Below are 55,559 nucleotides of genomic sequence, written 5' to 3'. Positions count from 1 at the left end.
CAAAAAACGTGCGAACTTCCTGTTTATCGGGCAGATTATGCGCATAACGCAAAGCTAAGGCATCCCTGTTTCGCTAACAGGGATGCCTTAAAAACATTTTTATTGGAGGAGCACCAAAGCGGGCGTCCCTCTTTCTTACTGTTCCGTTTGGGCGGTCAGCTCCGTTTCGCAGCGCCTCCCGCTCATCGGGGCGGACCTCATAGACCATAATTTTTAAAAAGCTCCCTTTTTCTGCCTGTTGATAACTGTTTGCCATTCAATAAGGAAATATTCTCGATTGCAACCGGTAGTTTTTGATGCTAAAATAAGGAAAAGTTATGAGCGGGGAGGGCCTCCATGAATCTCAATCAGTTGAAATATTTTGTGGCGGTGGCGGAGCAGCAGAGCTTTACCCGGGCCGCCAACCAGTACTACCTCTCCCAGACCGCCATCTCCCAGCAGGTCCGCTCACTGGAGGAGTCCATCGGCGTCCAGCTCTTTGACCGGGACAGCCGCCCGGTGTCTCTGACCCCGGCGGGCAGCGTGTTTTTTATGGAGGCCAAGACCATCCTCTCCCGGATGGACACCGCGCTGGAGCGGGTGCGGGACGCCTCCACCGGACTGGTGGGCACCTTGCGGGTGGGGTACACGAAGGGGTATGAGCGCAGCGACCTTTCCAACAAGCTGCGCGCGTTCCATCTGGAATATCCCAACGTGCTCATCACCTGCTACCGCTGCGACACGGACGTTTTGGCGGCGGGCCTTTTGAACGGGGAATTCGACGTGATCTTCACCTGGGACAGCACCAACATCCGCACGGAGGCCGTGGAGGTGCAACTGGTGGAACGGGTGCCGCTGGTGGTGGCCCTCTACGGCAGCCATCCCTTCGCCCAGCGCACCGCCCTCCACCGCACGGAGCTCAAAAGCGAGACCATCCTTTACATGTCGCCCTCCGCCACCGGCGATTCCTACGGCGACTCCTACTTTCTGGCGCTGTATCGGCAGGCGGGGTATCAGCCCAACATCCTCCTGCGGTCCAACGATGTGGAGAGCATTTTGATGATGGTGGCGGCGGAGGAGGGCATTTCCATTCTGCCCGCCTACTGCACCGCGAAGCTGACGAACGCGGACAATCTGGTTTTTGTGCCGCTGGTGGGCGCGGAGGAGGCGGAGGAAATTCTCGCGGTGTGGCGAAAGGCGGACGAGACCCCGCCGCTGCGGCATTTTGTCTCGCGGCTGTAGCGATTTTCATGGGGTGGAATTTTATGAAAAACGGAGCCTGCATGTTGAATGCAGGCTCCGTTTGCATGTCGAAAAAGTCTCACAGAGTTTGCCGCCGACGCGGCAAAAAAATTCAAATCCGTTTTTCACGGCGGCGTGTACGTCGTGGAAAACACTTCTCGGCTTGCAAGTGTGGGTTTTGACCGCCTGCGGCGGCCAAAACCTGCGCGCGGCAGGCCGCAGCCACTTGTCGAAAAAGCCCAAAGGGCTTTTTCGACAGTCTCAAGGAGCCTGCATTTTGAATGCAGGCTCCGTTTGCCGTTTCATTTACTTTTGGATATACCCGGCCTTCTGCAAGGCCATGACCAGCACGGGGATGAGCAGGATGTGGACGATGATCCCGGGCACGGCGTTGATAAATGCCCCGGCAAGAAACGCACCCCACGTGAAGGCGGCGCCGGTGACGCCGGAGAGCACCACCTGCACGATTCCCCAGACGATGCGGCCCACCAGCATGGCGCCCACCAAAGAGACGTAGATATTGACGGTCTTTTTGGGCAGACGCGCATACAGCAGCCCGGCGACCAGACCGTATGCCGCCAGTTCAAAGCTCATGGCAAGTCCCGTGGGGAAGATGGGGGGCATGCCAAAGAGGACAAAGCGCAGGGCCGGGGCCACAGCGCCCACTGCTACAGCCCACCACGGGCCGCACAAAAAGCCTGCCAGAAGGACCGGAATATGCATGGGGCTCAGCGCGCTGCCGATCTGGGGGATCTGGCCCGTTAAAAACGGCAGGACCATGCACAGCGCCAGACAAATTCCGGCGGAAACCAGCTGGCGGACCAAAGATTGCGGCGCTTTTGCCGCGGCTTCGTTTGCAATCGGATGACTCATTTTAAAAATTCTCCCTTTCAGATGATCTGCCGTCTTGAACGGGAGGCGCGCCTTCGTTGGCGCGATTCAGATGGAATCGCAAGAAATCAATATCAAACCGGCTTGACCGGAACATTACGGACACAAGGTGGCAAGCAGCTCCACGGCCTCCTCCATCAATCGGGAGAGCGAGAGCGGCTGAATACCGGCCACCAGATTGTTGCAGTGGTTCACAGGCAGCAGCAGCTTTTTTGCCGCGCTTTGTCCAATGGCCACCGCCATGGCGGGCGTAATTTCCCCCATGAGGGAATCTGCGGCGAGAATGCCGATGGGGCCCACAATGACGTCTGCGGTGCGGCAGGCCACCAGCACCGGGTTTTCTCCCGTGGCGCCGGCCTCCGCCCCTGCCTTGAGCATGGCGGACGTGGCAATGCCGTTGGTGCCCACGGCCACGATCTCACAGGGAAGCGCCGCAGCCTTGGCCCGCTCGATGAAAAGCTGCCCCATACGGCCGCTTTGCCCGTCGATCACAACGACTCTCATGCCTCCACCTCCAGAATCATGTCACAGCGCCCCGCGGGGTCCATCTCCGTGAAATAGGCCTGCTCCAGGGGAATCCACCGGGAGAAAAACCGCTCCTGCATCTCCGGCGTGTTGCGCTTTTCAATGCGGGCGCGCTGCAACGCCGGAGAAATCCGCAAAACGGCGGAAAGATCGTACGCGTCGGCAAGGTCCGGGTGCAGACTGTATGCCCCCTCCACAACGGTCAGCGCCTTGGGCGCCGTTTCCGCCGGTGCAAGCAGACTCTGGGTCTGGCAGTCATACCGGCGGTACCGGACGGGAAGTCCCTGCCCCAGCGGGCGCAGCACCTCTTCCAAAAAGCGCTCCCGGTCCACATTGCCGCCGGGCTGCGCATAGCGCTCCGGCGTACGCTGCTCCGGGCGCAGGAAGAAGTCGTCCATATGAAACACGTTGCAATCGTAAATCTGCTCCAAAAGACCTGCCAGCGTGGTCTTTCCGCTGGCGCAGCAGCCCTCCAGCGCCACCAGAACTTGGGACTGTTCCGCCATCTTGCGGTCGATGCCCGCCAGCAGCGGCAAAATCCAGAGAAACTCCCGGGAAATCACCCGGTAGGCAGGGTGATAGGCGTTCCGGAACGCCTCGGAGTGGTGGCAGGCGGGAAAGCCCTCACGGCGAAACGTCTCCGCTGCCTGCGCCGTTTCCGCATAGGAAACGGGCAGCTGCCCGTCTCGTGCAAGCGCCAGCAGGATGTCCACCTTTTCCGAAAGCAGCTCCGCCGTGCCCACAGGCGCCTTGGCAGAGAGCGCGAACAGGCGAAATAAGGTCCGGGGCGTCATGCCCTTCTCTTGCAGATACTGCAAAGGCAGGCGGCAAAAAGCGCCATCCAGCAGCTCCGGCAACGCGTCCCCGTCCCCGGGGAGGGTCGCCGCCTCCTCTTGAATGCGGCAAATGCCGCGCTCCTCATCGCTCACAAAATGGCCGCAGCCAAACACGCTCTGGTGCAGTCCCTTCAAAAGGTCCTGCGGGCAAAGAGCCGGATAGCGCGCACACTGCCGACGCAAAAAATCAATGGTAGCTTGTTTTTGACTCATGAAACCCCTCGCTCTTTGCGCAATAGCTTTCCGATACCGTATTTGCTATCATACCACGCCGGCGGCCAGGCAGGCAAGGGCTGGGACAAAAAACCTTTGAAATTTTCAAGGTTTTCCCTTTTTATCCCCGCTCCGCCCTGTTTATTAATTATTTTTGAATTTTCACTGTCCGTCGACAAATTTGGACAGGAAACGTCCCTGATTTTGTGTATGATAACGACAGTTTCTTCAACATCTGGTGTTTACTTCAGAAAGGATGACTGTTATGGGCAGTATTTCAAAAGAGTACCTCTTTCTTTTCAATGCCATTACCAACACGGAAAAAGACCTGGAGCATTTACGTCAGCAGCTGATTGACGCGCAGCGGCAAGCGGAGGAAATGTTCCTGGAGGAGCCGGCGGACGGAGAGGAGCCGGCAAACTAGTGTTGCATTTGCGGGAGACAGCAGCCGTAGCGGTGTGGTATTCTGAAAAAAAACACAGGAGGCTGCCATGCTGCACATTGGATGCCACCTCTCCTCCTCCAGAGGCTTTGCCGCCATGGGCCGGCAGGCGCTGGAGCTGGGGGCGGATACCTTTCAGTTTTTCACCCGCAATCCCCGGGGGAGCCGGGCCAGGGAGCTGGACACGGCGGACGCCGCCGCCCTGACGGCGCTGCTGCAAGCGCATCAGTTTGCTCCCATCCTTGCCCACGCGCCCTACACGCTGAATCTTTGCAGCGCAGAGGCGCAAACCCGGGCCTTTGCCCGGGAGACCATGGCGGACGACCTGCGCCGCATGGAATTTCTGCCGGGGCAGTACTATAACTTCCACCCGGGCAGCCACGTGGGGCAGGGGATGGAGGCAGGCATCGCCTTCATTGCCGAGGCGCTGAACGCGCTGCTGACGCCGGACCAGTCCACCACCGTCCTGCTGGAGACCATGGCGGGCAAGGGCAGCGAGGTGGGCGGCCGATTTGAGGAGCTGCGGGAGATTCTAAGCCGGGTGACACTGCGGGAAAAGGTTGGGATCTGCCTGGACACCTGCCACGTCTCCGACGCCGGGTATGACATTGCCGGCGATTTAGACGGCGTTCTCTCGGAGTTTGACCGGGTGGTGGGGCTTTCCCATCTGAAGGCCGTCCATCTCAACGACAGCAAAAATCCCCTTGAGAGCCACAAGGACCGCCACGCGTGCATCGGCGAGGGGACCTTGGGACTGGAGGCTCTTGTCCGGGTGGTACGCCACCCTGCGCTGCAAGCCCTGCCCTTTTGTCTGGAGACGCCAAACGAGCTGCCGGGCTACGCAAAGGAAATCGCCCTGCTGCGCAGCCTATCCGAATAACGCCCGCATCAAAGGAGCAAGGCCCCGGAACCCGGGGCCTTGCTCCTTTATTTTCTCTCAGTCGTAGCGCAGCGCATCGATGGGGTTGAGGTTTGCCGCCTTCTTGGCGGGGAGATAACCGAACACCACGCCGATGCCGGTGGACACGCCAAACGCCACCAGCACCGCAAGCAAACTGGGGCTGACGGTAAGGCTGGTCCCCAGCACGGAGGTGATGACCACCGTCGCCACGGAGGAGAGCAGATACCCCACCGCGATGCCCAGTACGCCCCCCAGCGCGGAGGTGGTGGCCGCCTCAATGACGAATTGGCGCATGATGGCGCTTTCCTTGGCGCCCAGCGCTTTGCGAATGCCGATCTCCCGAGTCCGCTCCGTGACGGAGACCAGCATGATATTCATGATGCCGATGCCGCCCACCACCAGAGAGATGGCGGCAATGGCCGCCAGCACGCCGATGATCATATTCACCATGGAATTCATGGTGTCCAGCATTTCCGACATACTGATGACGGTGTAGGCGTCCTCATCCTCAAAAATATTGTAGAGCGTGGTTTCCACCAGCGTTTTTGCCTCGGCAATCCGGTCCTTATCCTGCACCGTGACGGTATAGCTGTTGATGCTTCCGGTATAGCTCATGCGGGCGGCGGTGGAATAGGGGAGGAACACGCAGTCGTCGGCGCCGCCCTCCTCCAGATCGTCGCTCTCCGCCGCCATAACGCCCACGATTTCAAAGGTGGTGTTGCCGACCTTCAGCGTCTGACCCACGGCGCTGCCGCCAAAATAGGCCATGTTCAGATACTGGCCCACCACGCACACCTTTTTCCGCCCGGAGATATCCGTATACTGAAGCCCACGGCCCTCGGAAATCTCGTAGCCCTTCATGGAGAAGTACTCCTCGCTGACGCCGGAGACGGTGGAGCTAGAAACGGTGTCGCTGCCGATTTTCAAAAAGGAGGAAACGGACACGCTGGGGGAAAGCTGCTTAAATTCCTCCGGGTGATCCGCCACCATCTGGTACATATCCTCCTCGGACACGCTGCGGGAGGACCCCCGCCCCATCACCATCACCGTGAGGGAGTCGGTGCCAAGGTCCGCAAAGCTGTCCTCAATATAGCCCTGCATGCCGTTGCCAAGACCCACGATGACAATGACGGCGCAAACGCCGATGATGATGCCCAGCATGGTGAGGAAGGTGCGCAGTTTGCTGCTGCAAATATTTTTGATCGCCAGCTGAAAGGTCTCCAAAAAGCTCATGATGCGCCTCCCTTTCCCGCAAGGTCCGGCGTGACCACCGCCTCTGGCGCGTGGGCGTCCCCGTCATAGACCACACGGCCGTCCTCCAGCCGGATGATTCGCTGGGCCTGCACGGCGATGGAGTTATCATGGGTGATAAGCACCACGGTATTGCCCGCGTCGTGAAGCTTTTGCAGCATGGAGAGGACCTCCCGCCCGGTGTGGGAGTCCAGCGCGCCGGTTGGCTCGTCAGCCAGGATGACCGCAGGTTCGCCCACCAGCGCCCGGGCGATGGAGACCCGCTGCTGTTGGCCGCCGGAGAGCTGGGTGGGTTTGTTTTTGAGCTTGTCACCAAGGCCCACCACCTCCAGCGCCACCTTTGCCCGGTCCCGCCGCTCTGCCTTGGGCATCCCGGCGTACATCAGCGGGACCTCCACATTTTCCAGCAGCGTGAGCTTGGGCAGCAGATTGTACTGCTGAAAAATGAAGCCCAGCATCCTATTGCGAATCTCCGCCAGCTGATTTTTATTCATCCTGCCCACGTCTTCCCCGCCCAGAAGATACGTCCCGGAGGTGGGCACATCCAGACATCCGATGATGTTCATGCAGGTGGATTTGCCGGAGCCGGACTGGCCCACGATGGCCACAAACTCCCCCTTTTGGATTTGCAGGGAGATGTGGTCCGCCGCCCGGACCACGGTATCGCCCATGTGATAGGTCTTGCAGACGTCTTGAAACTCGATCAGCGCGCTCATCAGAAGCCTCCCCCCGGCCCGCCGCTGGGACGTCCGCCGCCTCCTCCGCCGCTTATGGCCATACCGCCGCCCATGCCGCTCATCGCCATGCCGCCCTGCATCATCATGGCATTGCCGCTGCCGGACGAGGTTTGGAGATAGGCCACGGTGTCGCCCTCCTGCAAGCCGGAGAGAACGGCAATATAGCTCTCGTCGCTCACGCCGGTTTCCACCTGCACGTAAACGTATCCCTCCGGAGCCTCCTGCTCCAGCGCGTTCGAGGCGCTGGGGGAATCCTTGGTGATGAGCACGGTGTTGCCCCGGTTGACCGCAGCGCTGGGAATTGCCAGCACGCCGCTCTCTTCCTCCAGCACGATCTCCGCATCCACATTCATGCCCGGCAGCAAGCCGTCGGTCTCGTCGATGCGGACGGTGACGGGATACGTGGTGATGCCGCCGGAGGTGGTGCCCGCCACGGAGACCTTAGTGACCGTGCCGGTATAGGTTTTGCCCTCCACGGCGTCGGCGGTGATCTCCACCGTCTGCCCAACGGCCACTTGGCCGATATCCAGCTCGTCAATGTTCATGGTCATTTCCAGATAGCTCATGTCGTAGATCGTGCAGAGGGTGCCGGAGGAGCCGCCCTCGATCTTGTCGCCGGCCTTGGCGGTCTTGGTGACCACCGTGCCGGAGATGGGCGCGGTGACCTGATAATCATCCAGCTTTTCCTTGGCGTTTTGCAGGGAGGTCTGGGCGTTGTTCAGGCTCGTCTGGGCGTTTTCGATTTGATCGTCCACGCTGTCGCCGGTGATGGTGCAGATCCGATCTCCGTTTTTAATGGCGTCGCCGGCAAGCCAGCTCAGCCCGCTGACCTTTCCGGACACTCCGGCGGTCACGGTGCTCTCTTCGCTGAGTTCAATAGACGCGCTGCCGTAGCTGGAGTAGCTTCCGATCACCGCGCTGGCGGTATAGCCGGAGGTCACCAGCCCGGGATTGGCAGCCTTGACCCGGACGGTGGTGAGCATCTTGCCGGTGTCCGAGGCGGTGGACCCGCTGGAGACCGCCGTCACGGTGCCGGTGATGGTGCCCGCCATGCCGTTGATGAATACCGTGGCGGTCTGGCCCACGGAAAAGTCCCCATCATTGGCATAGGTAAAGAGGAAGTTGAAGTAGAGGTTGTTGTCGCCCACAATGCGCAAAAGCTCCGTCCCCGCGCTGACGCTGTCCCCGTTTTTCACACAGACCTCGCTGACGGTGCCGCTCATGTCGGCGGTGGGATACTTGCTTTTCACCGCCTTGGAATAGCTGCTTTGGGCCTGCGAATAGCTGTTTTGCGCCTGGGTCTGGCTGGAGGAGGCGTCGGAGGCGTCCAGCGTATAGAGAAGCGTCCCCTTTTCCACCAGATCGCCTTCTTCAAAGGCGTCGCTTAAAATTTCCCCGGAGACCAGCGTGCTCACGGTATAGGCGTTCGCTGGTTCCAGCGTGCCGCTGGAGCTGAGGGCGTTGGTGATATCCCTCCGCTCGGCCGCCGTCTCCTGATAGACGGTGACGGCCTCGGTCTTTTTGCTGCCGATGCCCCGCGCCGCGATCACGCCGCCGCCGATGGCAAGGACCAGCACCAGCAAAACCAGCCAGCGCTTTCGGATTTTGCATCTCCTGAACCATTTCTTTTTGGGGGCGGCCTCCCGCGTTTCGTCCCTTACGACTTCTTCCATAGCTTCGCCGTTCCTTTCCGCTGTTTGCTTTTCATAGTGTCCACAGCATACGGGGGGAAGTTAAAATTAACCTGAAAGGTCCTCCAAAAGCAGGGGGCTTCCCTGCAAATTCAGTGAAACCGCCAAATCCTTTTTTTGAAATGTCTTTTTTCTTTATGCATTTTTCGGTAAAAAAAGTGGGCATACCTTCCGGCACACCCACTTCTTTTGGCTTATTTTTTGGGGACGAGCCTGTCCGCCGCAAGGCACAGCGCCACGGTCAGCGCCATATCCACAAGGGTATAGCCCACCGGAAGGTCCGTTTTCATCAGCAGACGGTAGGCAAGAAAGCCCAGAAGCCAAATCACCAGATTCCGCCCGTCCAGCCCGGCTCCAAACCGGTCCCGCCGCAGCAGGAAAAAGTCCGCAATCTGAATGGCGATCATGGGCGCGAACACGGAGCCGATGAGATAGAGGAAATTCGTGATATCGTCTATGGGGAAGAGGATGGCCCCGGCGATGCCCACCACGGTGACGCCCGCCGCCGTCCACTTGCCGGAAAACACTTTGCTGAGAGATTCGGCGGAAATGCCGGCGGACCACGCGTCGAGGAAGGTGGTGGTCACGGTGGAGAGAATCAAAATCACCAGCGCGGCAATGCCCAGCCCCGCCTTCACCATGATCTGGGCAATGTCGGATTCCCCGGTATAGATGGCGGCTCCCATGCCGATGACGTACATCCAGCAGGACACCAGTCCGTAGACCACCACGCTCACGAGCGTCGCCTGGGCGGGCTTTTCCGCCTCCCGGGTATAGTCGCCGATCAGCGGCAGCCAGGAAAGAGGCATGGCCACCGCCAGATCCACCGCCGCGCCAAAGCTCATGGCCTCCCCGGCGGAGGCACTCATGCTGCCGTCAAAGAAAATGACCTTGCATAAAACCAGCGTCAAGAGAAATAGCGCCGCCATGGCGATTTTATTGATCCAGCCCAGGTTGGTGACGCCCACCAGAATCCACAAAAGGATGAGTCCGCCAATCACCAGACACCACACCCAGTGGCCCACGGTGAAGATGCCGCCGATGGCCAGCGCGCCATCGTAAATCATGATGGCGGTCCAGCCCACCAGCTGCAACACATTCAAAAAGGCAAAGAAGATGCCGCCCTTTTGCCCGAAGCTCCGTTTCACCGTCTCCATGGCGCTCAGGCCCGTGCGCCCGCCGATGAGCCCCGCAAGATACATCATGGCGCAGCCGATCACGTGGCCCAGCAAAATGGCGGCAAAGCCCTTGACCATTCCCAGCGGGGCGAAATACGTACCGGTGAGAATTTCCGCCAGCGACACGCCCGCGCCGAACCAGATCAGTCCGTTTTGAAAGGAAGAGGTCTTTTTCATGCCCGGTCCTCCCCAATAAAGCGGCTGCGCAGGTCAAAGAGATGGTCCATGGGGCCCCGCCCCTTTCCAAGGTCCAGCTGCGCCGCCAGCGCGCCGGAGATGTACGCCTTTGCCCGCTCCACGGAGGAGGCCAAATCATAGCCCTTGGCGAGATTCGAGGCGATGGCGCTGGAGAGGGTGCAGCCCGTGCCGTGGGTGTTGGGATTTTTAATGCGGCGGCCCCGGAACCACCGGGCCGTGCCCTTTTGCCACAGCAAATCGTTGGCGTCGTTCAAATCGTGACCGCCCTTGCACAAGACCGCGCAGCCATACTCCTCGCTGATGGCCTGCGCCGCCCGCTCCATGTCCGCCGGGCAGCGGATCTCCATGCCCGTCAGCAGCTCCGCTTCGGGAATGTTGGGCGTTAAAATCTCCGCCAAGGGCAGCAGCTGTTCCTTCAAAACACCCATGGCGTCCGGGCGCAGCAGCGCCGCTCCCGAGGTCGCCACCATCACCGGGTCCACCACGATGTGCTTTGCGCCATAGCGCGTCAGCGCGTCCGCGATCACCGCGATGAGCGCGCCGGAGGAGACCATGCCAAGCTTCACCGCGTCGGGAAAGATATCGGTGAACACAGCGTCCAGCTGCGCTTTCAGGAAGGAGGGCGTTGCCTCCAGAATGTCTGTGACGCCGGTCGTGTTCTGGGCGGTCAGGGCCGTGACGGCGCTCATGGCGTATACGCCGTTTGCCGTCATGGTCTTGATGTCCGCTTGCATACCGGCGCCTCCGCTGGAATCGCTTCCGGCGATCGTCAATGCTGTTTTCATAAAAATACCCCTTTCTTGTTTCACAGCAATGCATTTCTAGGGCAATACCGCACAGAGATTGTGCGTGGATTGCGCAGTCAGATTTTTCGTCAAATTATGCAGAAATTTTGCCGCCATACTGACGTATGGCAAAAGATTTCTGTGCAAGATGGCGGAAAATATGCAAGCAAGCCATGCGCAAAGCCGTCAGGCGGTCTTTGTGTGATGTTGCCCTAAGGCGGCGGCAAGGTGGTGCCCCCAATGCCGCCGCCGAAAAAGCGGCAAACGCCGCGTTTTTCCCGTTTACTTTTGGCAGATCTCCTCCGACAGATGCTTTAGCTCCGCCGCAGCTTCCCTCACGTCCCTTTGCCCGAACAGGGCGGAGACCACCGCCACGCCGGAAAGGCCGCAGCCGCCCAGCTCCCGGATATTTTCCCGGGTAATCCCGCCGATGGCTACCACCGGAACCTCCACCGCCGCCGTGATGGCCCGGATGGTGTCGTGGGAGATGGGCTTTGCCTCGGACTTTGTGTCGGAGACGAAGGCCGCGCCGGTGCCCAGATAATCGCAGCCCGCCGCCACGGCCCGCCGCGCCTCCTCCACCGTGTGGGCGGAGACGCCGATGAGCTTGCCATGTCCCAGCAGCGCCCGGGCGCGGCCGGCCTCCAGATCCTCCTGCCCCACATGCACGCCGTCGGCCCCGGTCTGCACGGCGATCTCCACATTGTCGTTGATAATGCTCACCACGCCCTTTTGGCGGCACAGCGCCACAAACCGGGTCGCTTCTTCCAGAAAGTGTGCGTCCTCCAACTGCTTTTCCCGCAGCTGGACGATGGACGCTCCGCCGTCGATGGCCGCTTCGATCTGGCGGAAAAAGGCGTCGTCATCCGCCGCCCACGCCCGGTCCGTCACGGCATACAGCCGCATTTGCTCCGATGTAAGTTTCATAAAATCGCTCCTCCAAAATAAAACCGCAGACATGCCCAATTCGGCCTGTCTGCGGAAATCATCGCTTATCTCCCTACGTTGGCATGATCCAAATCAGGTCCCGGGTCGAAACCTTGCGGTTTCCTCTCAGCCCGCGCCAGCGGACTCCCCTTTTTTCATTTTCCCCATCATACGCCCGTTTTTGCCTCTTTGCAACCCTCCCCTTGACTTTTTTTGCGTTCAATGGCATAATGGGCTACGAAAAACGGGGGAGCCGGTTTCGGCTGAGAGGAAGCGTTTGCTTCGACCCTTTTACCTGATGTGGGTTATGCCACCGTAGGAAGTCATGATGGGATTGAAAACGGCGGGCCCTTTCAGGACCCGCCGTTTCTTACTTTTTTGCATGGGAGGGATGAGAGAAAACGAAGGCGCCCCGGACATTCCGGGAGCGGACCAAGGGGGAGCGCCCTGGGTCCCAAGCCATCAGAGCAGCGATGGGAAGCCGTGTTCCGGCGTGAGAGGAGGCCAGAAAGCCTCGACCGATTTTTCCACGCGGAAGGGGAGAGGTCTCTCCCACTTCGCCACCTTGCCGTGCAAGGGGGAAACGCTGCTTCCTTACCGTTTTCTCCCTGCGATCTCAATTCATACAAAGGAGTTATTATTTATGAAAAAGTATTCTGCGAAAAAGCTTGCTCTGGCAGGCCTTTTGTGCGCTGTGGCCGTGATGGGCAGCGCGTTTTCCTTCCCCGTGTTCGCCAGCAAATGCGCCCCGGTGCAGCACATGGTGAACATTTTATGCGCCGTGTTTTTGGGTCCCTGGTACGGGGTGGGCGTGGCTTTTGTGGCAAGCCTTTTGCGCAACCTCTTTGGGCTTGGAAGTCTACTGGCCTTCCCGGGCAGCATGTGCGGCGCGGCGCTGTGCGGCATTGCCTATCACAAAACCAAAAAACTGCCGCTGACGCTGATCGCGGAGGTGCTGGGCACCGGCATTCTCGGCGGACTGCTCTCTTATCCCATCGCCATCGCCTTCATGGGCAAGGGCGCCGGGGACATCGCCTTTTACGCCTATGTGGCGCCGTTTTTGGTCTCCACCGTGGGCGGTTCCGTGCTGGCGGGCGCGCTGGTGTACGCGCTGGAGCGCAGCGGCGCGATGAAGTCCATGCGCGCCGCCATGGAGCAGTAAACTTTTTAAGAAGAGGTCTTTTCATGATGGATTTCACCCGTCTGGACGCCCTACGGCAGCGGCGGCCCCTGCTCCACTGCGTGAGCAATCTGGTCTCCGCCAACGACTGCGCCAATCTGGCGCTGGCCGTGGGCGCCAGCCCCATAATGGCCCAGGGCGAAGGGGAGATGGCCGCCGTCACCGCCGCGTCCAGCGCCACCGTGCTCAACACCGGCACGCCGGACGAGGAAAAGTACCGCGTGTGTCTCCTTTGCTCTCAGGCAGCCGCCGCCCTCGCCCAGCCCGTGGTGCTGGACCCGGTGGGCGTGGGCGCCAATCTCTGGCGTCTCCAGCACGTACAGGCCCTGCTGCAATGCTTTACGCCCTCCATCCTGCGGGTAAATCTGGGGGAGGCGCAGGCGCTGGTGCAAACCACCGGCTGCGGGCAGGGGGTGGACAGTCCCGCCCCCGCCACGGCGCAGGAGCGGCAAAGCGCGGCGGTGACGCTGGCCCGCCAGTACCAAACCACCGTTTTGCTCTCCGGACCGGAGGATGTTGTGACCGATGGGGAGACGGTCTGGCAGGTGGATGGCGGCAGCAATTTGATGGCCTATGTCACCGGCACCGGATGTATGCTCTCCGTGCTGTGCGGGGCCTTTGCCGCCGTGACGCCAAAGACGCTGGAGGCTGCGGTCCTTGCCGCCGCCTTTTGGAAGGTCTGCTCCCGCCGGGCGGAGATTGCCGCCGACAGCCGGGGACCGGGGTCCTTCCGCGCGGCGCTCTTTGACGCGGCGTACGCCCTCACCGCTCAAGACTTCGCCAAAGAGGCCGCGGCGAGTCTCACGAAACGCTGAGGTTTCTTTTGAGATTTTCCGGCACGCCGGGGGCGCATCCATTCGGATGCGCCCCCGCTTTTTCTTCTTGGCGGTCGCCCGGGCGGCATATCCCGCCCGGGCCTCGCATAAGGTTGTCCGAGAGGTGAATGAAATGAAAAAGGGACGCCTTCCCGGCATGTTTTTGCGGCGGATGGAAGCCGCCGTGCTGGCCGCCGGCACACTCTGGACGGTATCGGTCACGGCGGGCAGCGCAACCGCCGCGACCGCATTTACGGCTCTGCGGGAGGCCTCGCCCCTGCGGGCCTTGCAATGGGAGCTGGGGGACCTGTGGCCCCGGGACACCCTCTCGGCGGCGACGGCTCTGGCTCTGGGGGAGGCCCCGCTGCTGCTGGCGGCCCGGCCTGCGGTGGCGGAGCTATGGAAGCAGGCGGAAACCTCCACTCCCGCTCAGGAGGACAACACCGTCACGGTCCCCGTGGAGGAAACGCCGCTGGACGCCCCGGGCGCGCCGGACAACGGCGTGGCCGCCCGGACGCTGGTGCCCACGGACCCCAGCGGCTACACCGTGTGCGGACGCTCCTACATCAGCAACTCCACCGACCACGCCCTCTCCATTCCGGATTTGCAGGAGCCGTTTTCCGCCGTGCTGACCGGGGAGGGGCCGCAGGTCCTGATTCTCCACACCCACGGCAGTGAGAGCTACACCCCGGCAAACGCCGAAGGGATCGTCTGGTCCGGCGACCACCGCACCACGGACACCCGCTACAATGTGGTGCAGGTGGGCGACGCCATGGCGGAGGTCTTTGGGGAGGAGGGGATCTCCGTTCTCCACGACCGGACGCTCTACGACTATCTCTCCTACGCCGGGGCCTACGACCGGTCTCTCGCGGCCATTCAGAGCTATCTTGCCCAGTACCCCTCCATCCGCTTTATTCTGGATGTTCACCGGGACGCCATCGAGGACGCCCAGGGCAACCAGTACAAGGTGGTCTCCGCCGTGGAGGGGGAGGGGACCGCCGCCCAGCTGACGCTGGTGGTGGGCAGCGACGGCAGCGGGCTGACCCATCCCAACTGGATGGAAAATCTGCGTCTGGCCGTTGCCATTCAGGAGGACGCGCTGACGGAATACCCCTCGCTGATGCGGCCCATTTTGCTGCGCAACTCCCGTTACAACCAGCACGCCACCACCGGGTCCCTTTTGGTGGAGGTGGGCGCGGCGGGCAACTCCCCGGAGGAGGCCCTTCTCGCCGGAAAGCTTTTTGCCCGGCGTACGGCGGACGTTTTGCAGGCCAGAAGCAAATAAAAAAAAGAGACGCATCCAAAAGGATGCGTCTCTTTTCAGAACCTGTCCGTACTGCCGTCAGTCGGTGACGTAGGGCAGCAGAGCGATCTGACGGGCACGCTTGATCGCCTCGGTCAGCTGACGCTGATGCATGGCGCAGGTGCCGGTGGTTCTGCGGGGCAGAATCTTGGAACGCTCAGAAACAAATCGACGCAGCTTGGCGGCGTCCTTGTAATCAATGCTCTCGCACTTATCCGCGCAGAACTGGCAAACCTTACGGCGCTTGCCGCGCATGGGACGAGAGGGTCTCGCTTCACGATCGAAAGCCATGATATGGTTCCTCCTTACTTCAAAATCAGAACGGCAGTTCGCCGTCCTCTTCACCAATTTCGGCAAAGTCGGAGTGCCCGTCCATCGGAGCCGCGCTGGCCCGTCCGGCAGGAGCACTGTATGCGGGAGCGGCACCGTACTCACCGGCGCCGTCACGCTTGGAATCCCCGAAGTAGACGTTGTCGGCCACGACTTCCGCGCTTCTGCGCTTGCCGCCTTCCTTATCCGTCCAGTCGCGGATTTGCAGCCGGCCCTCTACCACGGCCATACGGCCCTTGGTGAAGTACTTGCTGACGAATTCCGCGGTGGCGCGCCATGCCACGATATCGATAAAGTCGGTCTCCTTCTCGCCGCCCTGAGACTTGAAGTCCCGGTCCACGGCCAAAGAGAAGGAGGTGACGGCCGTACCGCTTCCGGTGCGGCGCAGCTCGGGGTCACGGGTCAAACGACCCATGAGAATGATTTTGTTCAGCATGTTATGCCTCCTTACTCGCCCTTACAGACGATCAAAGAACGCATGATGCCGTCGGTAATGCCGAGGATACGGTCCAGCTCTCTGGGGAACGCGGGCTCGCTGCTGAAGCTCATCAGCACGTAGTATCCATCGGTCTTGAAGTTGATGGGATAAGCCAGCTTGCGGCTGCCCCACTCTTCCACTTCAACGGCGGAACCATTCTGCTCAGCCAGTGTCTTGAACTTCGCCACCAGTGCGGCGGTGTTCTCCTCACCCTGTGCAGGGTCGATAATGTAGACGACCTCATAATTGGCAGAAACCTTTGCCATGTTTGCACCTCCTTTTGGACAAATGGCCCTCATCTTCAGATGAGAGCAAGGATATGCCCGCAGACTGCGAGCCTTATTATTATATAAGAATTTGCGCAAATGTCAAGAAAAAGTTTTTATTCTTTGCTTCTTTTTAGAAAAGCGTTCCCTTTTACAAAAAAATGTGCTATATCTGTACCAGAAACCGCCGCTTGCCGGCGAGGATCATGAATAGGGAGGAACTTTCAAATGAACAAGCATTTCCGGGGCCTGGGTCATATCGGGATCTACACCGCCGATATGGATGAGAGCATTGCCTTTTATGAGAAGATCGGCGCTTCCCTTTTGAAACGGGAGACTCTTTCCACGCCCAATGGCGAAAAGCATCTGGCGCTGGTGGACCTCGGCGGCGTCACGCTGGAGCTGATCCAGTCTCCCACGCCCGTTTCCATGGAGGAGGGCTGCATTCCCCATTTTGCCGTCTATGTGGACGACATGGACGCCACCGCCGCCGCCATCCGCGCCGCAGGGGTGGACACCTTCCTTGCACCGAAGAAGAAAGTGCTGCCCCACCTGTTCGGCGGTTTGGAAAACTGGTTTTTCACCGGCCCCTCCGGCGAGCAGATTGAGCTTTTGAAAATGCTGTAAAAGAGAAGAGACGCCTTTTGGCGTCTCTTTTTTAATGAAACAGCTTTCGCCCCGCCCAGATGGACAGGCACGCGCCCACCACGCCCACCAGCAAATTGGCGAACAGGCCGTAAGCGTAAAAGCCCAGCAGACCGAAGAGGGCGCTGCCCACGAAGGAACCCAGCATCCCGATGGCGATGCTGCGCACAAGGCCGCCCTCCGCGTGCATCACCCGCCCCGCGATCCAGCCCACCAGCGCGCCCATAATCAATGAACCAATCATGTTTTTCTCCCTCAGTCCTTGATATATTCCCGCACCCGATAGGTGGCGCCGATCTCCTCTTCGCAGATCTTGCGGCAGTTTTCGATCTCCTCTGCGGGGATCGTATCCACCACGGTCATCATCACGTGGGGCACATACCGCAAAAGCTCCTTGGCGAAGTCCTTCATGGCCTCGTAGCTTCCGGGGAGCCGGGGGCGGCACAGCGCCTCGTATTTCTCCGCCGTATCGGTGTTGAGGGAGATGGAGACCATGTCGAACCGGCCCGCAAATTCCGGACAGATATCCCGGCCGTGGATGAGATTTCCGGTGCCGTTGGTGTCCATGCGGGTAAAGATTTTCTTTCCGTGCTCCTTCAGATGGTCGATCACCCAGCAGATATCGTCCATGCGGTAGCTGGGCTCGCCAAAGCCGCAAAACACGAGCTGGCGGTACTTGCCAAGGTCTCTCCCCTCAATGGAGGCGAGAATTTCTTCCCGGGTAGGCTCCCGCGTAAGCCACAGGTTGTCGTTATAAATGCTGCCCTGACTGCTTTGGTTTTGCCGCAGGCAGAAGGTGCAGGCATAGTCACAGCGGTTGGTGGTATTCACATACAGGTTGTCCCCGTATTCATACGTGATCGTAAATCCTTTTTCCATGTTCCTTCACTCCAATCCGAAAAGACGTTTTCCGTTTTCACAGGTGCATCGGGCCAGCTCCTCCGGAGAGATGCCCTTCCACCGGGCCAGCGTCTCCACAATATACGGCAAATTCCGGCTGTCGTTCCGCTTGCCGCGGCACGGGACCGGGGCAAGATAGGGGCTGTCCGTCTCCACCAGCATCCGCTCCAGCGGCGTGATGGCAGCCACCTCCGGGGCGCGGCGGGCGTTTTTATAGGTAATAGGTCCGTCAAAACCCAAGAACCATCCCCGCTTTAAAAGCTCTGCCGCCATCTCGGGACTGCCGGAAAAGCAGTGGAACACCCCCCGGACCTCGAGATAGTCCGCCACGATGGCCAGCGCGTCCCCATGGGCGTCCCGGTCGTGGACGATCACCGGAAGGCGCAGCTCGCCCGCAAGCGCCAGCTGGCGGCGAAAAATCTCCCGCTGAAAGTCCCGGGGCGGATTTTCCTGCCAATAATAATCCAGCCCGATCTCGCCGATGGCCACCACTTTTTTATGCCCGCACAGGCGGCGGATTTCCTCCAATTCCGCATCTCCGGCCCCATGGCAGTTTTCCGGGTGGAGGCCGACGGCGGCATAGACGTGGGGAAATTGCTCCGCCAGCGCCACCGCCGCCCGGGAGGAAGCCGCGTCGCACCCCGGGTCCACCACCAGCGCAACGCCCGCGGCGGGGAGGGCGGAGAGCACCTCCGCCCGGTCGGGGGCAAAGGCGTCGTCATCATAGTGGGCATGGGTATCAAACAAAAGCATTCCGTCACCCCTGTTGTCTTTTTTCAGCGAAATCACACGATTCCCGCTCTAGTATACCACACTCCGCACCGGTGGAAAGGGCCAGAATAAAATAAAAAGGACATCCCACAGGATGTCCTTTCAATTTCAGCACAATCAGCCAATCTGGTTGAACTTCAGGGTCATAGCGCTCTTCTTGTGAGCGGCCGTGTTCTTGTGCAGAACGCCCTTGGCAACAGCCTGATCGACTTTCTTCACCGCAACCTTGTAAGCGCCATCGGCCTCGGTGCGATTGCCATCTGCGGCAGCAACCTCGAACTTCTTGATGGCGGTTTTCAGATCGGACTTTGCAGCCTTATTCCGTGCGTTTTTCGCTTCACCAATCAACACACGCTTCTTGGCAGACTTGATATTCGGCAAACCAAACACCTCCTTCGGCAAATTCACACAGTAGATTTTCCACCGTGCAGAATGATATTTTAGCAGGGAACGAACAAAAAATCAAGTCTTTTTTTACATTTTCTGCTCTTTTTTGTATATTGTATGCAATATCGCAAAACCTAGGGCAGGAACCACAAGATTTTGTGTTGGGAGGGAACTGCTTTTGTTCAGTAAGCGAACGGATCTGGCCCTGGAGGCCCGGGAATTATGGCAGGAATCGGCGGAAAAGACCACGCGGCTGCAAGGCGTGAAGGCCACAAAGCAAAAACAGGAGGGGTATCCGACCACCCGTGTGGACATTTTGGACGAGCGGGGAGAGCAGGCGCTGGGCAAGCCCCAAGGCTCCTATCTCACCATCGACCTTTCCACCTTCTGGCAGCGAAAGGCCGATTTTTTTGAGCGGGCCGTCCGGGCCGTGGGCAGTCAGCTCAAGGCGCTGATCCCGCAGGAGGGGGCCGCGCTGGTCATCGGCCTTGGCAACAGCGCCATGACGCCGGACGCCGTCGGCCCGCTGACACTGGACAGCGTCCTCATCACTCGGCACCTGATTGCCTCCATGCCCAAGCATTTTTCCGGCTTCCGCCCCGTGGCGGCGTTTCGCACCGGAGTGCTGGGCACCACCGGCGTGGAGTCCGCCGAGGCGGTGCGGGGGTTAGTGGCGGAGGTGCATCCCGCCCTCATCATCGCCGTGGACGCGCTGGCCTCCCGTCGGTGTGAGCGGGTGTGCGCCACGGTGCAGCTCTCCGACACCGGCATCGTCCCCGGCTCCGGCGTTGGAAACCACCGCTGGGCGCTGAATCAGGAGACGCTGGGCGTGCCAGTGTTTGCCGTGGGCATCCCCACCGTGGTGGACGCCGCCACGCTGGCGGCGGACCTGCTGGAGGGCAGCGGCATCCAGTCCGTGGACGAGGAGACCTTGCGCAAGAGCCATCAAAACCTGATGGTGACGCCCCGGGATATCGACCAGCAGGTGCGGGACCTTTCCAAGGTGGTGGGCTACGGCATCAACTGGGCGCTGCAGGATCTGGAGATCGAGGAAATGAACGCACTGCTGAGCTGAGGGCAGCGCCAACGGGCACAAGCCTTGCAAAATAGGTCCCGATCACCCTATTTTGCGGAAAAATGGCTGCTATACTGTCCGTTGAGGTGATTTTTATGGAAGGGTCCTGCTGCGAAACCTGCAAATTTTTCAGACAGCACTTTATCCGCTTCGGCAAGCGGTACGATTTGGCAAACTGCGGTCACTGTGTTTTCCCAAGATTGAAGCCCCGCAAGCCCAACGCGCCCGCCTGCGAGCGGTATCAGACTTTGCCACAAAGCAAGCGGTAGCGGCAGCGGAAATCGTCGCTGGTCCATACGTCTGCCTGCCGATTCGCTCCATGCCTTCCGGCGCGGGCAAGTTGGCTGTTTCCCGAACTGGCACAGACGCGCCCGGCAGGGGGCTTAATCTTGCGGGGCAGTGATTCGGAGTACCCCCGTAAACCCCTGCCGTGGCGGCAGGGGCTAAACGGCTTTTTCTTCCACCGTGAACAGCCCGTTCTTTTTCGCCGCGTGAAAAAGAATGGGGGGTTCATCCCCCATTCCCCGGGGACGGGGGGATTCACTCCCCGATTTCCAGCACCACGGGGCAGTGGTCGCTGCCGGTGACCTCGCTCCAGATGTCGGCGCTTTGAATTTTCTGTCGCAGCCGCTCGGAGACGATAAAATAGTCGATGCGCCAGCCCGCGTTGTTCTTTCGGGCGTTGAAGCGATAGCTCCACCAAGAATACGCCCCGGTTTTATCCGGGTACAGATACCGAAAGGTATCCACAAACCCGCTTTGCAAAAGCTCCGTCATCTTGCCCCGCTCCTCGTCGGAAAAGCCCGGATTCATGCGGTTGCTCTTGGGGTTTTTGATGTCGATCTCCTCATGGGCCACGTTCAGATCGCCGCAGTACACCACCGGCTTTTTTGCGTCCAGCTCCAGGAGATACGCCCGGATATCGTCCTCCCACGCCATGCGGTACTCCAGCCGGGAGAGCTGGTCCTTGGAGTTGGGGGTATAGCAGCAGACGAGGTAAAATTCTTCAAACTCCGCCGTAATGACCCGCCCTTCGTGGCGGTGCTCGTCCGCGCCAAAATCATAGGTCACGGAAAGGGGCGCTTGCCGGGTAAAGACGGCGGTGCCGGAATACCCGGCCTTATCGGCGCTGTTCCAATAGCGCTGGTAGCCGGGCAGGTCAAATTCCGCCTGCTCCGGCCGCATTTTTGTCTCCTGTAAGCAAATTACATCCGCGTCGGCCACGGCGCACAGGTCCAGAAAACCCTTTCCAAGGCAGGCGCGCAGGCCGTTGACGTTCCAGGACAGCAGTCTCATAACACTTCTCCGATCTATTTTCCTGTTTTCTTCATTGTATCCGATTTTCCCGCAAAAAACAATCTTGCTCCAGCGCCGGAAAGGGAGTAGAGTGTCTTTATTGACGGCATGAGGTGTTTTTATGGAACAGACGGCTCCCGGCGCAAGAAATATGACCGTTGGCTCTCCCGCGGGACATATCGTCGCCTTCGCGCTGCCCCTGCTGGCGGGCAGTTTTTTGCAGCAGCTCTACAACATGGTGGACAGCTGGGTAGTTGGCCGGTACGTGGGCGACGGGGCGCTGGCCGCCGTGGGCGTGGGCTTTCCGGTCATTTTTATGTTCACGTCCCTTTTCATGGGCCTTTCCAACGGTGGGACCGTGGTAATCGCCCAATTTTTTGGGGCCGGACGCATGGACCGGGTCCGGGACGCGGTGGACACGATCTATACCACGTTCCTCTTCTCGGTCATCCCGGTGACGGTGCTGGCCGTGGCGGCAGTAAAGCCCATCCTCTTATTGCTGCGGGTGGAAAGCGGGGCTTACCGCGAGGCGTTCGTCTATTTGCTGGTGGTGTGCATCGGACTTACGGGGACCATCGGCTACAACTTAAACGCGGGCATTTTAAGCGGACTTGGCAACAGCCGCACCACACTGCTGTTTTTGGCCATTTCCGCCGTGATGAACATTGTGCTGGACCTGGTTTTGGTGCTGGTGATTCCGCTGGGCGTGCTGGGCGTGGCCCTCGGCACCATCATTTCCCAGGCGTTTTCCTGGCTGTTCGGCATTTTTTACATCAACCGCAAATACCCCGCCTTTTCCATCCGCCCCTTCTGCCGCCGCTTTGACCGGGAGCTGTTCGGCCAGATCATGGGCATCGGCCTGCCGGCGGGCATTCAGATGTCGCTGGTGGCGCTGGGGGCCATGGTGGTGATGAGCAAAATCAACTCCTTCGGCAAGGAATTTGCGGCAGGCTACAACGTGGGCTATCGGCTGGACCAGCTGGCTTTTTTGCCGGTGCAAAGCCTTTCCACCGCCGTCACCGCCTTTGTGGGGCAGAACATCGGCGCCCACCGGCTGGACCGGGCGCGTCAGGGCATTCATGTGACAGTGCTCGTTTCCGCTCTCTGGTCGCTGCTGATGGCCGCGGTGCTGATCCCCTTCGGCGGCGCTTTGGTGGGCCTTTTCTCCCCCACGCCCGCGGTCATTCACGCCGGCGCGGTCTATCTCCGGTGCATTATGCCCTTTTACGCGCTCTTCGCCGTGATGTTCTGCCTGAACAATGCCATGCGGGGAGCAGGGGAGAGCGTTTTTCCCATGGTGAACGTGCTCTTTTCCCTGATCTTGCTGCGGGTGCCCGCCGTATACTGGTTTGCGGACCGCTTCGGCCCAGACTACATGTATTATGGCATCGGCGTGGGCTGGGTGCTGGGCTTTACCATCTCGCTTGTCTACTATCTCTCCGGCCGCTGGAAGCGCCGGGGCAGTCTGGCGGACCAGGCGGACCCTTCCGCCTGAGCGGCGATTTTCCCAATGCCACAAAAAAAGGACGCCCTGCGGGCGTCCTTTTTATTTATCCCTCCGCCAAAAACTCCACCTGTCGGTTGGATTGGGAGTTGCGCACCAGCAATTTTTCCAAACAGGCCAGCGCCTCCGTCTTTTCCGCCCCCTTGCGGAAAACCAGAATATCCTCCCGGCACAGCGGCGGGTCAAAGCGGAACGAGCGGACCGTGGCAAAGCCCCGGATGTCCGCCGCCGGCACGATGGCCGCGCCCACGCCGTTTGCCACCATCTTCTGGGTGAAGTCGTCCCGATTCAGCTCGCACACCACATTGGGCCGGAACATCAAATCCGCGAACAGCTGATCCTCCAGCTTGCGGATGGTGGACCCCTCGTCGGAGAACACAAAGCTCACGTCCCGCAGCTCCTCCGCCAAAACCCCGGGGGCGATCTTCCGGGTGCGGGGATGGGACACGCAGAACGGGTGGTCCTTTGGCAGCACCAGCACCAGCTCCTCCCGGCACAGCGGCGTAAAGCCCTGGGCGGGCAAATCGTCCTCCGGCGTGATGGCGATGACCGCCAGATCGATCTTTCCCGCCTGCATCATCGCTTTGAGCTGCAAATACCGGTTTTCAAAGAGCTTGAGCGTGATGGAGGGAAACGCCTCCTTAAAGGCGGGCAGACTGTTGGCCACCAGATCCAGTCCCCAGGAGGAGCAGCCCAAGCGGATGCAGCCCTCGTTCTTCAGCGCCGCGATGCTGGCGCGGGCGGCGTCCTGAATGCGCACCACATCCGCCGCCGCCTGCAGGTAAATTCTACCCGCGTCGGTGGGCACCAGACGGTTTTTGTCCCGCAGGAACAGGGGCGTTCCCAATTCCGCCTCCAGCTTCAAAAGGTACTGGCTCAGGGTGGACTGGGTGATAAACAGCTTCTCCGCCGCCCGGGTGACGCTCATCTGGTGGGCAATTTCCAGAATGTACTCCGGGTTTTTAATATCCATGCTCCGCCCTCCTTTGCATTCTCATTACTTTTTCCGATGCGTCGCATCACTTTTAACGTTTTGACTTTCCGCGCCTGCGGGACTATTGTTATCTTACAGCAAGGGAGCCCCCTTCCACAAGAAATTTCTTACAAACTTTATTTTTCAGAAAGAAGGAACAGACCATGATCAACTTGAGAGAAACTCGTTTCTACAACCTCGTGAAGGCTTTCCTGGAGTTCGGCGGCCTTCAGTGAGCGATTGCCCAGCATTCGCCATTTGATATATGATGGATACCTCCTATATCCAGGAAACGGCGCCGAAGCGATGCTTCGGCGTCTTTTCTTTGGGAAAATCGGCGACAAACGTTGTAATTTCAGAAGGTATCCGGTATAATAATAGAACTGTTTTGGAAATACCGGCCCTCTTCCATTCGGAGCGGCCGCTTAAAAAGGAGAACCCCCATGGAAAAGAAGAAGTTCTATATCACCACCCCCATCTATTACCCCTCGGACAAGCTCCACATCGGGCACACCTACTGCACGGTGGCCACCGACGCCATGGCCCGCTACAAGCGGCTTACCGGCTGCGACGTGTGCTTCCTCACCGGCACCGATGAGCACGGTCAGAAGATCGAAACCAAGGCGCAGGAGAGCGGCATCACCCCCAAGGAGTTTGTGGACCGCATTGTGGAAGGTCCCCGGGGCGTCAAGGACCTGTGGAAGCTGATGAACATTTCCAACGACCGCTTCATCCGCACCACGGACGATTACCACGTCTCCGCCGTGCAGAAGATTTTCCGCAAGATGTACGATAACGGCGACATTTATAAGGGCGCCTACCGGGGAAAATACTGCACCCCCTGCGAGTCCTTCTGGACGGAGAGCCAGCTCAAGGACGGATGCTGCCCCGACTGCGGCCGCAGCGTGGTGGACGCGGAGGAGGAGGCCTACTTCTTCCGCCTGAGCAAATACGCAGACAGGGTCCGGGACCTGCTGGAAAACACGGACTTCCTCCAGCCCCGCAGCCGCGTCAACGAGATGGTGAAAAACTTTATCGACTCGGGCCTTGAGGATCTGTGCGTCTCCCGCACCAGCTTCACCTGGGGCATTCCCGTGGATTTTGACCCGGGCCATGTGGTCTACGTGTGGGTGGACGCCCTCTTCAACTACACCTCCGCCCTGGGCTTTTTGAATGACCAGTACCACGACTATGAAAAGTACTGGCCTGCCGACGTCCACTTTGTGGGCAAGGAGATCGTCCGGTTCCACTCCATCATCTGGCCCGCCATGCTCATGAGCATGGAAATGCCCCTGCCGAAACATGTGTTTGGCCACGGCTGGCTGCTGCTGGACGGCGGCAAGATGAGTAAGTCCAAGGGCAATGTGGTGGACCCCTATATTCTGGCGGAGCAGTTCGGCGTGGACGCCCTGCGCTTTTTCCTGATGCGGACCTTCCCCTTCGGCTCCGACGGCAACTTCTCCAACGAGCTTTTGATCCAGACCATCAACACCGACCTTGCCAACGACCTCGGCAACCTCGTCTCCCGCACCACCGCCATGGTGGGCAAGTATTTCGGGGGAAGCCTGCCGGAGGGCTGTGGGACGTGGACCGCCCCCGAGACGTGCGATCAGGAGCTTTTGTCCATGGCCCGCGCGCTGCGAAGCGCCTATGAGGCGCAGATGGAGGCCTACGCCCCCCACAACGCGCTCTCCGAGGTATTCAAGGTCATTCAGCGGGCCAACAAGTATATCGACGAAACGGCCCCCTGGGCGCTGGCCCGGGACATGGAGGCAAACGGCCCCCGCCTTGCCCATGTGCTCTACAACCTGCTGGAAGCCACCCGCATCTGCGGCATTTTGCTCAGCCCCTTCATGCCCGCCTCCTGCGAGGCGCTCTTCCGCCAGATCGGCGCGGGGGCGAATTGCCAGAGCTGGGAATCCGCCGCCGAATGGGGCGTTTTGCCTGAAACCGCCGCCACCACCAAGGGCGAAAACCTCTTCCCCCGCATCGATGCGGAGAAGGCCCTTGCCGCGCTGGAAGAGGCGGAGCAGGCAGCCCGGAAAGCCGCTCTCCCCGCCGTGGAGCTGGAGCCGCAGCTTTCCGAGCAGGTGGACTTTGACACCTTCTGCAAGTCCGATTTCCGGGCGGTGAAGGTGAAGGCCTGCGAGGCCGTGAAAAAGAGCGAGAAGCTGCTGCGCTTCACGCTGGACGACGGCACCGGCACCGACCGGCAGATCCTCTCCGGCATCCACAAGTTCTACGAGCCGGAGCAGCTGGTGGGAAAGACGCTGGTGGCCATCGTGAATCTGCCGCCCCGGAAGATGATGGGGCAGGAATCCTGCGGCATGCTGCTCTCCGCCGTCCACACCGAGCAGGGCGAGGAAAAGCTGAACCTCATCATGGTGGACGACGCCATCCCCGCAGGCGCAAAGCTCTGCTGAGCGTTTTTTTCCAAAGACACACACAACCTGCAAAAGGAGTCCGGGCCGCTGGCCCGGACTCCTTTTTTTCGGCAAGACCTTTGCCGTTGTGTTTTTTTATTCGTTTGGTGCTATACTTATATTCATATCTGCTGTATCCGCCGCGATTGATTCACGCGCCGACCGTGGCGGCAAAAGGAAGGAACATCACACATGAGACTGCAAAGCGCAATTTTTGATATGGACGGGACGCTGCTGGACTCCATGCACATCTGGCACGAGCTGGGCCCCTGTATGCTCTATAAGCAGGGCATCACGCCGACGTCGGACCTGCACGAAAAGCTGAAAACCATGACGCTGCGCCAGGGCGCGGCCTACTGCAAGGAGGCCTATGGCATGCCCCAGAGCGTGGAGGACATCGTATCGCTCATCGAAGAGCAGATCTTCGATTTTTACCACAACCAGGTGCAGGCCAAGCCGGGTGTGGAAAAGTTTCTCTCGCTGCTGAAAATGGAGGGCGTTTGGATGTATGTGGCCACCGCCACGGACCGTCATTTGGCCGAAGCCGCCCTCCGCCACGCCGGGATCGACGGGTATTTTCGCGGGATCATCACCTGCGCCGAGGCGGGCAGCGGGAAAAGCTCTCCCGAAATTTATGAGCGGGCCATGCGTCGGCTCCAGTCCAACAAAAAGGACACCGTGGTTTTTGAGGACGCGCTCCACGCCATCCAGACCGCCAAGGCTGCCGGATTCCGGGTCTGCGCCGTCTACGACGCCTCCGCCGAGGAAGATCAAGCGGAAATCCGGCGATTGGCAGATTACTACCTCACCTCATTTGAGGAGATGTTTGAAACCCACGCGCCGGATTGAAAACTTGACGGGCTTTCCCCGTCAAGTTTTTTTCCGCCGCTGTAACGTTTTCCCGTCCCCGGGGATATAAGAACAGAAAGGAGGGGGATCTCTGTGGACGACATGAGTGAAATCTACCGTCAGCACGCCCAAACCGTCTATAAATTTCTCCTCTCCCAATGCCGGGATGCGGACCTTGCGGAGGAGCTGACCCAGGAGACTTTTTATCAGGCGGTGCGCTCCATCGCCCGCTTTGACGGCACGTGCAAGCTCTCCGTCTGGCTGTGCCAGATCGCAAAGCACCTTTGGTACCAGCACCTGCGCAGGCGTCAGCATGAAGCGCCCGCGCCGGAGGAGGAAGGCGCGAGCGTCTCCGCCGAGGAGACGCTTCTCTCCCGGGAGGGGCATCTGGCCCTTTTGCGGCAGGTCCACGACCTCCCGGAGCCTTACCGGGAAGCCGTCTATCTGCGGGTGTTCGGCAATCTCACCTTTCGGGAGATCGGCGCGGTGCTGGGCCGAACGGAGACTTGGGCGCGGGTTACTTTTTATCGGGGAAAAGAACGGCTGAGAAACGGAGGGACGCCAAATGAAAAATGATTTGACCTGCGCTGTGGTGCGGGACCTGCTGCCAAGCTTTGCGGAGGGACTCACCGGGGCGGAGACCAACGCGGCGGTGGAGGCGCATCTATCCGTCTGCCCGGACTGCGCGGCAAGCCTTGCCGCCATGCGGCAGACGGAAACCGCCCCTGCCGGGGCGGAGCGGGAGGTGGACTATCTCAAGGCCCTGCGCCGCAGGGGACGGCGCAAGGTGGCGCTGGGCATTCTCTGCACCGCGGCGCTTCTTTTGTGCGCCCTTGGGGCAAAGCTTTTCCTCATCGGAGAGGCCGCCGGGAAAAGCGGCCTGAGCTGGAGCGTCCTCTCCGACGGAAAAACAGACTTGCAGCTGCGGGTTTTCACAGCGGAGTCCGCCGCGTCCTACTGCCGCTGGCGGGTGGAGGAGACGGACGGCGTGGTGACGATCACCGCGCGCAAGGTCCTCTCCTCGCCGCTGTATCCCTCCGGGGACTACCGGACCACCCTTGACCTTTCCGGCGTGCGGGAGGTGTATCTTGGCGGAAAGCTCCTCTGGCAAAACGGCGTGACCATCTTCCCCTCCACGGCGGCGCTGTACGACGCCAAAACACCCTATGTGGGCAACGCCTCGGCGCTGGGGCGAATCACCGCTGCGCTGGTTCCGGGCCTTCCGGGCGGCTACACCATGGCGCTGCAAACCGCCGAGGAGCCTTACGAGTGGACCTTTGTCTACGACATTCCCTGCACGGCACGCGCCGCCGTTGATCTGGACCGACGGATGCAGGAAGCCGCGCCGCTGCTTTTCGCGCTGGTGGGCAATCTGGGGGAGATCTCGTGGACCTATCCGCTGGAGGGTGGCGACGATCAGTCCCGCACCGTCACGCTCTCGGAGGTCAACGACACCCTCGGGGAGAAAACGGCGGCCTATAACGCCGCAAACGGCGCAGACCTTGCGCCCCGGGATAGCGTCCGGGACTATCTGGATTCCGCCGCCGATCTCCAGCGGCTCGTGAACCTCTTGCAGCCGTAACGGTATAAAAAACAGCAGGCCCCGCAAACATGCGGGACCTGCACAGCTCTCCAAAAAAGTCTCACAGCGTTTGCCGCCGGGGCGGCAAAGAAATGAAAATTCGTTTTCGGCCGCGGCGCGTACGTGGACGAAAACACTTTGCGCGAAGCGAGCGTCGAATTGTCCGCCGAAAGCGGACAGATGAGGCGCAGAGCGCAGCGAACCCTTTTGTCTAAAAAGCCTGACGGCTTTTTAGACAGTCTCAGCAGGCCCCGCAAACATGCGGGACCTGCTGTTTTTTTATTTTCCGTAGCCGCCCGGGTGGGTGGAGTGCCACGCCCACGCGTCGGCAATGATCTGGTCAAGGCCCCGGGTGGGCGTCCATCCCAGCATCTGGGCAGCCTTTTGGTTGGAGGCGATCAGCACGGAGGGGTCCCCCGCCCGGCGAGGCTCCACCACGGCGGGAATCTCCCGCCCGGTGATGCGGCGGGCGGTGTCAATGATTTCCCGGACGGAATAGCCGCTGCCGCTGCCCAGATTGAAAACGCCGCTCTTCCCGGTCTTTTCCAGATGCTCCAGCGCCAGCAAATGGGCCTCGGCCAAGTCCCGGACGTGGATGTAATCCCGGACGCAGGTGCCGTCCGCGGTGGGGTAGTCGTCTCCGTAGATGCCGATATGGGCCCGCTGGCCCAGCGCGGTTTTCATCACCAGCGGGATGAGGTGGCTCTCCGGGTCATGGTCCTCGCCGATGCCCACCTCCGGGTTGGACCCGGCGGCGTTGAAGTACCGCAGGGCGGCATAGTGGATGCCGTAGGCCGCATCGCACCATTTGAGCATGCCCTCGATGGCAAGCTTCGTCGCGCCGTAGGGATTGGTGGGGTCCGTGCGGTCGCACTCTTCAATGGGCTGTTTTTCCGGTTCGCCGTAGGTGGCGGCGGTGGAGGAAAAGACGATCTTTGTGACGCCGTGGTCTTTCATGGCCGTCAGCATGGACTGGGACCCGGCCACGTTGTTGCCGTAATACTTCAGCGGGTTTGTGACGCTCTCGCCCACCAGAGAATAGGCGGCAAAGTTGATGACCCCATCCACCCGATTCTCCTCAAAAATCTGATTCATGAAGGCGTTGTCCCGCAAATCGCCCACATACAGCCGCCGCGCGCCCTTCACCGCCTGCCAGTGCCCGGTGCGCAGGTTGTCCGCCACGATCACGTCGTACCCCTTTTCCACCAGCAGCGCCACCATGTGGCTGCCGATGTACCCGGCCCCGCCGGCGACTAAAATGGTTTTCATACGCATTTCCTCCTTATTTTACATCTCTCAAAAACCGCAGGAACGCCCGTCGGCCTTCCTTTGTGCATTTGTAAACGCCCGCGTGCTCCAGCACGGTGGCAAAGACCGCGCCCACCTCGTTTTGCAAAATCTCCATGGCGTTTTCCCGGGTAAAGGTGTGCCGCGTTTGCACTTCCTCCGCCCAGTCGGCGTGCTTTGCGAGCGCCTCGTCGCCCCGGATGTCCCGTCCCTCCGTCAGCGCCCGGGCCAGCGCGGAAAGCTCCGTCTTTAGCCGGGCGGGCAGCACCGCAAGGCCCATCACCTCGATGAGTCCGATGTTTTCCTTTTTGATGTGATGCAGCTCCGGGTGGGGATGATACAGCCCCAGCGGGTAGTCCTTGGTGGTGAGGTTGTTGCGCAGCACCAGATCCAGCTCAAATTTTCCGTCCCGCTTCCGGGCAATGGGGGTGATGGTGTTGTGCGGCTCTCCGTCGGTCTCGGCAAAGATTATGGCCGCCGGGTCGGTATAGTTTCGCCAGCGGTTCAAAACCTTCTCCGCCAAGTCCACCAAACGCTCGTCGTCCTCGCAGCGCAGCCGCAGGACGGACATGGGCCACTGCACGATCCCCGCCTCCACATCGGTAAAGCCGGGGAAGGAGACCGCCCGCTCCACCGGCGCGCGCTCCATGGCGAAGGTATAGCGCCCGCCCTGAAAATGGTCGTGGCTTAAAATGGAGCCGCCCACGATGGGCAAATCCGCGTTGGAGCCCACAAAATAGTGTGGAAACTGTTTTACGAAATCCAAGAGCTTGCGAAACGCGGAGCGGTCGATCCGCATAGGCACGTGCTGTCCGTTAAAGACAATGCAGTGCTCCGGATAGTAGACATAGGGGGAGTACTGGAAAAACCAGTCGGTTTGATCGATGGTGACGGGCACCACCCGGTGGTTTTGCCGGGCGGGGCGAGTCAAATCCCCGGCGAAGCCCTCGTTTTCCCGGCACAGCAGGCACTTGGGATAGCCGCTTTGTGGCGCGGTTTTGGCGGCGGCAATGGCCCGGGGGTCCTTTTCCGGCTTGGAGAGGTTGACGGTGATATCCAGATCGCCGTAGGGCGTGGACGTCACCCACTTCCAGTCCCGGGCGACGCGGTAGCGGCGGATGTAGTCCGTATTTTGACTGAACGCATAGTACCAGTCCGTGGCCTCCTCCGGCGAGCGCCGATACTTCTCCCAAAAGGTCCGGCGCACCTCGCCGGGCCGGGGCGTCAGGCGGCCCATCAGCTTTGTATCAAAGAGGTCCCGGCTGGCAGTTCCGTCCGCAATGCGGCCGTTTTCCACAGCCCAGTCCAGAATTTCCTGCAAAATCTGCTCCAGCGGCCGCTCCCGGGGCGCAGTCTCCTCCCAAGTGGGAAGGCCCAGCTCCTCCAGCAGTACATTCACGGCCCAGACCCGGTCCGCCTCCTCAATGAGGTTTGTGCGAACAGCATAAGAAACCAGGTCCGCGATAGCTCCAAAAATCATCTCCCCGCCTCCTTACGCCAGTCGGATGCCGCCCACGGGGCGAATTGTGACCACATGGCAGGCGCCCTCGCCCAGCACCGCTTCCGTTTGGGCCTTGAACGCCGCCAGCAGTGCAAGGGGCACGAAGGCCTGCGCCGTTCCGCCAAAGCCGCCGCCGTGGACCCGGACGGCGCCCTGTCCCGCCAGAATCCGCTCGCACAGGGCAATCGTCACCATCAGCTCCTGCCGGACGGTCCCGCCGGTGGGGATCACGTTTTGCAGATACTGGGCGGAGGAGTGTCCGGAGTCGCGCACCAGCTCCAAAAAGCGGTCGAACGCCCCGTCCTTCAGCGCCTGCGCCTCCTCGGCGGCCCGGCGGTTTTCCGCGTAAAAGTGGAAGGCGCGGTTCACCGCCCGGTCCCCCGCCGCTTCCCGGACTTGCGGCAGGGCGGAGAGAAAGGCCTCCTCCGGCACCTCCCGCAAAACCTCCTTGCCAAAGTACCGGCACACGGCCTTAAGCTCATCGGTGATGGCGGCATACTCCCCGGTGAGGTCTGCGTGGCCCGCGCCGGAATCCAGAATGCACAAGGCGTACCCGGCAGCGCGGAGGTCCAGCCCGATCTGCTCCACCGCCGGGTGGGCCGTATCCCGAAAATCGATGGCCACCACGCCGCCCACGGAGGAGGCGGTCTGGTCCATCAGTCCGCAGGGCTTGCCAAAAAACACGTTTTCCGCGTACTGCCCGATCTGGGCAAGCTCCACCGGCGTGCGCCGCCCGTCAAAAAACAGCTGGTCGAAGAGGACGCCCATGAGCACCTCGAAGGCGGCGGAGGAGGAAAGTCCGCTGCCGCCGGGAACGGTGGAGGTCATGTACACATCCGCGCCCCGGCCCGCAAAGGCGCAGCCCATGGCAGAAAACCGGGCGGCCACGCCGCGAATCAGCGCGGCGGAGGTGTTTTCCTCCTCCTTTTTGGGGGTAAGCTCGCCAAGATCCACCACCAGCAGCGGATAGCCCTGGGATTGCAGGCGGAGCATGCCGCTTTGGTTTGGCGCGGCGGCGGCCAAAATGTCCAAATCCACGGCGGCGGCCAGCACCCGGCCGTGCTGGTGGTCCGTGTGGTTTCCGCCAAGCTCCGTGCGGCCGGGGGCGCTGAAAAGCGCTTCCGGCGAACAGGCAAAGGTTTTTTCAAACCCGGATAGCACCGCGGCGCAGCGGCGGCGACCCTCCTCCACCCCCGTCTCGCCGTACAGGCGGGCAAGTGCCGTGTCCAGCTCGCCCCGGTTCAATCGCTCTTCCAGTTTCGTGCGTTCCATGACGGATACCTCCTCGATTCATTCTGGTTCTACCGTACCAGTACCACTCCCCGTTTTCCATGGGATTGCGTCGCCCTTTCCATGGATTTTTGTTGCATAATCGGTTGCGTGGGTATATGCTGAAGGGACAGACACGATTGACGGGGGAGGCGGGTGCATGGCAGGGGATTTCAAGCATTCCTTTAAGACCGACCGACGGGCGGAACTCTCTCTGGTGGTTTACAACGTGGGCTTTCAAAAGTGCCCGCCAAGCTACGGCTGGGGGCCCGGCGTCCGGGATCACTATCTGCTCCACTACATTGTCTCCGGCCGGGGGATTTACGAGACGGAGGGCAGGACTTTCGTCCTCGACGCCGGAAACGCGTTTTTGGCCAGGCCCGACGCGCCCATCTACTATCGGGCCGACGAGACGGACCCGTGGGAGTATTACTGGGTGGGCTTTTCCGGACCCGCCGCGCCGCTGCTGCTGGCGCAGACGCCCTTCACGCCGGAGCGTCCCGTGCTGCGGCCCGCCGCCGGGGACGCGCTGCGTCAGGGCCTTTTGGAAATTTACAAGGCCCGCAGCTCCGATTACCCCGGGGCCGTGCGCATGGCGGGCTATTTACAGGCCGCCCTTGGCCTTTTGATGGAGGAGGCCCCCCGGCGGGGGGAGGACGCTTTGGCCCGGTACGCCCGGCAGGGCGCTGCCTTTCTCCAGCAAAACTACTCCCGCGCCATCGGTGTGGAGGAGGCCGCCCGGCAGGCGGGGGTGAGCCGCAGCTGCCTTTACCGCGCCTTTCAATCGGAATTCGGCTGCTCCCCCAGCGCCTACCTCACCCGCTTTCGCATCCAGCGAGCCGGAGAGCTTCTGCGCCACAGCACGCTCCCCGTGGGGGCTGTGGCGGCGTCCGTCGGGTTTGAGGACCCCTTTTATTTCTCCCGGGCCTTTGGACGGGAGGTGGGGTGCAGCCCCTCCGTTTACCGCGCATCCGGCAAAAAATGACGGAATTCTCCCAGTATTTAGGCGAAAAGGGATTGCCTTGCCTTGGTTTATCCTGTATGATGGCTTGGTTGGTCTTATAATCCGAGGAATGTGGGGCGGTTTTTTTGATAAGTCTCCTGCTGCTGCGGCAGATCGCGCAGCTGTTTATTGCTCTGGCAATGGGGTGGCTCCTGGTGCGTCTGGGCCGGGCAAAGCCGGAGGACAGCAAGGTGCTCTCCATCGTCAGTCTCTATCTCATCAATCCCTGCGTCATCATCACCGCCTACCAGATCGAATGTTCCCCGGAAATGTTCCGTTCCATGGCCTTTTCCTTTGCTGTGGCCATTGCCATCCACGCCATTATGGTTTTGATGACGGTTTTTCTGCGTAGGCCGCTGCACCTGAGCGCGGTGGAGCAGGCCTCCATTATTTACTCCAACTGCGTCAATCTCCTGATTCCGGTGGTGGGGGCCATTCTCGGCAAGCAAATGATTCTCTTTGTGAGCATGTACATGATCGTGCAGGTCACGATGCTGTGGAGTCATTGCCGGATGCTGCTCAGCGGGGAAAAGCGCATTTCCTTTCGCAACATTTTCGGCAATCTGAACGTCATTTCCATGCTGGTGGGACTTGCGCTGCTGGTGTTTGACATTCCGCTGCCATCGCTGCTGCTGGGCGCCATGGAGTCCGTGGGCAGCACGCTGGGCCCTATCAGCATGATCATCATCGGCATGCTGATGGCGGGGGTGGACCTAAAAAAGCTGGTGCGCATTCCCGGCGTGTGGAAGGTGGTTTTCCTGCGGCTGATCGGCTTTCCGCTGGTCATTTTGTGCCTTTTGAAATTCACCGGCCTTGCCGGGCTGATTGAAAACGGGGAGGGCGTCCTCCTCATCAGTCTGCTGGCCGCCTGCGCGCCGTCCGGCACCATGGTCACCCAGCTGGCGCAGGTCTACGGCGGGGACGAGGAGTATGCCAGCGCCATCAATGTGATTTCCACGCTCCTTTGCATTGTCTCCATGCCGCTCATGATCGCCCTCTATCAGCTTTAAAAAGAGTTCCCGGTGAAGCTTCACCGGGAACTCTTTTTCACTGTTGAAACGCCGACAGGTTTTCTTTCGTCACGCTCACATAGGGAAGCCACACGTACTTGCCGTCCGTCAGCTCCACCGCCCGGGAGGGGTCCGTGCCCTCCGCCAGCGCGCAGGAGAGCGCCAGCATATTTTTCGCCTGCCCTTTGGCGTCGTTTTGCACGGTGCCCTTCAGCGTTCCCTCCGCCACCGCCTCCAGCGCCGGAGGCGTGGCATCCACGCCCACGATAAAGGGCAGGTCTTCCGGGGCCATACCGCTGTTCAAGCAGGCGTCAATGGCGCCGAGGGCCATGTCGTCATTGTTGGCAAACACCACCTCAATGGCGTCCCCAAACTCCTCCAGCCACTGTTTCATCCGCGTCCCCGCCTGACCCCGCTGCCAATCGGCGGTCTCGTTTGCCAGCTTTTCCGTGGCAATGCCCGCGCCGGTCAGCGTTTTGACGCTGTACTCCGTGCGCAAAAGGGTGTCCTGATGCCCGGCTTCCCCCTCCAGCATCACGTATTGCAGCACTCCGTCGCCACTGCGGTCCAGCGCGGAGGGGTCGCTCTGCCACGAGCGCAAAACCAGCTCTCCTTGCAGCTCGCCGGCCCGGGCGCCGGGGGAGCCGATATAATAGGCCTGTTCCCAGCGGCTCAAATCCTCCATCACCGGCTCCCGGTTAAAAAAGATCACCGGGACCCCTGCGGATTGCGCCTTATCGATGAGGACGGCGGCCGCCGTCCGATCCACGATGTTGACGCAGATCACATCATAGTCTTGATCCAAAAAGCGGTCCACCTGCTCGTTTTGTATGGTCTGGCTGCTGCGGCCGTCCGCGAGATTCAGGTTGATTTTCACCCCGCGCTCCTGCTCCATGGCCATCGCCTGCTGCTGAAACGCCTGCATCACGGTGGAGATGAAGGTATCGTCCTGCTGATAGAGCGCCACGCCGATGCGGATGGTGGGCGTTACGCCGGTATCGCCGCAGGCGGTCAGCGTCCCCGCCAGGACCAGCGCAAAAAAGAGCGCGCAGATTCGTTTCATAGCGGTCCTCCTTCTGCTCACCGTGTCACCGGGAACAGCAGCTTTTGATTCTTGGACTGGTACATATTTTCCTGCCGCACCAGGGAAAAGGGCAATGTTTCCACGGAGCGGGGCGTCTCGTGCCGCGCGGCGGTGACGGCGGCCTCCACGGCCAGATACCCGGCGGAAAATTCGTTTTGCGCGGCAATGGCGGTAATGCGGCTTTGCTCCAGTCCCGCGGCAATTGACGCCGTGGACCCCATTCCATACACCAGCGGCAGCGGCTGATTCTCCACGGACGCCGCCATCTCCAGGGCGGACGCCTCAAAGCCCATCACCGCCTTTGCCTGCGTGATCCGCCCCTCTCTCGTCAGCGCCTCGGGGTCGGTGGAGGTACTCCACACCACTTCTCGCCCGGCGGCCTTCAGTACCGCCGCCGCCGCTTCCAGCCGCTCCCCCACGCCGTTATCTCCCGGCACGCTGCAAAGCAGCAGCACCGTGCCGCCTTCCGCCACGCCGTTGAGCACCGTTTTTCCCAATGTTTTCCCCAGCGCGGCATTGTCCGGGCTGACACAGGCGGTGGCGCCGTAAGCTGTCATATCCGTCTCCAGTGTTACAAGGGGCACCTTCTCCGCTGCCGCGGATACGGCCTGCGCCAGCGCGGCCCGATCTGCCGGGATCAGCAAAATCGCGCCGCTGCCGCCCTCCACCTCCCGCGAGAGCAGCGTTCGCTGCTCCTCGGCGGCGTTTGCCTTCGTTGGCAGCAGGAATCGCAGCTCCACATTCAAATCCGACGCCGCCTGCTCCATTCCCTGCCGGGCGGTGGACCAGAGGTCGCCGTCCGGCTCCCGAAAAATGACGGACAGCTCCAACGGCGCGGGGCGGCTGTGAGATTGCCCCACCGGATAGGTCAGAAGGAAGAACAGCGCGCAAAGCACCAGCAGCGGCACCGCCAGCTGGATCAGCACCTTCCGTTTCATGGCCTGTCCTCCTTCCGGTATTTTTGAGCCGCCTCAGCGGAAAGCGCCGGCAGCCGGATGCGCACGGTGGTGCCATCGTCCGGCTCACTGAGGATGGTGAGGCCGTAGGACGGCCCGAACGTCAAGCGAAGCCGCCGGTCCACATTCCGAAAGCCGATGCCCGACCCCTTGGCCCCCGCCGCGGCAATCGGCCCGTTTTGGTCCAGCAGACTTGCCACCACGCTCTCCGGCATGCCGGGGCCGTTGTCCGCCACCTCGATGATCACGTCGCCGCCGCTGCGAAACGCCCGGACATGGATTTCCCCGTCGCCGTCGGCATAGGCCATGCCATGGTAAATGGCATTTTCCAGCACGGGCTGAATGACCAGCTTCACGGTATACAGCGCTTCCACGCCCTCCTCCGCCGTGATATCGGCGGAGAATTTGTTTTTATAGCGCATTTTCTGGATGGTGAGATAATTCCGGGCGTGCTCCAGCTCGTCGGCAATGGGGATGACGCTGCTGCCCCGGCTGAGGGAAATGCGGAAAAAGCGGGCAAGCGAGGTGAGCATCACCACCGCGTCCTCCGTTTTTCCGTTTTCCGTCATCCACACCACGGAATCCAGCGTGTTATAGAGGAAATGCGGATTGATTTGGGATTGCAGCACGTCCAGCTCACTGCGGCGCTTTTGCTCCTCCTGCTGGATGATATCGTCCATCAGGTGGCGCAGGGTGGACACCATGGACTGGATGGAGTGGCTGAGGTGCTCCACCTCATAGGGCCCGCCCACGTCAAAGTCCACCTGCTCCTCTCCCGCCTCCAGTTCCTTGACCGCCCGGTCCAGCTTTTTCACCGGCGCGGTGATCCAGCCGGAAAGCCGCAGATTCACAAACACCAGCAGGTAAACGGAAAACAGCACCACAAAGAAAAAGAATGCGATCAACTGCCCGTAATCGTCCCACACGGTCTCCGACGGCACCACCGCCACCAGCTTCCAGCCGGTATAGCCCACCGTCTTGACGGTGACCTGACGGTGCTGTCCCAGAAAGGTTTCCGTATAGCTGCCGTCCCGATAGATAGAGGCGGCGAGATTGTTTTCCTCCAGCAGTCCCGCGTAGATCAGCTGCTGACGGGGGTGGTAGATGATCTCCCCGTCACTGTCGATGAGATAGAGATAGCCCTGCCGGCCGCCCAAATCCACATCCTTGCAGATCTGCTCAATGCCGCCAAAGCTCATATCCACCAGCAGCACACCGCCCTCGATGGCGCCGGAGCGCGTCAGCTCCACCTGACGGCTCAGGGAAACCACCCACCGATAGCGGTAGTCCGGGTCCTCAAAGAGGTTTTGCACGTGGGGCGTTGAAAAGTGCAGATTTTCGATTTTTTGCTGCGCGGTGACAAACCAGCTCTCCCGTTCCGGGGCCACGCTGTTTTTCAGCGCGGCCAAGGGCGTTGCGGCGATGAGTCCGCCCTCCCGGGAAAAGACGGCGATGGACACCAGCGAGTCCCGACTGCCCTCGTAGAGAAGGTCCAGCGGCTCCACCAGCGATTCCTGAGCCAGGTCGGTATCCTTGATGACCTGATAATAGACGGTATCGGAAATCCGCATCATCCCCCGGAGATACCCGTCCAGATTCAAATTCACCTGGGAGAGCACCCGGCGGCTGTTTTCCGCCATCTGCGTGTTGGTGAGGTGGGAAAAGCGGAGAAACAGCGTCAGCCCCAGCGCCACCAGCCCCACCACAGCCACCGCCGTAAAGGAGAGGGAGAGGACCATCTGGATGCTGGAGCGGTGATACAGCGCCTGCCACCGGCGGCGCAGGGTACGGATGCGCTCTTTCATCCGCGTCCCTCCTTTCCAAGGCAGTTTTTTGCCGCGCTCAGCCGGCGCGGAACTTGGTGGGCGTCATGCCGAAGTGGCGCTTAAAAGCATAGCTGAAATAGTTGGGGTCCTCATACCCGCAGCGCTGGGCGATGAGGTAGGTCTTTTCCTCCGTGTTGCGCAGCAGCTCCGCCGCCGCGTCCATCCGCACCACGGTCACGTAGGCGGTGAAGCTCATGCCGGTCTCCCGCTTGAAGAGGGTGGAAAAATAGGCGGCGCTCAAATGCAGATAGCCGCACAGCCGCTCCACGGAAAGATCGCTTTGTCCGTAATGCTCGCTGATATAGCTCTTGGCGCGCTCCACCGTCTTGCCCGCCGTGTCCGTGTGCTGGCGGCGAATGGAGCTTTGAATGCGCAGGCATCGCTCTAAGCACCACGCCCCCAGCGCCTCCGGGGAGGCAAAATCCGTTACCTGCACAGCACCGGTGAAGCCAATGCCGAACACCTCCTCCGGCGAAAGGTTTGCACCCCGCGTCAGCTTCAAAAGGCAGGTGAGCAGCTCCAGAAAAAACAGCCCGCACTGGGCCAGCGGCAGCCCCGAGGCGTGGAGCCGGGCCATCAGACGGTCCACCTCGTCCCGGACCTCTGCCTCGCCCCCCAGCTTCACGGCGGCGCTCAGCTCCCGCTCGTCGTTTTCATCAAAGGTCAGCCGGGCGCCCGTGTCCGGTTCCAGATCGCCGATATAAATGGCCCGGCCAGCGCCCACCATGCGGCGGTAATCCAGCGCGCTGCGGGCGCCCTCCGCCGACTGGGGCAGCCCCGCAAGCTCCGTGCACGGCGTCCCGACGCCCACGGTAATCGTAAGGCCCAGATAGCTCTCCGCCAGAGAGCAAACCCGGTTCATCACCCCGATATATTCATAGACGGAGGCAAGATTTTGGAAGCTGGTGAGCACCGCCACCGAATCTCCGTAGAGAAACACCTTACTGCAGCAGCCGTCCAGATTCAAATTTTCCTCCAGCAGCTGCTGCACGGAAAGCGTTCGCAGCTCCCGGGTGGGGGAGGCGTCCATATAGACCAGCGCCGCCACCCAAGCCTGGCCAGAGAGGTCGATGTCCAGTCGGGCGGCCCGCTCTTCCTCCTGCCCGGGGGGAATGCGCCCCTCCAGAAGGTGGGTATAGTACAGCTCCCGCAAAACCGGCAGCGTCTCTTCATACCGGGTGCGCAGCAGCTCTACGTTCTGGCGCTGTGTCCGCTCCCGGTCCAGCTGCTCTTTCAGCTTTTGCAGCACGGTGCCAAGCTCCGTGGCGTTGATGGGCTTGAGAATGTACTCCGACACATTCATGCGAATGGCCTGCTTGGCATACTCAAACTCGTCAAAGCCGGAAAAAACCACAAATTTGGAGGCCGGCAGCCGCTCCGTCAGGATGCGGCAAAGCTCCAGCCCGTCCATAAAGGGCATCTTAATGTCTGTGAGGACCACGTCCGGTTCCAGCGCCTCCGCAAGCTCCAGCGCGTCCCGGCCGTTTTCCGCCTCGCCCACCAGCGCAAAGCCAAGGCTGGCCCAGTCCATCTTCCGGCTAATGCCCACCCGGATATCCTCCTCGTCGTCCACCAGCAGCACGCGGTAAAGCTCCACAAAGATCCCTCCCTTTTTCGTCAGTATACCACACTTTTCGGTACCGGCAAACCGAAAATGCGCGGAGGGCACGCGCAAAGTGCGTGCCCTCCGCGCAGACGGAAGAACCGTTCAAAAAACAGGGGAAAGGGCCTTACTTCTTCACCAGATACTTACGCATATCCAGCGCGCAGGCAAAGAGGATGATGGCGCCCTTGATGAGGTATTGCAGATCCTGAGGCACGCCCACCATGGTAAGGCCCACGAAGATCAGCCGCAGCATCAAAACGCCCACGACGATGCCCCGGATCTTGCCGATGCCGCCCACAAAGCTGACACCGCCGATGACGCAGGCCGCGATGGCGTCCAGCTCGTAGTTGAGTCCCGTGTTGGCGGTGTTGGAGCCGATGCGCGCGCCCTCAATGAAGCCGGTAAAGCCATACATGGCGCCCGCCAGCGCAAACACGGCGATGGTGGTGGCAAACACATTGACGCCGGAGACCCGGGCGGCTTCCTCGTTGGAGCCGAGGGCAAACATGTTTTTGCCGAAGGTGGTCTTATTCCACACGAACCACATGATGGCCGTCAGCAAAATGGCAAAGAGGACGTAGTTGGGAATGGGGGTGCCGCCGACCTTAAAGAGGCTGCCCTTGACGACGCCGGTATAAGAGGCGTCCAGATTGGAGATGGCCATGCCCTTGTTGTTGCCCATCTGAACATACAGCAGCAAAACCGTATACAGAATCAGCTGGGTGCCCAATGTGACGATGAAAGGGTGCAGCTTGAATTTTGCCACGAAAAACCCGTTGAAGCAGCCGATCAGCGCGCCGATGGCCATGGAGATCAGGATGACGACAGGGATTGGCAACGTGCCGATTCCCGGCCACATCTTATTGGCGGCATTGGCGGCGTTTTGCAGCAGGGAGGCGGAAATACAGGCCGTGAGACCCACGGCGCGGCCTGCGGACAGGTCCGTTCCGGTCAGCACGATGCATCCGGCGATGCCCAGGGCGGCAGGCAGATACGCCGCGGTCTGGGAGACGATATTGATAATGGAGGCGGGCTTGATAAAGTTCTGGTTGATGACCGCAATGCAGACGATGGCGATGGCCATGATGATGGTCAGCGCGTTATTCAACAGCATATCACCCACTCGTTTGGCCGTCCAGGGCTGCCGAACCTGGGCCTGGGCCTCTTTTTCCAAGGTTTTGGATTCGTTGCTCATGGTGGTTCTCCTCTCCTTACACGTATTTGGCAGCCAGGGTCAAAATCTCTTCCTGACTGGTGGTTTTCGCATGGACTTCGCCGGCCAGACGACCGCCGGACATCACCAGAATCCGGTCGCACACGCCCAAAAGCTCCGGCATTTCAGAGGACACCATGATGACGCCCTTGCCCTCCTTGGCCAAGTCAATAATCAGTTGATAAATTTCGTATTTCGCGCCCACGTCGATGCCGCGGGTAGGCTCGTCCAGCAGCAGCACCTCGGGCCTTGTGAGCAGCCACCGGCCAATGATGACCTTTTGCTGGTTGCCGCCGGAAAGGGAGCGGATCTCGGTGGTCTGGCTGGGGGTCTTGATATGCATCGCTGCAATGGACCACGCGGTATCCTCTTTCATTTTCTTGTTGCTCAGGCAGATGCGGCCCGTGAGATAGCTTTTCAGGTTGGAGATGACGGTATTGTCCAGAATGCTTCGGATGCCGAAAATGCCGGTGGCCCGCCGCTCCTCCGTCAACAGCGCAAAGCCGTTTTTGATGGACTCCCGGGGCGTTTTGTTGCGAATCTCCTTGCCGTGGAGGCGGATGGTACCGCTGCTGCGGGTCATGGAGCCAAAGAGGTTTTCCAAAACCTCCGTCCGACCGGAGCCGTCCAGCCCCGCGATGCCAAGGATTTCTCCTTGCCGCAGGGAGAAGCTGGCCTCTTTCAAGCGGGTATACTTTCCGGCGAGGTTTTCCACCTCCAAAACCACGTCCCCCGGCGTGTTGTCCTTGGGCGGGAAGCGGTTGGTCAGCTCCCGGCCCACCATTAAGCGGATAATCTCTTCCATGGTGAGGTCCTTTGCGGGCCGTGTGGCGACCCACGTGCCGTCCCGCATGATGGTGACCTCATCGCTGATGCGAAGGATCTCCTCCATTTTATGAGAGATGTAAATAATGCCGCAGCCCTTCTCGCGCAGCATATTGATGATGCGGAACAGGTGCTCCACCTCCACTTCCGTGAGGGAGGAGGTGGGTTCGTCAAACACGATGACCTTGGCGTTATAGGAGACCGCCTTGGCGATTTCCACCATCTGCCGCTGGGACACCGGCATGGTGGACATGATGGCCTTGGGGTCCACGTGAACGTCCAGCTCTTCAAAAATCTCCCGGGTACGCTTGCGCATGGTGGCCTCGCTCACCATAATGCCGCCGGTTTTGGGGTAGCGGCCCAGCCACAGGTTGTCCATTACGCTGCGGGTCAGGGCCTGATTCAGCTCCTGATGCACCATGGCCACGCCGTTTTCCAGCGCTTCTTTGGAGCTTTTAAAGTTGATCTCTTTCCCATCCAGCAGGATGGTGCCGCTGTCTTTACTGTAAATGCCGAAAAGGCACTTCATCAGTGTGGATTTGCCCGCGCCGTTTTCCCCCATCAGGGCGTGGACCGTTCCGGGACGGACGGTGAGGGACACTCCGTCCAATGCCTTGACACCGGGAAATTCCTTGCTGATATTCTGCATCTCCAGCAATGCCGGCTGCTCCATATGCGTTCTCCTCCTTCGTTGGTCGCGTGATGCGGGGCTTCTGCCTCGGCCGTGCCGCAAGGCACATCTCAGGCAGAGGCCCCTCTGTTTGCCGGAAGCTCCGGCCACCGCTTGGTTTAAGCGGGGCTGTCGAAGTTCGACAGCCCCGCTCATCCCTTTGACGGTTCAGGCTGCGGCGAGCGCTTTTGTCCTCAGCTTATTCGCCGGTGTAGGTGCCGTAAGGCACACGGATCTTGGCAACGCCCTTATCCACGTTGAAGGAAGCGGTGTTGTCCATGAGCGCGGCGCCGTCCTTAATGTTGCCGACCAGCGTCAGGATGGTGGAGGCCATGCCCTCGGCGTCCTGCTTGATGGTACCGGTCATTTTGCCCTCGTTGATGAGCTGCTTGGCGGAGTCGGTGGCGTCCACGCCGAACACGGGGATCACGGTGGAGGTGGGCTTGCCGTCCTTGTCGTTGCCCAGATTGTAGCCGGCGCCCTGGAGCGCGGAGACGGCGCCCTCGGCCATGCCGTCGTTGTTGCAGATGATCAGCTCCACCATGTTGCCGTTGGCTTCGGAATACTCGGGGAGGATGGTGGCCATGTAGTCGTTGGCAGCCTGCGCGGACCACTTGCCGCCCTGGTCCACCAGATACTTATCGGCAGCGGAGGCATTGTAGTAAGCAAGCTCGGGCTTGCCGGCCCCGGTCAGGATGGTGTTGGCATCCTCGACGCCGAACTGGGTGCGGGCCTCGGCCTCGGCGTTGCCCTCCTGGCCCTTGAACATGACGTAGGAGATGGTGCCGTCGCCGTTGAGATCGGCGGTTTCATAGTTGTCCACCAGATACTGGCCGACCAGCTGGCCCTGCATATGGCCGGCCTCGGGGGCGTTGGTGCCCACAAAGGCGCACTGCTCGTAGCTATTCACCACGTCGTCGGAAACTTCGCGGTTGAAGAACACGATGGGGATACCGGCCGTCTTGGCAACCTCCACCGCGTTTTGCGCGGCGTCGGGAGAAGAGGTCTCCACAATGTTGACGATCAGCAGATTTGCGCCGTTGGAGATGGCGGTGTTGATCTGGTCGGTCTGCTGGGCCTGGTTGCCGGCGCCGTCGTAGTTGTTGGGCTTAATACCCTTGTCTGCGAACATGCCGTCCATGGCGTTGCGGACGCTGGAGATGTACACGTCGGAGTAGTCGTAATAGAAAACGGCCACATTCAGCTCGCTGGCGGCGGGCTGCTCCGTCTTGCCGGGGTCCTGGGTCTGCGGGGCTTCTTTCTTGCTGCCGCAGCCGGCCAGCAGGCTAAGCATCATGACAGCGGAGAGGGCAAGTGCAAAAAACTTCTTCATCATGGTTCCTCCTATGTAGTAAGTTGATTCCACGGGCGCAGAAAGCGCTCCCTTTGGATCATGTTCATTGTACCGCCCCGCTTTGTAAAAAACGATAGAAAAATCTTTGCTCTTGTAGGAAAAAACTTTGTTCTTTTCTTCATGCGACGTAAATTTTTTCAAAAATTTTGTAAGGTTTTATAAGATTTACTTTCTTTTTTGGTAAACAGGTCGCGGCTCTTCCTGAAACCGGGAATTGGTCACGATCAGCTCCTCCATAAAGGCCATTGCCTCCGTTTTTTTCACATCCCTGCGAAACACCAGCGCGTTTTCCCGCAGCAGCGGCGGAGAAAACCGGAAGGACCGGACCCCCTTCGCCTGATGCACATAGGACAGCGGGGAGAGCATGGCCCCAATGCCGCCCGCCGTCATTTTCAGCGCCGCGATATTGTTGTTCAGCTCGCAAACCGGGTTTGGGCGGATCATGAGCTGGTCAAAGAGCTGCTCTTCCATGCGGCGGATGGAGGAATCCTTTCCGGAGTAGAGGAAATCCTCCCCTTGCAGCGCCTTGAGCGCCTGTACGGTGATCGTCTCCTCGCCAGCGTGGGCGGCGCAGAAGGGATGGTCCTCCGCCAGCACCAGCACGATCTCCTCATGGCGCAGGTGGGTATAGCCCTGCGGGGGGACGTCGTCGTCCGGCGCCACCGCCATCACCGCCATGTCGATCTTTCCCGCGCGCAGCAGGGCCTTCATCTGCAAATAGTAGCGGTTTTCCTCCAGCCGCAGCGTCACGTTGGGAAAGTTCTTTTTAAAGACAGGCAGAATGTCCGCCAGCAGCTCCGTGCCCCAGGCCGAGGTGACGCCCAGATCGATGTGCCCCTCATTTTTTAAGGCGGCAACGCTGTCTCCGGCGGCGTTTTGAATGCGCAGGATGTCCCGCGCCGCCTGAATGCAGATGCACCCCGCGTCGGTGGGGATCAGCCGGGACTTGTCCCGGAGGAAGAGGGGCGTCCCCAGCTCCGCCTCCATTTTTAAAAGATACTGGCTCAGGGTGGACTGGGTGACAAACAGTTTTTCCGCCGCCCGGGTGACGCTTTGCTGGCGGGCAATCTCCGCCAAATACTCCGGATTTTTCAGTTCCATACGCTCTGCCTCCTGTGGTCCTCCGGCCCGCCGGGCCGGGATTCTGCCCTGATTGTACGCCCCCGCAGCCCGCCGGGCAAGACGCCAGGGGGTTCTTTTCACAAAAAAAGACCTCCGCCCGGTTCTGTGAACAGGCAGAGGTCTTTTTCTTATTCTTCCACTTCTTCCAGCCGGTCCAGATGGGGACTGGTGGTGGAGCTCATCTCCGGCGCTTCCTTCTTAAATTGCTCCACGCAAAGCGCCGTCTCCCGGACGGGGCGGATGGTGCCGGCGCCGGCCACGCAGCCGCCGGGGCAGCCCATGCCCTCCAGCAAATAGCCGTCCCGCTTACCGGCCTTGGCCATGGCAAGCATCTTGCGGCACTCCTTCAATCCGTCGCCATACTCAATGGGCACCTTGCGGCTGGGATCGATATGGCTGATGGCCTCCACCACGGCGGCCGCAACGCCGCCGCCGACGGCAAATCCCCGGCCCATGCCGCTTCCCTCGTCCATATTGTCCTCGGGGGCGGGGGTGATGGCGGCAAAGTCGATCTCCTTGGCGTCAAACATGCCCTGAAGCTCCTCGAAGGTCAGCACAAAATCCACATCGGAGCGAACCGAGCCGCGGTTGGCCTCCAGCTTCTTGGCGGCACACGGCCCGATAAAGCAGATCCGGGCGTTGGGCCGGTCCTTTTTCACCATGCGGGCCGTGATGACCATGGGCGTCAGCGCCATGGAGATATAGTCCTTAAACTGGGGGAACAGCTTTTTCGCCATGACCGACCAGGCCGGGCAGCAGCTGGTGCCCATAAACGGCTGCTTCGCCGGAACGTTTTCCAAAAAGTCATGGGCCTCTTCCACGGTGCAAAGGTCCGCGCCGATGGCGACCTCCACCACATCCGCAAAGCCCAGCGTCCGCATGGCGGCGGTCAGCTTGGCGGGGGTGGAGTCCTTCCCGAACTGGCCCACAAAGGCGGGAGCCACGCAGGCGACCACCTCTTCGTCCCGCCGGATGGCGTTGATGACCTGAAAAATCTGGCTTTTATCCGCAATGGCGGCAAACGGGCAGTTCACAAGGCACATGCCGCAGGAAACACATTTGTCGTAATTGATTCTGGCCCGGCCAAGCTCATCGGATTCGATGGCGTCCATGCCGCAGGCGGCGGCGCAGGGCCGTTCGATCTTGCTGATGGCCCGGTAGGGACACTGGTTGAAGCACTTGCCGCATTTGACGCATTTTTCCTGATCGATGTGGCAGAACTTCTCCTTATCCAGATAGATGGCGTCCTTCGGGCAAACATTCATACAGGGGTGGGAAATGCAGCCCTGACAGCTGTCCGTGATCCGGACCTGCTTGGGCGGGCAAGCGTTGCAGGCAAAGGGAATGATGTTGACCAGCGGCTCTTCAAAATACTTCTGGTCCGTGGCCGCTTCGTTGATGCTGGCGGAAATGGGCATCTGGTCCTCCGCGAACTGCAAATTCATCCCCAGCGCCAGACGGACCCGCTCCCGGACAATGGCGCGCTCCAAAAACACATCGTGGCGGTGGTGCGCGACCTCGCCCCGAATCATCTTGTAGGGGATCAGGTCCACCCGGTGCAGGTCCCCGCCCTCATACGCCAGACGGGCAACCTCCGTAAATACGTTCCGGCGGATATCATCCACCGCGCTGTGTACGCCTCTCATAGTAAATTCCTCCATGTTTCTCCGGACAGTCGCATTCTGCCGCGGGTACTTTGTGATTGAGTTAACAATTGTATTATATAGAATTCTCCGCCGCTTTGCAAGGTCCGGCGCGGAAGTTTGGCGCAACTTTATAAATTTTACAGGGACTTGATGCCGGGTATTTCAGCCAAATTTCAGGTCATGCGGGTATTCTTTATAAAAAGCTTTTTACGAGACGCACTTTTCGGGCGCATTTTGGTGTGGTATAATACCTGCAAAGCAGGTATTATACTTTCTATGGCCAAGCCGACAAGCGGCTCAATGGCCAATGATACCATGTCCGCAGCGCGGACGGGGTATCCTAACACTGTTTCCGGCGGACCGCCGCAGGTTCCCGGTGCAATTGAGATTAAACGGGTATTCGCCCGATGACAGCAGGAGGACCCTTATGACTTGGAAGCAAAGAAGAACCATTACCGTGCTGAGCACCATTCTGGCAATTTTATTAGCCGCGCTGCTGATCGTGCTTGGGATGAAGTATCGGGAGTCTCTGGCCGCGAAAAGCGATCCGGCGGCGCAGGCCGCGAAAAACGCTGCCGCCGCGAACAGCAAATACTCCGCCCTTTCTTACAGCAACGCAAGCACAGCGCTTTCCTTTTCCCTGCGGGAGGGCGGCGTGTGGGTGTGGACCGACGACCCGGCCTTTCCGCTCAATGACGCCACCGTCACCTCCATTCTGGAGACGCTTTCCTCGCTGACGCCGCAGCAGACCATTTCCGATCCCGACACGCCGGAGAGCTACGGACTGGACGTGCCCACCGCAACCCTCACCGCCACCGTCGCCGCGGACCAGTCCACCGTGTCCGTCTCCTTCGGCAAAGCCACCACCGACGGCGCCAGCTACTACGCCATGATGAACGGGGACAGTTCCACCGTCTACATCTTTGCCGATACGCTGTTTTCTTATTTGCACGTTCCCATTTACGACATGATGGTCCTGCCGGAGCTGCCCGCTCTCAAGCAGGAGGGCCTTGTCTCCGTCACGCTGCAAGGCCCCGCGTCGGAGGCGGGCGACGGCCCCCTCACCGTTCTTTTGTCGCAGCACGCCGATGGAGACGGCGGCGCCGTCACATGGCTTCTTGACACCAAGGACGTCACTGACAATGCTTCCGTGCAGGCACTACTGGAGGATCTCACGGGGCTTTCCCTTGCCCGGTGCGTGGACTACCGCCCCTCCGGCGAGGCCGCTTCCATCTGCGGTCTGGATTCTCCGGCGGCACAGGCAGCCATCGTCTATCAAACCGGCGGCGGGGAGGAGACGCTGCGCCTCACCGTGGGCAACCCTCTGCCGGATGGCTCCGGGCGCTATGTGCGGGTGGGGGAGGACCCCTCCATTTATCTGCTGGAAACCGCGGCGCTGGACCCGCTGATGCGGATTGCCGCAAGCGGTCTTTAAAATTGTGACCGACGGGAAGGAGGCGCTTGGATGCGAGTTTTGATTGTGGAGGACGAGGTGCGTCTGGCCGCCACGCTGCAGGATCTGATGGAGCTGAATGGATATACGGCGGACGTGTGCCACGACGGGGAAGCCGGGCTGGACAACGCCCTGAGCGACATTTACGACGTGATCTTACTGGACGTGATGCTGCCCAAGCTGGACGGATTTTCCGTGCTCCGCCAGCTGCGCAGCGCCGCAAACGCCACGCCGGTACTGATGCTCACCGCCCGCTCCGAGGTGACGGACAAGGTAACGGGGCTGGATTGCGGCGCGGACTACTATCTTACCAAGCCCTTTGAGCCCCAGGAGCTGCTGGCCTGCGTCCGGGCGCTGAGCCGCCGCCAGCCGGAGCTGCGCAACACGGACGTGCTGGAATACGGCGATTTGAAGCTGGAGAAAAACACCTTCGCCCTCTCCTGCGCCCAGCGCTCCGTCCGCCTCAGCCGCAAGGAATTCGACATGCTGGAGCTTTTGATGCGCAACCGGGACATTGTCATCACCAAGGAAAATCTGCTTTTGAAGATCTGGGGCTACGAGTCCGACGCGGAGGACAACAATGTGGAGGTCTATATCTCCTTTCTCCGCAAAAAACTGGAGCATCTGCACTCCGGCGTGAAGATCAAAACCATCCGCATGGTGGGCTATTGCCTGGAGGCTTCGGCCATTTAACCACTTTTCCACGTCTTTTTCCACGTTTTCCACATATTTTTCGACATTCGGCAGAGAGGAGGGCCTTTTATGATCCGAAAGCTGCGGTTAAAGTTTGTCGCCATCTGCATGGCGTTGGTCACCGCGATTTTGGCTGTGGTCTTTCTTTTGGTCTTTTTCTCTGTGGAGCGAAACGTGGAGACCCTGAGCCGACAGGTTTTGCACCGGGTGGCGCAGGAGTCCGCCTACATGGACGGTTCCGGGATCGTCCGGCCGGACATCGGCATCACCGTGGGCGGGGACCGGGTGCTGCTGCCGTATTTTACTGTGGAGGTCTGGGGAAACCGGGCCTATATCACCGGCGGCACCTATGCCAATCTGGAGGACACGGAGGAATTGCAGGCAATTTTAACGGAGTGTCTGGGCCAGCAGGAGACGGAAGGCACCGTGAAAACGTACCGGCTGCGGTATCTGCGTCAGGACAACGGTCTTTATCAAAAAATTGCCTTCGTGGATATGTCCATGGAGCTAAGCATGCTCCACAAGCTCATCGGCTCCTATCTGGGCATTGTGTGCGCGGCGCTTCTTTTGCTGCTGGGCGTGTCTATTCTGCTCTCCCGCTGGGCCACGGCCCCTGTTGAAAAGGCGTGGAGCCAGCAGCGCCAGTTTCTCTCTGACGCTTCCCATGAGCTGAAAACGCCGCTCACCGTCATTCTTTCCAACGCCGAACTTTTGGAGACTGCCACGCTGGAGGAGCGGCCCGCCCGGTGGGCGGACAACATCAACTCCGAGGCAAGGCAGATGAAATCCCTTGTGGAGGAAATGCTGACGCTGGCCAGAGCGGACAACATGGCGCGCGCTGCTGTCAGCGAGCCGTTTTCCCTTTCCGATCTGGCCGCGGACTGCGCACTGGCCTTTGAGCCGGTGGCTTTTGAGGCGGGAAAACCCCTGGAATACGAGATTGCGGAGGCAGTCACCGTCAGCGGCGACCGGGACAAGCTGCGCCAGGTCCTCTCCATTTTGCTGGACAACGCCATCAAATACGGCGCCGACGGCGGCGTTATCCGCCTGACCCTTGAAAAAACGGACCGGCAGGCCAAGGTGACCGTCTCCAACACCGGAACGCCCATTCCAAGCGATCAGCTGCCCCACCTTTTTGAGCGCTTTTACCGGGCGGACGCCTCCCGGGGGGAACAGTCCGGCTTTGGACTGGGGCTTTCCATCGCCGCCGCCATTGCCAAAGAGCACAAGACAGCGCTCCGGGTGGAAAGCGACTTAGAGAGCACCCGCTTCTTCTTTACTCTGCCGCTCAAGCGCAGCGCCGAATACTAGGAAACCGCCCCGGCGGTGAACTTAAGTGAGACTTTTTCGACCTGTTGAAACGGCCCGCCTGCGAATGCAGGCGGGCTGTTTCTATTATTTTTTCTCTTTTTCCGCCGCTTCCTCGTGCACGCCGTTTCCCACACAGAACATGGAAAATTCCGCCGTTGCCAGCAGCTTCTCATTGTCCCCGGTGATATCCACCTGAATCAGCACGGTGGACCGGCCCCGGTGCCGCACCCGGGCCGTGGCGTAGATGGTGCCGCTGCGCTGGTTGCCCATGAAGTAAAAGGTGCTGTTTTGCGTCACATACAGCCGCCCGTCGGTATGGGCCGCCACGCCGGCGGCGTTGTCCGCCAGCGTGCAGATGGCGCCGCCGTGGATCATGCCGAAGGGATTTAAACTCTCCGGTCGGACCTCCAGCTTGCACACCGCATAATCCGGCTCCATCGCCACCCGTTCATTAAAATTATAATGCATGAATGTATTCATGCTGTCCCGCTGTTTTACATGTTCCAAAAGCTTTTCTTCCATGGGATGCTCCTCTTTTTCCGTTGTTATTTTACGCTATTTTACCACGCGCCCTGTATGTTTTCCACTTTTTTTAAAAATACGTTGACAAATTTTTTCTAGCTACATATAATGAACATATGAACAATCATTCATTTGAAAGGAGGGATCTGCATGGAAGATCGCTGCGGCCTGGATTGCTGTGACTTTATCCACGCCCACGAGGACGTTGTGGAGCGGGTGCGGCGGGAGCTGCCGGAAGAGGACACGCTTTACGATTTGACGGAGCTGTTCCGCATTTTTGGGGACTCCACCCGCGTTCGGATTCTGTATGTGCTCTTCGAGGCGGAAATGTGCGTGTGCGATCTGGCGGCGCTGCTGGGCATGACCCAGTCCGCCATCTCCCATCAGCTGCGGGCGCTGAAAAATGCTCGGTTGGTGAAATCCCGCCGGGAGGGCAAGACCGTTTTTTACGCGCTGGCGGACGACCACGTAAAGACCATCATCGATCAGGGGCTGGAACACGTAGCGGAATAATTTGATTTGACTGGAAGGGGTACTTTTGATGAAAAAACGTTTTCAACTAACCAATCTGGATTGTGCGAACTGCGCGGCGAAGATGGAGACCGCCATTCGGAAGCTGGACGGCGTGCAGTCCGCCACCGTCAGCTTTCTGACGCAAAAAATGACGGTGGAGGCCGACGAGGCCCGTTTTGACGAGATCATGGCGGAAGCGGTTCGCATCTGCAAAAAAATCGAGCCGGACTGCGTCGTGCATCTGTAATACTTTTTTGATTTTTACTGGAAGGGGAAACTTCTATGCATCACTTTTCCAAGGCGCAGCAGACCATGCTTTATCGAATCGTTTTTGCGGCGGTGGCGCTGATTGCCGCAAAATTGCTGCCGTTACAGGGCGTCTGGGCGCCACTTTCTTATCTTCTTCCCTATGCCGTCATCGGCTGGGACGTTCTTTTCCGTGCCATTCGCAACATCGCAAACCGGCAGGTATTTGACGAAAACTTTCTGATGGCGCTGGCCACCGTGGGCGCGTTTTCCACAAACGAGTATGCCGAGGCCGTGTTTGTCATGCTGTTCTATCAGATTGGGGAGCTGTTTCAGGATTATGCCGTGGGCAAATCCCGGGCGTCCATCGCCTCGCTGATGGACATTCGTCCGGACAGTGCGAATCTGGAACAGGCGGACGGCTCCTTCCGCCCGGTGGACCCGGAGGAGGTGGCTGTGGGCGCCGTTGTCATTGTGAAGCCCGGCGAGCGCGTCCCGCTGGACGGCGTGGTTTTAGAGGGGCATTCCGCGCTGGACACCGCAGCCCTCACCGGAGAATCCGTCCCCCGGGACGTGGGCCCCGGCGACACGTGCCTGAGCGGCTGCGTAAACCAGTCGGGCCTTCTGCGCATCCGGGTCACCCGGCCATGCAGCGAGTCCACGGTCTCTAAAATTTTGGATCTGGTGGAAAACGCCAGTGAAAAAAAGGCCGCCAGCGAAAACTTTATCACCCGCTTTGCCCGGTACTATACCCCCTGCGTGGTGGTTGCCGCTGCGGCTCTCTTCCTGATCCCCTCCGCGCTGCTGACCGTTCTTCCCCAGACGCCCGCCTTTCTGGCAGGGACCGTTTGGACCGACTGGCTGCACCGCGCGCTGCTCTTTCTCGTGATTTCCTGCCCCTGCGCGCTGGTGATCTCCGTCCCCCTCAGCTTTTTCGGCGGCATTGGCGGCGCCAGCAAGTGCGGCATCCTTATCAAGGGCAGCAACTATCTGGAAGCCCTTGCAAAGGCGGAAACCGTGGTGTTTGACAAAACCGGCACCCTGACAAAGGGCACCTTTACCGTGACCGCCATTCATCCGGAGGGGTCCTTTTCCCCGGAGCAGCTGCTGGAATACGCCGCGCTGGCGGAGCAGTTTTCCGACCACCCCATTTCCGTCTCCCTTCGCTCCGCCTGCCCCGTCGTGCCGGAGCCGGGACGGGTATCCGGGGTGGAGGAGATCGCCGGGCACGGCGTCTGCGCCGCTGTGGACGGACGGAAGGTGTGCGTTGGCAACAGCCGCCTGATGGAGCGGCAAAACGTGAACTGGCTGCCCTGTGAGCTGCCGGGCACGTTGGTCCATGTGACGGTGGACGGCTTCTACGCCGGGCACATTGTGATCTCCGACCTTCCCAAGGACGACGCCCGGGCCGCCATCGCGGATTTGAAGGCCAGCGGCGTCCATCGGACCGTGATGCTCACCGGTGACGCGGAGGCCGTTGCCAAGGCGGTTGCGGCGGAGCTGGGCATTGACGAATACCACGCCGAGCTGCTGCCGTCCGACAAGGTGGACTGGACGGAAAAGCTGCTCGCGGGCAAATCCCCCAAGGGGAAGCTGGCCTTTGTAGGCGACGGCATCAACGACGCCCCCGTCCTGACCCGGGCGGACATCGGCATCGCCATGGGGGCGCTTGGCAGCGACGCGGCCATTGAAGCCGCCGACATTGTGCTGATGGATGATAAGCCGTCCAAAATTGCCACCGCCATGCGGATTTCCCGCAAGACGGTGCGAATCGTCCGCCAGAACATCACGCTGGCGCTGGTTGTAAAATTCGGTGTGCTGGCGCTGGGTGCGTTCGGCCTTGCGTCCATGTGGGCCGCGGTCTTTGCGGATGTGGGCGTGGCATTTTTGGCAATTCTCAACGCCACCCGGTGTCTCCATGTGGCGGAATTCCGGAGGGAACCGTGAAACGAATTTTTTTACCGCTTTTCGCTCTCCTGTGCGCACTTTCTCTCCTCACCGCATCCCCTTCCTTCGCGCAGGCGACCACTGCTCTCTCTTTGGGCAGTGCGCCCATTGACCCATGGACCTATCAATCCCTGCTGGGGAAGGGGATGGACGTGGACTGGTGCAAAACCGCGTCCGGTATGGCGGCATACAGCGAACGCTCTCCCAAGGATTTTAAAGCCGCCGGAATCTCTCACGTTCGCCTCCGCGTCAAGGAGGATGCTGACGAGGCGCTTTTGAAGCAGTTGGATCAGCAAATTGACGACTGTCTTGCAAACGGCCTGATTCCCATCATTGCCTATCAGGCGGACGCGCTGAAAAACGACCCCTCTTCCAAAAACTTAGATCGCGTGACGGCATGGTGGAAAACGGTTGCCCAGCGGTATGCGGACCGATCCTATCTGCTGTCCTTCGATCTCATCATTGAGGTGACCGACGCGCTGAACGATCAGCCGGACCGCCTGAATGAACTCTATGAGCAGCTTGTCTCCGCCGTGCGGGAGAGCAATCCCCGCCGCATTGTGATGATTTCTCCCCGGCTGCGCTCCGACGCCGCCTGTTTGAAGGACCTGACCATTCCTTCGGCGGCAAACGGCTATTTGATGGCGGAGTGGCATTTTTACGCCGCCGGTCCCTCCAAGGAAAATCCGCGAAAGCTTTGGACCACCGGGACGATGCAGGAACAGCAGCTGATTTTGGATAAAATCAACGCGGCGCTTCAGTGGCAAAAGGATACGGGCATTCCCACGTGGGTGGGCGCATGGATGCCGGGCAACTACAACGACGGAAACACCTATACGATTTCCGAGCAGACGGTTTTTGCTTCCTATATGACAAAGGCGCTGACGGATGCCGGGATTCCCTTTGCCGTCAACGCGGATACCCATTTCTACGACCGGGAGAACGCTCTTTGGATTCCTTCCATGGAGCCGGTATTGCAAGCCATTTACGCGCAAGGCACGCTGCCCTTTACGGACCTTTCGGAAACGGCATGGTACTATCCTTCGGTTGCCTATGTATACCGAAACGGCCTTTTTTCCGGAACCTCGGATAAGACGTTTTCCCCATCCGCCGCCATGACCCGGGAACAGCTGTGGATGGTCCTTTCCCGCATGGCCGGACAGCAGCCCCCCAGCATGGCAGACGCCCGGGTCTGGGCAGTGGAAAGCGGCATGAGCGACGGCCGCAACCCCACCCATGCGGTGACTCGGGAGCAATTTGTCACCTTTCTCTGGCGCTTTGCCGGCTCCCCCGCCGCCAAACTGGATTTGAGCGGATACACGGATTTTGAAACCGTCTCCTCCTACGCAGTGCCTGCCATGCAGTGGGCAGTGGGGCAGGGGATCGTGAGCGGAACCTCCGCATCCGCCTTAACGCCGCAGGCGCAGGCCTCCCGGGCGCAGATCGCGGTGATTCTCACAAGGTATCTTCAGAATTCGGAAGCATAAACCTTTTAAAAAGACTCCCCCGGCAGTGCCGGGGGAGTCCTTTTGCTTTTCAATTGTTTTATTTCTTTTCGGCGAAGGCGTCCTCCAGCGCTTCCAGCTCCGATTGCCACAGCGCCATCTTTGCGTCGCTGGGCATCCGCCGCGTCGGTGCAAAGTCCGCTCTTCTTCGCTTCCGCCTTCGGCAAAAGCTCCGCTCGCTCCCTTGCGCCTCCTTTTCCCACGCAAACTCCGTTTGCGCGGGAACCCTTTTGGGGCGACTGGCTTTTCGTATCCTGTCAGCTCAGCGCTTCCAGCTCCGCCTGCCACAGCGCCATTTTTGCGTCGCTGGGCATCCGCCGCGTCGGTGCAAAGTCCGCTCTTCTTCGCTTCCGCCTTCGGCAAAAGCTCCGCTCGCTCCCTTGCGCCTCCTTTTCCCACGCAAACTCCGTTTGCGCGGGAACCC

The 55,559-nt window shown here is 60.1% G+C and carries 55 protein-coding genes and 2 riboswitches; of the genes, 23 read left to right on the top strand and 32 right to left on the bottom strand.

Annotation, left to right across the window (positions count from 1 at the left end; genetic code table 11):
* The first annotated feature begins 336 nt into the window (after nt 1–336).
* Nucleotides 337–1,221: a LysR family transcriptional regulator gene (locus tag PHI30_RS00385; RefSeq protein ID WP_300022347.1), complete on the top strand. Its 885-nt coding sequence runs from the start codon at nt 337–339 to the stop codon at nt 1,219–1,221.
* A gap of 306 nt (nt 1,222–1,527) precedes the next feature.
* Here PHI30_RS00385 and PHI30_RS00380 read toward each other — a convergent pair whose 3' ends face one another.
* From PHI30_RS00380 to PHI30_RS00370, 3 genes are all read right to left on the bottom strand, one after another.
* Nucleotides 1,528–2,094: an ECF transporter S component gene (locus PHI30_RS00380; protein WP_300022344.1), complete on the bottom strand. Its 567-nt coding sequence runs from the start codon at nt 2,092–2,094 to the stop codon at nt 1,528–1,530.
* Nucleotides 2,095–2,208: 114 nt separating this feature from the next.
* On the bottom strand, nt 2,209–2,616 hold the full coding sequence (locus PHI30_RS00375) for a DUF3842 family protein (RefSeq protein ID WP_300022341.1): 408 nt from the start codon (nt 2,614–2,616) through the stop codon (nt 2,209–2,211).
* On the bottom strand, nt 2,613–3,686 hold the full coding sequence (locus PHI30_RS00370; RefSeq protein ID WP_300022339.1) for a hypothetical protein: 1,074 nt from the start codon (nt 3,684–3,686) through the stop codon (nt 2,613–2,615). Before PHI30_RS00370 ends, PHI30_RS00375 begins: the two co-directional genes overlap by 4 nt.
* 265 nt (nt 3,687–3,951) lie before the next feature.
* On the opposite strand from PHI30_RS00370, the gene PHI30_RS00365 reads away from it, so the two are divergent.
* Together PHI30_RS00365 and PHI30_RS00360 are read left to right on the top strand one after the other, a co-directional pair.
* Entirely contained in the window at nt 3,952–4,110 is a 159-nt protein-coding gene (locus tag PHI30_RS00365) for a hypothetical protein (protein WP_300022337.1), read from the top strand.
* Between the two features lie 67 nt (nt 4,111–4,177).
* On the top strand, nt 4,178–5,008 hold the full coding sequence (locus tag PHI30_RS00360) for a deoxyribonuclease IV (RefSeq protein ID WP_300022335.1): 831 nt from the start codon (nt 4,178–4,180) through the stop codon (nt 5,006–5,008).
* Between the two features lie 57 nt (nt 5,009–5,065).
* Here PHI30_RS00360 and PHI30_RS00355 read toward each other — a convergent pair whose 3' ends face one another.
* The 6 genes from PHI30_RS00355 to thiE form a co-directional block, all read right to left on the bottom strand.
* Nucleotides 5,066–6,262, bottom strand: coding sequence for an ABC transporter permease (locus PHI30_RS00355; protein ID WP_300022333.1), 1,197 nt, complete (start codon nt 6,260–6,262; stop codon nt 5,066–5,068).
* Nucleotides 6,259–6,996 carry an ABC transporter ATP-binding protein gene (locus PHI30_RS00350; protein WP_300022330.1) on the bottom strand — a complete coding sequence of 246 codons (738 nt, stop codon included), beginning with the start codon at nt 6,994–6,996 and terminating at the stop codon, nt 6,259–6,261. The genes PHI30_RS00355 and PHI30_RS00350 overlap by 4 nt, the downstream gene beginning before the upstream one ends.
* Nucleotides 6,996–8,690 carry an HlyD family efflux transporter periplasmic adaptor subunit gene (locus tag PHI30_RS00345; RefSeq protein WP_300022327.1) on the bottom strand — a complete coding sequence of 565 codons (1,695 nt, stop codon included), beginning with the start codon at nt 8,688–8,690 and terminating at the stop codon, nt 6,996–6,998. The genes PHI30_RS00350 and PHI30_RS00345 overlap by 1 nt, the downstream gene beginning before the upstream one ends.
* 212 nt (nt 8,691–8,902) lie before the next feature.
* Nucleotides 8,903–10,063 carry a putative hydroxymethylpyrimidine transporter CytX gene (cytX, locus tag PHI30_RS00340; protein ID WP_300022325.1) on the bottom strand — a complete coding sequence of 387 codons (1,161 nt, stop codon included), beginning with the start codon at nt 10,061–10,063 and terminating at the stop codon, nt 8,903–8,905.
* Nucleotides 10,060–10,869 carry a bifunctional hydroxymethylpyrimidine kinase/phosphomethylpyrimidine kinase gene (gene thiD, locus PHI30_RS00335; RefSeq protein WP_300022323.1) on the bottom strand — a complete coding sequence of 270 codons (810 nt, stop codon included), beginning with the start codon at nt 10,867–10,869 and terminating at the stop codon, nt 10,060–10,062. Before thiD ends, cytX begins: the two co-directional genes overlap by 4 nt.
* 282 nt (nt 10,870–11,151) lie before the next feature.
* Nucleotides 11,152–11,796: a thiamine phosphate synthase gene (thiE, locus tag PHI30_RS00330; protein WP_300022321.1), complete on the bottom strand. Its 645-nt coding sequence runs from the start codon at nt 11,794–11,796 to the stop codon at nt 11,152–11,154.
* A gap of 53 nt (nt 11,797–11,849) precedes the next feature.
* Nucleotides 11,850–11,957: riboswitch (TPP riboswitch) on the bottom strand.
* A 75-nt stretch (nt 11,958–12,032) separates the two neighbouring features.
* Nucleotides 12,033–12,135, top strand: a riboswitch (TPP riboswitch).
* Nucleotides 12,136–12,439: 304 nt separating this feature from the next.
* Between thiE and thiW the strand changes: the two genes are divergently transcribed.
* From thiW to spoIIP, 3 genes are all read left to right on the top strand, one after another.
* Complete coding sequence (gene thiW / locus PHI30_RS00325; protein WP_300022319.1) at nt 12,440–12,958, top strand: energy coupling factor transporter S component ThiW; 519 nt, start codon at nt 12,440–12,442, stop codon at nt 12,956–12,958.
* 23 nt (nt 12,959–12,981) lie between these two features.
* The gene (gene thiM, locus PHI30_RS00320; protein ID WP_300022317.1) at nt 12,982–13,791 is read left to right on the top strand and encodes a hydroxyethylthiazole kinase; all 810 of its coding nucleotides are present in this window, start codon (nt 12,982–12,984) and stop codon (nt 13,789–13,791) included.
* Nucleotides 13,792–13,924: 133 nt separating this feature from the next.
* Nucleotides 13,925–15,076 carry a stage II sporulation protein P gene (spoIIP, locus tag PHI30_RS00315; protein ID WP_300022315.1) on the top strand — a complete coding sequence of 384 codons (1,152 nt, stop codon included), beginning with the start codon at nt 13,925–13,927 and terminating at the stop codon, nt 15,074–15,076.
* Between the two features lie 57 nt (nt 15,077–15,133).
* On the opposite strand, the gene rpsR is transcribed toward spoIIP, so the two are convergent.
* From rpsR to rpsF, 3 genes are read right to left on the bottom strand one after another with little or no spacing between them, the layout of a single operon-like run.
* Nucleotides 15,134–15,385 carry a 30S ribosomal protein S18 gene (gene rpsR, locus PHI30_RS00310; RefSeq protein ID WP_300022313.1) on the bottom strand — a complete coding sequence of 84 codons (252 nt, stop codon included), beginning with the start codon at nt 15,383–15,385 and terminating at the stop codon, nt 15,134–15,136.
* A gap of 25 nt (nt 15,386–15,410) precedes the next feature.
* Nucleotides 15,411–15,860: a single-stranded DNA-binding protein gene (locus tag PHI30_RS00305; RefSeq protein ID WP_300022311.1), complete on the bottom strand. Its 450-nt coding sequence runs from the start codon at nt 15,858–15,860 to the stop codon at nt 15,411–15,413.
* Nucleotides 15,861–15,871: 11 nt separating this feature from the next.
* Nucleotides 15,872–16,168: a 30S ribosomal protein S6 gene (gene rpsF, locus PHI30_RS00300; RefSeq protein ID WP_300022308.1), complete on the bottom strand. Its 297-nt coding sequence runs from the start codon at nt 16,166–16,168 to the stop codon at nt 15,872–15,874.
* A 228-nt stretch (nt 16,169–16,396) separates the two neighbouring features.
* Between rpsF and PHI30_RS00295 the strand changes: the two genes are divergently transcribed.
* Nucleotides 16,397–16,795, top strand: a complete 399-nt coding sequence (locus PHI30_RS00295) for a VOC family protein (protein WP_300022305.1) — start codon at nt 16,397–16,399, stop codon at nt 16,793–16,795.
* A 31-nt stretch (nt 16,796–16,826) separates the two neighbouring features.
* Here PHI30_RS00295 and PHI30_RS00290 read toward each other — a convergent pair whose 3' ends face one another.
* The 4 genes from PHI30_RS00290 to rpsT form a co-directional block, all read right to left on the bottom strand.
* Nucleotides 16,827–17,057: a GlsB/YeaQ/YmgE family stress response membrane protein gene (locus tag PHI30_RS00290; RefSeq protein ID WP_300022301.1), complete on the bottom strand. Its 231-nt coding sequence runs from the start codon at nt 17,055–17,057 to the stop codon at nt 16,827–16,829.
* Nucleotides 17,058–17,068: 11 nt separating this feature from the next.
* Complete coding sequence (locus PHI30_RS00285) at nt 17,069–17,692, bottom strand: TatD family nuclease-associated radical SAM protein (protein WP_300022298.1); 624 nt, start codon at nt 17,690–17,692, stop codon at nt 17,069–17,071.
* A 6-nt stretch (nt 17,693–17,698) separates the two neighbouring features.
* A complete protein-coding gene (locus PHI30_RS00280) occupies nt 17,699–18,466 on the bottom strand; it encodes a TatD family hydrolase (RefSeq protein ID WP_300022295.1) in 768 nt (255 codons plus the stop codon).
* Nucleotides 18,467–18,601: 135 nt separating this feature from the next.
* Nucleotides 18,602–18,865: a 30S ribosomal protein S20 gene (gene rpsT, locus PHI30_RS00275; protein ID WP_300022293.1), complete on the bottom strand. Its 264-nt coding sequence runs from the start codon at nt 18,863–18,865 to the stop codon at nt 18,602–18,604.
* Between the two features lie 184 nt (nt 18,866–19,049).
* Here rpsT and gpr point away from each other — a divergent pair, with 184 nt between their 5' ends.
* A complete protein-coding gene (gene gpr / locus PHI30_RS00270; protein ID WP_300022290.1) occupies nt 19,050–19,946 on the top strand; it encodes a GPR endopeptidase in 897 nt (298 codons plus the stop codon).
* 47 nt (nt 19,947–19,993) lie between these two features.
* Here gpr and PHI30_RS00265 read toward each other — a convergent pair whose 3' ends face one another.
* Nucleotides 19,994–20,242 carry a hypothetical protein gene (locus PHI30_RS00265; RefSeq protein WP_300022287.1) on the bottom strand — a complete coding sequence of 83 codons (249 nt, stop codon included), beginning with the start codon at nt 20,240–20,242 and terminating at the stop codon, nt 19,994–19,996.
* Nucleotides 20,243–20,486: 244 nt separating this feature from the next.
* A complete protein-coding gene (locus PHI30_RS00260) occupies nt 20,487–21,242 on the bottom strand; it encodes an exodeoxyribonuclease III (protein ID WP_300022284.1) in 756 nt (251 codons plus the stop codon).
* Between the two features lie 121 nt (nt 21,243–21,363).
* Here PHI30_RS00260 and PHI30_RS00255 point away from each other — a divergent pair, with 121 nt between their 5' ends.
* Nucleotides 21,364–22,737 carry an MATE family efflux transporter gene (locus PHI30_RS00255; RefSeq protein ID WP_300022281.1) on the top strand — a complete coding sequence of 458 codons (1,374 nt, stop codon included), beginning with the start codon at nt 21,364–21,366 and terminating at the stop codon, nt 22,735–22,737.
* 55 nt (nt 22,738–22,792) lie between these two features.
* Here PHI30_RS00255 and PHI30_RS00250 read toward each other — a convergent pair whose 3' ends face one another.
* Complete coding sequence (locus tag PHI30_RS00250; protein WP_300022278.1) at nt 22,793–23,719, bottom strand: LysR family transcriptional regulator; 927 nt, start codon at nt 23,717–23,719, stop codon at nt 22,793–22,795.
* Nucleotides 23,720–24,162: 443 nt separating this feature from the next.
* Between PHI30_RS00250 and metG the strand changes: the two genes are divergently transcribed.
* From metG to PHI30_RS00230, 4 genes are all read left to right on the top strand, one after another.
* Nucleotides 24,163–26,142: a methionine--tRNA ligase gene (metG, locus tag PHI30_RS00245; RefSeq protein ID WP_300022276.1), complete on the top strand. Its 1,980-nt coding sequence runs from the start codon at nt 24,163–24,165 to the stop codon at nt 26,140–26,142.
* Nucleotides 26,143–26,334: 192 nt separating this feature from the next.
* Nucleotides 26,335–26,991 carry an HAD family phosphatase gene (locus tag PHI30_RS00240; protein WP_300022273.1) on the top strand — a complete coding sequence of 219 codons (657 nt, stop codon included), beginning with the start codon at nt 26,335–26,337 and terminating at the stop codon, nt 26,989–26,991.
* Between the two features lie 102 nt (nt 26,992–27,093).
* On the top strand, nt 27,094–27,567 hold the full coding sequence (locus PHI30_RS00235) for an RNA polymerase sigma factor (RefSeq protein ID WP_367186312.1): 474 nt from the start codon (nt 27,094–27,096) through the stop codon (nt 27,565–27,567).
* On the top strand, nt 27,557–28,573 hold the full coding sequence (locus PHI30_RS00230) for a DUF4825 domain-containing protein (protein ID WP_300022269.1): 1,017 nt from the start codon (nt 27,557–27,559) through the stop codon (nt 28,571–28,573). Before PHI30_RS00235 ends, PHI30_RS00230 begins: the two co-directional genes overlap by 11 nt.
* Nucleotides 28,574–28,852: 279 nt before the next feature.
* Here the strand turns inward: PHI30_RS00230 and galE are convergent, their stop codons facing one another.
* Genes galE through PHI30_RS00215 form a run of 3 tightly spaced genes read right to left on the bottom strand, consistent with a single transcriptional unit; the run spans nt 28,853 to nt 32,633 of the window.
* Nucleotides 28,853–29,842 carry a UDP-glucose 4-epimerase GalE gene (gene galE / locus PHI30_RS00225; RefSeq protein ID WP_300022267.1) on the bottom strand — a complete coding sequence of 330 codons (990 nt, stop codon included), beginning with the start codon at nt 29,840–29,842 and terminating at the stop codon, nt 28,853–28,855.
* A gap of 13 nt (nt 29,843–29,855) precedes the next feature.
* Complete coding sequence (gene galT, locus PHI30_RS00220; RefSeq protein WP_300022265.1) at nt 29,856–31,340, bottom strand: UDP-glucose--hexose-1-phosphate uridylyltransferase; 1,485 nt, start codon at nt 31,338–31,340, stop codon at nt 29,856–29,858.
* Nucleotides 31,341–31,352: 12 nt separating this feature from the next.
* Nucleotides 31,353–32,633, bottom strand: coding sequence for a galactokinase family protein (locus PHI30_RS00215; RefSeq protein ID WP_300022262.1), 1,281 nt, complete (start codon nt 32,631–32,633; stop codon nt 31,353–31,355).
* A gap of 157 nt (nt 32,634–32,790) precedes the next feature.
* Between PHI30_RS00215 and PHI30_RS00210 the strand changes: the two genes are divergently transcribed.
* A complete protein-coding gene (locus PHI30_RS00210; protein ID WP_300022260.1) occupies nt 32,791–33,615 on the top strand; it encodes a helix-turn-helix domain-containing protein in 825 nt (274 codons plus the stop codon).
* A 104-nt stretch (nt 33,616–33,719) separates the two neighbouring features.
* The gene (locus PHI30_RS00205; protein ID WP_300022258.1) at nt 33,720–34,643 is read left to right on the top strand and encodes an AEC family transporter; all 924 of its coding nucleotides are present in this window, start codon (nt 33,720–33,722) and stop codon (nt 34,641–34,643) included.
* A 37-nt stretch (nt 34,644–34,680) separates the two neighbouring features.
* Here the strand turns inward: PHI30_RS00205 and PHI30_RS00200 are convergent, their stop codons facing one another.
* From PHI30_RS00200 to PHI30_RS00160, 9 genes are all read right to left on the bottom strand, one after another.
* Entirely contained in the window at nt 34,681–35,706 is a 1,026-nt protein-coding gene (locus PHI30_RS00200; protein ID WP_300022255.1) for a galactose ABC transporter substrate-binding protein, read from the bottom strand.
* A gap of 17 nt (nt 35,707–35,723) precedes the next feature.
* Nucleotides 35,724–36,665 carry a substrate-binding domain-containing protein gene (locus PHI30_RS00195; RefSeq protein WP_300022253.1) on the bottom strand — a complete coding sequence of 314 codons (942 nt, stop codon included), beginning with the start codon at nt 36,663–36,665 and terminating at the stop codon, nt 35,724–35,726.
* The gene (locus PHI30_RS00190) at nt 36,662–38,488 is read right to left on the bottom strand and encodes a sensor histidine kinase (protein WP_300022250.1); all 1,827 of its coding nucleotides are present in this window, start codon (nt 38,486–38,488) and stop codon (nt 36,662–36,664) included. Before PHI30_RS00190 ends, PHI30_RS00195 begins: the two co-directional genes overlap by 4 nt.
* A gap of 37 nt (nt 38,489–38,525) precedes the next feature.
* Nucleotides 38,526–40,106, bottom strand: coding sequence for a helix-turn-helix domain-containing protein (locus PHI30_RS00185; RefSeq protein ID WP_300022248.1), 1,581 nt, complete (start codon nt 40,104–40,106; stop codon nt 38,526–38,528).
* A 133-nt stretch (nt 40,107–40,239) separates the two neighbouring features.
* Entirely contained in the window at nt 40,240–41,310 is a 1,071-nt protein-coding gene (locus PHI30_RS00180) for a beta-methylgalactoside transporter (RefSeq protein WP_300022247.1), read from the bottom strand.
* A 16-nt stretch (nt 41,311–41,326) separates the two neighbouring features.
* Nucleotides 41,327–42,826, bottom strand: a complete 1,500-nt coding sequence (locus tag PHI30_RS00175) for a sugar ABC transporter ATP-binding protein (protein WP_300022244.1) — start codon at nt 42,824–42,826, stop codon at nt 41,327–41,329.
* 196 nt (nt 42,827–43,022) lie between these two features.
* Complete coding sequence (locus tag PHI30_RS00170) at nt 43,023–44,156, bottom strand: galactose ABC transporter substrate-binding protein (RefSeq protein WP_300022241.1); 1,134 nt, start codon at nt 44,154–44,156, stop codon at nt 43,023–43,025.
* A 186-nt stretch (nt 44,157–44,342) separates the two neighbouring features.
* Nucleotides 44,343–45,278, bottom strand: coding sequence for a LysR family transcriptional regulator (locus tag PHI30_RS00165; protein ID WP_300022239.1), 936 nt, complete (start codon nt 45,276–45,278; stop codon nt 44,343–44,345).
* A gap of 149 nt (nt 45,279–45,427) precedes the next feature.
* Entirely contained in the window at nt 45,428–46,945 is a 1,518-nt protein-coding gene (locus PHI30_RS00160) for a 4Fe-4S dicluster domain-containing protein (RefSeq protein WP_300022237.1), read from the bottom strand.
* A 117-nt stretch (nt 46,946–47,062) separates the two neighbouring features.
* Between PHI30_RS00160 and PHI30_RS00155 the strand changes: the two genes are divergently transcribed.
* The 4 genes from PHI30_RS00155 to PHI30_RS00140 all read left to right on the top strand — a co-directional run bounded on the left by PHI30_RS00155 (nt 47,063) and on the right by PHI30_RS00140 (nt 50,402).
* Complete coding sequence (locus PHI30_RS00155) at nt 47,063–47,356, top strand: hypothetical protein (protein WP_300022234.1); 294 nt, start codon at nt 47,063–47,065, stop codon at nt 47,354–47,356.
* A 16-nt stretch (nt 47,357–47,372) separates the two neighbouring features.
* Nucleotides 47,373–48,380, top strand: coding sequence for a DUF4340 domain-containing protein (locus PHI30_RS00150; protein WP_300022231.1), 1,008 nt, complete (start codon nt 47,373–47,375; stop codon nt 48,378–48,380).
* A 30-nt stretch (nt 48,381–48,410) separates the two neighbouring features.
* Nucleotides 48,411–49,091, top strand: a complete 681-nt coding sequence (locus PHI30_RS00145) for a response regulator transcription factor (protein ID WP_300022228.1) — start codon at nt 48,411–48,413, stop codon at nt 49,089–49,091.
* A gap of 69 nt (nt 49,092–49,160) precedes the next feature.
* A complete protein-coding gene (locus tag PHI30_RS00140) occupies nt 49,161–50,402 on the top strand; it encodes a HAMP domain-containing sensor histidine kinase (RefSeq protein WP_300022225.1) in 1,242 nt (413 codons plus the stop codon).
* An 84-nt stretch (nt 50,403–50,486) separates the two neighbouring features.
* On the opposite strand, the gene PHI30_RS00135 is transcribed toward PHI30_RS00140, so the two are convergent.
* Entirely contained in the window at nt 50,487–50,924 is a 438-nt protein-coding gene (locus PHI30_RS00135) for a PaaI family thioesterase (protein WP_300022222.1), read from the bottom strand.
* A gap of 150 nt (nt 50,925–51,074) precedes the next feature.
* Between PHI30_RS00135 and PHI30_RS00130 the strand changes: the two genes are divergently transcribed.
* Genes PHI30_RS00130 through PHI30_RS00115 form a run of 4 tightly spaced genes read left to right on the top strand, consistent with a single transcriptional unit; the run spans nt 51,075 to nt 55,117 of the window.
* Nucleotides 51,075–51,437, top strand: coding sequence for a metalloregulator ArsR/SmtB family transcription factor (locus PHI30_RS00130; RefSeq protein WP_300022219.1), 363 nt, complete (start codon nt 51,075–51,077; stop codon nt 51,435–51,437).
* Between the two features lie 28 nt (nt 51,438–51,465).
* Complete coding sequence (locus PHI30_RS00125) at nt 51,466–51,684, top strand: heavy metal-associated domain-containing protein (protein WP_300022216.1); 219 nt, start codon at nt 51,466–51,468, stop codon at nt 51,682–51,684.
* A gap of 35 nt (nt 51,685–51,719) precedes the next feature.
* On the top strand, nt 51,720–53,630 hold the full coding sequence (locus PHI30_RS00120) for a heavy metal translocating P-type ATPase (RefSeq protein WP_300022213.1): 1,911 nt from the start codon (nt 51,720–51,722) through the stop codon (nt 53,628–53,630).
* The gene (locus PHI30_RS00115) at nt 53,627–55,117 is read left to right on the top strand and encodes an S-layer homology domain-containing protein (protein ID WP_300022210.1); all 1,491 of its coding nucleotides are present in this window, start codon (nt 53,627–53,629) and stop codon (nt 55,115–55,117) included. The genes PHI30_RS00120 and PHI30_RS00115 overlap by 4 nt, the downstream gene beginning before the upstream one ends.
* The last annotated feature ends 442 nt before the right edge of the window (nt 55,118–55,559 follow it).

The organism is Oscillibacter sp. (assembly GCF_028693505.1).
Classification (GTDB): Bacteria; Bacillota; Clostridia; order Oscillospirales; family Oscillospiraceae; genus Oscillibacter.
The sequence above is the reverse complement of the archived record's forward strand: the minus strand, read 5'-3'. Positions and strand labels throughout refer to the sequence as shown.

Excerpts from the sequence above, each read along its gene's own strand:
- rpsR (WP_300022313.1), bottom strand. The coding sequence starts at position 15,385 with ATGGCTTTCGATCGTGAAGCGAGACCCTCTCGTCCCATGCGCGGCAAG.
- thiE (WP_300022321.1), bottom strand. The coding sequence starts at position 11,796 with ATGAAACTTACATCGGAGCAAATGCGGCTGTATGCCGTGACGGACCGG.
- PHI30_RS00145 (WP_300022228.1), top strand. The coding sequence starts at position 48,411 with ATGCGAGTTTTGATTGTGGAGGACGAGGTGCGTCTGGCCGCCACGCTG.
- rpsF (WP_300022308.1), bottom strand. The coding sequence starts at position 16,168 with ATGGCAAAGGTTTCTGCCAATTATGAGGTCGTCTACATTATCGACCCT.
- PHI30_RS00250 (WP_300022278.1), bottom strand. The coding sequence starts at position 23,719 with ATGGATATTAAAAACCCGGAGTACATTCTGGAAATTGCCCACCAGATG.
- PHI30_RS00165 (WP_300022239.1), bottom strand. The coding sequence starts at position 45,278 with ATGGAACTGAAAAATCCGGAGTATTTGGCGGAGATTGCCCGCCAGCAA.
- PHI30_RS00180 (WP_300022247.1), bottom strand. The coding sequence starts at position 41,310 with ATGAGCAACGAATCCAAAACCTTGGAAAAAGAGGCCCAGGCCCAGGTT.
- PHI30_RS00375 (WP_300022341.1), bottom strand. The coding sequence starts at position 2,616 with ATGAGAGTCGTTGTGATCGACGGGCAAAGCGGCCGTATGGGGCAGCTT.
- PHI30_RS00380 (WP_300022344.1), bottom strand. The coding sequence starts at position 2,094 with ATGAGTCATCCGATTGCAAACGAAGCCGCGGCAAAAGCGCCGCAATCT.
- PHI30_RS00350 (WP_300022330.1), bottom strand. The coding sequence starts at position 6,996 with ATGAGCGCGCTGATCGAGTTTCAAGACGTCTGCAAGACCTATCACATG.
- metG (WP_300022276.1), top strand. The coding sequence starts at position 24,163 with ATGGAAAAGAAGAAGTTCTATATCACCACCCCCATCTATTACCCCTCG.
- thiD (WP_300022323.1), bottom strand. The coding sequence starts at position 10,869 with ATGAAAACAGCATTGACGATCGCCGGAAGCGATTCCAGCGGAGGCGCC.
- thiM (WP_300022317.1), top strand. The coding sequence starts at position 12,982 with ATGATGGATTTCACCCGTCTGGACGCCCTACGGCAGCGGCGGCCCCTG.
- cytX (WP_300022325.1), bottom strand. The coding sequence starts at position 10,063 with ATGAAAAAGACCTCTTCCTTTCAAAACGGACTGATCTGGTTCGGCGCG.
- PHI30_RS00150 (WP_300022231.1), top strand. The coding sequence starts at position 47,373 with ATGACTTGGAAGCAAAGAAGAACCATTACCGTGCTGAGCACCATTCTG.
- galE (WP_300022267.1), bottom strand. The coding sequence starts at position 29,842 with ATGAAAACCATTTTAGTCGCCGGCGGGGCCGGGTACATCGGCAGCCAC.
- PHI30_RS00235 (WP_367186312.1), top strand. The coding sequence starts at position 27,094 with ATGAGTGAAATCTACCGTCAGCACGCCCAAACCGTCTATAAATTTCTC.
- PHI30_RS00175 (WP_300022244.1), bottom strand. The coding sequence starts at position 42,826 with ATGGAGCAGCCGGCATTGCTGGAGATGCAGAATATCAGCAAGGAATTT.
- PHI30_RS00265 (WP_300022287.1), bottom strand. The coding sequence starts at position 20,242 with ATGGACCAGCGACGATTTCCGCTGCCGCTACCGCTTGCTTTGTGGCAA.
- PHI30_RS00230 (WP_300022269.1), top strand. The coding sequence starts at position 27,557 with ATGAAAAATGATTTGACCTGCGCTGTGGTGCGGGACCTGCTGCCAAGC.
- PHI30_RS00215 (WP_300022262.1), bottom strand. The coding sequence starts at position 32,633 with ATGGAACGCACGAAACTGGAAGAGCGATTGAACCGGGGCGAGCTGGAC.
- galT (WP_300022265.1), bottom strand. The coding sequence starts at position 31,340 with ATGATTTTTGGAGCTATCGCGGACCTGGTTTCTTATGCTGTTCGCACA.
- PHI30_RS00140 (WP_300022225.1), top strand. The coding sequence starts at position 49,161 with ATGATCCGAAAGCTGCGGTTAAAGTTTGTCGCCATCTGCATGGCGTTG.
- PHI30_RS00160 (WP_300022237.1), bottom strand. The coding sequence starts at position 46,945 with ATGAGAGGCGTACACAGCGCGGTGGATGATATCCGCCGGAACGTATTT.
- PHI30_RS00255 (WP_300022281.1), top strand. The coding sequence starts at position 21,364 with ATGGAACAGACGGCTCCCGGCGCAAGAAATATGACCGTTGGCTCTCCC.
- PHI30_RS00290 (WP_300022301.1), bottom strand. The coding sequence starts at position 17,057 with ATGATTGGTTCATTGATTATGGGCGCGCTGGTGGGCTGGATCGCGGGG.
- PHI30_RS00370 (WP_300022339.1), bottom strand. The coding sequence starts at position 3,686 with ATGAGTCAAAAACAAGCTACCATTGATTTTTTGCGTCGGCAGTGTGCG.
- thiW (WP_300022319.1), top strand. The coding sequence starts at position 12,440 with ATGAAAAAGTATTCTGCGAAAAAGCTTGCTCTGGCAGGCCTTTTGTGC.
- PHI30_RS00190 (WP_300022250.1), bottom strand. The coding sequence starts at position 38,488 with ATGAAAGAGCGCATCCGTACCCTGCGCCGCCGGTGGCAGGCGCTGTAT.
- PHI30_RS00280 (WP_300022295.1), bottom strand. The coding sequence starts at position 18,466 with ATGCTTTTGTTTGATACCCATGCCCACTATGATGACGACGCCTTTGCC.
- PHI30_RS00135 (WP_300022222.1), bottom strand. The coding sequence starts at position 50,924 with ATGGAAGAAAAGCTTTTGGAACATGTAAAACAGCGGGACAGCATGAAT.
- PHI30_RS00260 (WP_300022284.1), bottom strand. The coding sequence starts at position 21,242 with ATGAGACTGCTGTCCTGGAACGTCAACGGCCTGCGCGCCTGCCTTGGA.
- PHI30_RS00385 (WP_300022347.1), top strand. The coding sequence starts at position 337 with ATGAATCTCAATCAGTTGAAATATTTTGTGGCGGTGGCGGAGCAGCAG.
- PHI30_RS00120 (WP_300022213.1), top strand. The coding sequence starts at position 51,720 with ATGCATCACTTTTCCAAGGCGCAGCAGACCATGCTTTATCGAATCGTT.
- PHI30_RS00200 (WP_300022255.1), bottom strand. The coding sequence starts at position 35,706 with ATGAAACGAATCTGCGCGCTCTTTTTTGCGCTGGTCCTGGCGGGGACG.
- PHI30_RS00360 (WP_300022335.1), top strand. The coding sequence starts at position 4,178 with ATGCTGCACATTGGATGCCACCTCTCCTCCTCCAGAGGCTTTGCCGCC.
- PHI30_RS00345 (WP_300022327.1), bottom strand. The coding sequence starts at position 8,690 with ATGGAAGAAGTCGTAAGGGACGAAACGCGGGAGGCCGCCCCCAAAAAG.
- PHI30_RS00305 (WP_300022311.1), bottom strand. The coding sequence starts at position 15,860 with ATGCTGAACAAAATCATTCTCATGGGTCGTTTGACCCGTGACCCCGAG.
- PHI30_RS00170 (WP_300022241.1), bottom strand. The coding sequence starts at position 44,156 with ATGAAGAAGTTTTTTGCACTTGCCCTCTCCGCTGTCATGATGCTTAGC.
- PHI30_RS00285 (WP_300022298.1), bottom strand. The coding sequence starts at position 17,692 with ATGGAAAAAGGATTTACGATCACGTATGAATACGGGGACAACCTGTAT.
- PHI30_RS00125 (WP_300022216.1), top strand. The coding sequence starts at position 51,466 with ATGAAAAAACGTTTTCAACTAACCAATCTGGATTGTGCGAACTGCGCG.
- PHI30_RS00295 (WP_300022305.1), top strand. The coding sequence starts at position 16,397 with ATGAACAAGCATTTCCGGGGCCTGGGTCATATCGGGATCTACACCGCC.
- PHI30_RS00195 (WP_300022253.1), bottom strand. The coding sequence starts at position 36,665 with ATGAAACGGAAGGTGCTGATCCAGCTGGCGGTGCCGCTGCTGGTGCTT.
- PHI30_RS00355 (WP_300022333.1), bottom strand. The coding sequence starts at position 6,262 with ATGAGCTTTTTGGAGACCTTTCAGCTGGCGATCAAAAATATTTGCAGC.
- PHI30_RS00365 (WP_300022337.1), top strand. The coding sequence starts at position 3,952 with ATGGGCAGTATTTCAAAAGAGTACCTCTTTCTTTTCAATGCCATTACC.
- PHI30_RS00240 (WP_300022273.1), top strand. The coding sequence starts at position 26,335 with ATGAGACTGCAAAGCGCAATTTTTGATATGGACGGGACGCTGCTGGAC.
- PHI30_RS00130 (WP_300022219.1), top strand. The coding sequence starts at position 51,075 with ATGGAAGATCGCTGCGGCCTGGATTGCTGTGACTTTATCCACGCCCAC.
- spoIIP (WP_300022315.1), top strand. The coding sequence starts at position 13,925 with ATGAAAAAGGGACGCCTTCCCGGCATGTTTTTGCGGCGGATGGAAGCC.
- PHI30_RS00210 (WP_300022260.1), top strand. The coding sequence starts at position 32,791 with ATGGCAGGGGATTTCAAGCATTCCTTTAAGACCGACCGACGGGCGGAA.